The 56,193-nt window shown below is 66.3% G+C and carries 52 protein-coding genes and 1 riboswitch (2 of these 53 cut by a window edge); of the genes, 24 read left to right on the forward strand and 28 right to left on the reverse strand.

Going from position 1 to position 56,193, the window contains the following annotated elements; all coding sequences use genetic code 11:
- The 3 genes in view from ACWF5H_RS06605 to ACWF5H_RS06615 are tightly spaced (at most 34 nt apart) and all read left to right on the forward strand, a layout consistent with a single transcriptional unit that may run on beyond the window.
- Window positions 1-2,728 carry the 3' portion of an ATP-binding protein gene (locus tag ACWF5H_RS06605; RefSeq protein ID WP_452035697.1) on the forward strand. Its footprint begins 599 nt before the window's first position, so the window shows 2,728 of its 3,327 coding nt (coding positions 600-3,327); the start codon falls outside the window, past its left edge; it ends in the stop codon at window positions 2,726-2,728.
- Between the two features lie 34 nt (window positions 2,729-2,762).
- Window positions 2,763-4,274 (forward strand): sensor histidine kinase, encoded by a 1,512-nt coding sequence (locus ACWF5H_RS06610; RefSeq protein WP_452035699.1) that lies wholly within the window; start codon window positions 2,763-2,765, stop codon window positions 4,272-4,274.
- Entirely contained in the window at window positions 4,271-4,945 is a 675-nt protein-coding gene (locus ACWF5H_RS06615; RefSeq protein WP_452035700.1) for a response regulator, read from the forward strand. The genes ACWF5H_RS06610 and ACWF5H_RS06615 overlap by 4 nt, the downstream gene beginning before the upstream one ends.
- Window positions 4,946-4,987: 42 nt before the next feature.
- Here the strand turns inward: ACWF5H_RS06615 and ACWF5H_RS06620 are convergent, their stop codons facing one another.
- Window positions 4,988-6,961, reverse strand: coding sequence for an amino acid transporter (locus ACWF5H_RS06620; RefSeq protein ID WP_452035702.1), 1,974 nt, complete (start codon window positions 6,959-6,961; stop codon window positions 4,988-4,990).
- 177 nt (window positions 6,962-7,138) lie between these two features.
- On the opposite strand from ACWF5H_RS06620, the gene ACWF5H_RS06625 reads away from it, so the two are divergent.
- Entirely contained in the window at window positions 7,139-7,585 is a 447-nt protein-coding gene (locus ACWF5H_RS06625; RefSeq protein WP_452035703.1) for a protein-tyrosine phosphatase family protein, read from the forward strand.
- Here ACWF5H_RS06625 and glgA read toward each other — a convergent pair.
- A complete protein-coding gene (gene glgA, locus ACWF5H_RS06630; protein WP_452035705.1) occupies window positions 7,564-8,760 on the reverse strand; it encodes a glycogen synthase in 1,197 nt (398 codons plus the stop codon). The two genes, ACWF5H_RS06625 and glgA, sit on opposite strands and share 22 nt — an antisense overlap.
- A gap of 105 nt (window positions 8,761-8,865) precedes the next feature.
- On the opposite strand from glgA, the gene glgC reads away from it, so the two are divergent.
- From glgC to ACWF5H_RS06650, 4 genes are all read left to right on the forward strand, one after another.
- A complete protein-coding gene (gene glgC / locus ACWF5H_RS06635) occupies window positions 8,866-10,152 on the forward strand; it encodes a glucose-1-phosphate adenylyltransferase (protein WP_452035707.1) in 1,287 nt (428 codons plus the stop codon).
- A 63-nt stretch (window positions 10,153-10,215) separates the two neighbouring features.
- On the forward strand, window positions 10,216-11,274 hold the full coding sequence (locus tag ACWF5H_RS06640; protein ID WP_452036060.1) for a YeiH family protein: 1,059 nt from the start codon (window positions 10,216-10,218) through the stop codon (window positions 11,272-11,274).
- 51 nt (window positions 11,275-11,325) lie between these two features.
- Window positions 11,326-13,953, forward strand: coding sequence for an aminopeptidase N (gene pepN / locus ACWF5H_RS06645; protein ID WP_452035709.1), 2,628 nt, complete (start codon window positions 11,326-11,328; stop codon window positions 13,951-13,953).
- Between the two features lie 110 nt (window positions 13,954-14,063).
- Window positions 14,064-14,714, forward strand: coding sequence for a dihydrofolate reductase family protein (locus ACWF5H_RS06650; RefSeq protein ID WP_452035711.1), 651 nt, complete (start codon window positions 14,064-14,066; stop codon window positions 14,712-14,714).
- A gap of 44 nt (window positions 14,715-14,758) precedes the next feature.
- Here ACWF5H_RS06650 and ACWF5H_RS06655 read toward each other — a convergent pair whose 3' ends face one another.
- The 5 genes from ACWF5H_RS06655 to ACWF5H_RS06675 form a co-directional block, all read right to left on the reverse strand.
- Window positions 14,759-15,820, reverse strand: a complete 1,062-nt coding sequence (locus tag ACWF5H_RS06655; protein ID WP_452035713.1) for a lipoate--protein ligase family protein — start codon at window positions 15,818-15,820, stop codon at window positions 14,759-14,761.
- A gap of 319 nt (window positions 15,821-16,139) precedes the next feature.
- Window positions 16,140-16,475: a DMT family transporter gene (locus ACWF5H_RS06660; RefSeq protein ID WP_452035715.1), complete on the reverse strand. Its 336-nt coding sequence runs from the start codon at window positions 16,473-16,475 to the stop codon at window positions 16,140-16,142.
- Window positions 16,476-16,487: 12 nt separating this feature from the next.
- Complete coding sequence (locus tag ACWF5H_RS06665; RefSeq protein ID WP_364647744.1) at window positions 16,488-16,802, reverse strand: DMT family transporter; 315 nt, start codon at window positions 16,800-16,802, stop codon at window positions 16,488-16,490.
- Between the two features lie 10 nt (window positions 16,803-16,812).
- A riboswitch (guanidine-III (ykkC-III) riboswitch) is annotated at window positions 16,813-16,878 on the reverse strand.
- An 88-nt stretch (window positions 16,879-16,966) separates the two neighbouring features.
- Window positions 16,967-17,395, reverse strand: a complete 429-nt coding sequence (arr, locus tag ACWF5H_RS06670; protein WP_452035716.1) for an NAD(+)--rifampin ADP-ribosyltransferase — start codon at window positions 17,393-17,395, stop codon at window positions 16,967-16,969.
- A gap of 32 nt (window positions 17,396-17,427) precedes the next feature.
- Window positions 17,428-18,003, reverse strand: coding sequence for a TetR/AcrR family transcriptional regulator (locus ACWF5H_RS06675; RefSeq protein WP_452035718.1), 576 nt, complete (start codon window positions 18,001-18,003; stop codon window positions 17,428-17,430).
- Window positions 18,004-18,074: 71 nt separating this feature from the next.
- Here ACWF5H_RS06675 and ACWF5H_RS06680 point away from each other — a divergent pair, with 71 nt between their 5' ends.
- Window positions 18,075-18,701: a dihydrofolate reductase family protein gene (locus tag ACWF5H_RS06680; RefSeq protein ID WP_452035719.1), complete on the forward strand. Its 627-nt coding sequence runs from the start codon at window positions 18,075-18,077 to the stop codon at window positions 18,699-18,701.
- Window positions 18,702-18,742: 41 nt separating this feature from the next.
- Here ACWF5H_RS06680 and ACWF5H_RS06685 read toward each other — a convergent pair whose 3' ends face one another.
- Genes ACWF5H_RS06685 through ACWF5H_RS06695 form a run of 3 tightly spaced genes read right to left on the reverse strand, consistent with a single transcriptional unit; the run spans window position 18,743 to window position 22,558 of the window.
- Window positions 18,743-19,912 carry an ABC transporter ATP-binding protein gene (locus tag ACWF5H_RS06685; protein WP_452035720.1) on the reverse strand — a complete coding sequence of 390 codons (1,170 nt, stop codon included), beginning with the start codon at window positions 19,910-19,912 and terminating at the stop codon, window positions 18,743-18,745.
- On the reverse strand, window positions 19,909-21,504 hold the full coding sequence (locus ACWF5H_RS06690) for an ABC transporter permease (RefSeq protein ID WP_452035722.1): 1,596 nt from the start codon (window positions 21,502-21,504) through the stop codon (window positions 19,909-19,911). The genes ACWF5H_RS06685 and ACWF5H_RS06690 overlap by 4 nt, the downstream gene beginning before the upstream one ends.
- Before the next feature lie 4 nt (window positions 21,505-21,508).
- Window positions 21,509-22,558, reverse strand: a complete 1,050-nt coding sequence (locus ACWF5H_RS06695; protein WP_452035724.1) for an iron ABC transporter substrate-binding protein — start codon at window positions 22,556-22,558, stop codon at window positions 21,509-21,511.
- Window positions 22,559-22,804: 246 nt separating this feature from the next.
- On the opposite strand from ACWF5H_RS06695, the gene ACWF5H_RS06700 reads away from it, so the two are divergent.
- Complete coding sequence (locus tag ACWF5H_RS06700) at window positions 22,805-23,131, forward strand: hypothetical protein (protein WP_452035725.1); 327 nt, start codon at window positions 22,805-22,807, stop codon at window positions 23,129-23,131.
- A 3-nt stretch (window positions 23,132-23,134) separates the two neighbouring features.
- Here ACWF5H_RS06700 and ACWF5H_RS06705 read toward each other — a convergent pair whose 3' ends face one another.
- The 5 genes from ACWF5H_RS06705 to ACWF5H_RS06725 form a co-directional block, all read right to left on the reverse strand.
- Window positions 23,135-23,638, reverse strand: coding sequence for a hypothetical protein (locus ACWF5H_RS06705; protein WP_452035726.1), 504 nt, complete (start codon window positions 23,636-23,638; stop codon window positions 23,135-23,137).
- A gap of 210 nt (window positions 23,639-23,848) precedes the next feature.
- Entirely contained in the window at window positions 23,849-24,106 is a 258-nt protein-coding gene (locus tag ACWF5H_RS06710) for a type B 50S ribosomal protein L31 (RefSeq protein ID WP_127512525.1), read from the reverse strand.
- A 150-nt stretch (window positions 24,107-24,256) separates the two neighbouring features.
- Window positions 24,257-25,063: a TrmH family RNA methyltransferase gene (locus ACWF5H_RS06715; protein WP_452035728.1), complete on the reverse strand. Its 807-nt coding sequence runs from the start codon at window positions 25,061-25,063 to the stop codon at window positions 24,257-24,259.
- The gene (locus tag ACWF5H_RS06720; protein WP_452035729.1) at window positions 25,060-25,836 is read right to left on the reverse strand and encodes a sulfite exporter TauE/SafE family protein; all 777 of its coding nucleotides are present in this window, start codon (window positions 25,834-25,836) and stop codon (window positions 25,060-25,062) included. The genes ACWF5H_RS06715 and ACWF5H_RS06720 overlap by 4 nt, the downstream gene beginning before the upstream one ends.
- Before the next feature lie 15 nt (window positions 25,837-25,851).
- Window positions 25,852-26,640, reverse strand: a complete 789-nt coding sequence (locus ACWF5H_RS06725) for an ABC transporter ATP-binding protein (protein ID WP_452035731.1) — start codon at window positions 26,638-26,640, stop codon at window positions 25,852-25,854.
- A gap of 103 nt (window positions 26,641-26,743) precedes the next feature.
- Here ACWF5H_RS06725 and serB point away from each other — a divergent pair, with 103 nt between their 5' ends.
- Window positions 26,744-27,637 carry a phosphoserine phosphatase SerB gene (gene serB / locus ACWF5H_RS06730; RefSeq protein WP_364647780.1) on the forward strand — a complete coding sequence of 298 codons (894 nt, stop codon included), beginning with the start codon at window positions 26,744-26,746 and terminating at the stop codon, window positions 27,635-27,637.
- A 208-nt stretch (window positions 27,638-27,845) separates the two neighbouring features.
- On the forward strand, window positions 27,846-29,735 hold the full coding sequence (locus ACWF5H_RS06735) for a transketolase (RefSeq protein WP_452035732.1): 1,890 nt from the start codon (window positions 27,846-27,848) through the stop codon (window positions 29,733-29,735).
- 485 nt (window positions 29,736-30,220) lie between these two features.
- On the opposite strand, the gene ACWF5H_RS06740 is transcribed toward ACWF5H_RS06735, so the two are convergent.
- Together ACWF5H_RS06740 and fabG are read right to left on the reverse strand one after the other, a co-directional pair.
- Window positions 30,221-30,970, reverse strand: a complete 750-nt coding sequence (locus ACWF5H_RS06740; protein ID WP_452035733.1) for an SDR family oxidoreductase — start codon at window positions 30,968-30,970, stop codon at window positions 30,221-30,223.
- A 162-nt stretch (window positions 30,971-31,132) separates the two neighbouring features.
- A complete protein-coding gene (gene fabG, locus ACWF5H_RS06745) occupies window positions 31,133-31,867 on the reverse strand; it encodes a 3-oxoacyl-[acyl-carrier-protein] reductase (RefSeq protein WP_452035734.1) in 735 nt (244 codons plus the stop codon).
- A 119-nt stretch (window positions 31,868-31,986) separates the two neighbouring features.
- Here fabG and ACWF5H_RS06750 point away from each other — a divergent pair, with 119 nt between their 5' ends.
- Genes ACWF5H_RS06750 through ACWF5H_RS06760 form a run of 3 tightly spaced genes read left to right on the forward strand, consistent with a single transcriptional unit; the run spans window position 31,987 to window position 33,731 of the window.
- Window positions 31,987-32,580 (forward strand): DUF3099 domain-containing protein, encoded by a 594-nt coding sequence (locus ACWF5H_RS06750; protein ID WP_452035736.1) that lies wholly within the window; start codon window positions 31,987-31,989, stop codon window positions 32,578-32,580.
- Window positions 32,577-32,828, forward strand: a complete 252-nt coding sequence (locus ACWF5H_RS06755; RefSeq protein ID WP_127512517.1) for an acetone carboxylase — start codon at window positions 32,577-32,579, stop codon at window positions 32,826-32,828. Before ACWF5H_RS06750 ends, ACWF5H_RS06755 begins: the two co-directional genes overlap by 4 nt.
- Window positions 32,829-33,731 (forward strand): SURF1 family cytochrome oxidase biogenesis protein, encoded by a 903-nt coding sequence (locus tag ACWF5H_RS06760; protein WP_452035738.1) that lies wholly within the window; start codon window positions 32,829-32,831, stop codon window positions 33,729-33,731.
- 172 nt (window positions 33,732-33,903) lie between these two features.
- On the opposite strand, the gene abc-f is transcribed toward ACWF5H_RS06760, so the two are convergent.
- The gene (gene abc-f, locus ACWF5H_RS06765) at window positions 33,904-35,502 is read right to left on the reverse strand and encodes a ribosomal protection-like ABC-F family protein (RefSeq protein ID WP_364647801.1); all 1,599 of its coding nucleotides are present in this window, start codon (window positions 35,500-35,502) and stop codon (window positions 33,904-33,906) included.
- Between the two features lie 153 nt (window positions 35,503-35,655).
- On the opposite strand from abc-f, the gene ypfJ reads away from it, so the two are divergent.
- A complete protein-coding gene (gene ypfJ / locus ACWF5H_RS06770) occupies window positions 35,656-36,555 on the forward strand; it encodes a KPN_02809 family neutral zinc metallopeptidase (RefSeq protein WP_452035739.1) in 900 nt (299 codons plus the stop codon).
- A gap of 33 nt (window positions 36,556-36,588) precedes the next feature.
- Here the strand turns inward: ypfJ and ACWF5H_RS06775 are convergent, their stop codons facing one another.
- The 7 genes from ACWF5H_RS06775 to ACWF5H_RS06805 all read right to left on the reverse strand — a co-directional run bounded on the left by ACWF5H_RS06775 (window position 36,589) and on the right by ACWF5H_RS06805 (window position 42,569).
- A complete protein-coding gene (locus tag ACWF5H_RS06775; RefSeq protein ID WP_452035740.1) occupies window positions 36,589-37,380 on the reverse strand; it encodes a Pr6Pr family membrane protein in 792 nt (263 codons plus the stop codon).
- A 139-nt stretch (window positions 37,381-37,519) separates the two neighbouring features.
- On the reverse strand, window positions 37,520-37,849 hold the full coding sequence (locus ACWF5H_RS06780; protein ID WP_127512512.1) for a metal-sulfur cluster assembly factor: 330 nt from the start codon (window positions 37,847-37,849) through the stop codon (window positions 37,520-37,522).
- Window positions 37,849-38,613 carry a Fe-S cluster assembly ATPase SufC gene (sufC, locus tag ACWF5H_RS06785; protein ID WP_364647807.1) on the reverse strand — a complete coding sequence of 255 codons (765 nt, stop codon included), beginning with the start codon at window positions 38,611-38,613 and terminating at the stop codon, window positions 37,849-37,851. The genes ACWF5H_RS06780 and sufC overlap by 1 nt, the downstream gene beginning before the upstream one ends.
- A 59-nt stretch (window positions 38,614-38,672) precedes the next feature.
- Window positions 38,673-39,032, reverse strand: a complete 360-nt coding sequence (locus tag ACWF5H_RS06790) for a non-heme iron oxygenase ferredoxin subunit (protein ID WP_452035741.1) — start codon at window positions 39,030-39,032, stop codon at window positions 38,673-38,675.
- Window positions 39,032-40,315, reverse strand: coding sequence for a Fe-S cluster assembly protein SufD (gene sufD, locus ACWF5H_RS06795; RefSeq protein ID WP_452035743.1), 1,284 nt, complete (start codon window positions 40,313-40,315; stop codon window positions 39,032-39,034). Before sufD ends, ACWF5H_RS06790 begins: the two co-directional genes overlap by 1 nt.
- Window positions 40,315-41,799 carry a Fe-S cluster assembly protein SufB gene (sufB, locus tag ACWF5H_RS06800; RefSeq protein ID WP_452035745.1) on the reverse strand — a complete coding sequence of 495 codons (1,485 nt, stop codon included), beginning with the start codon at window positions 41,797-41,799 and terminating at the stop codon, window positions 40,315-40,317. The genes sufD and sufB overlap by 1 nt, the downstream gene beginning before the upstream one ends.
- Window positions 41,799-42,569, reverse strand: coding sequence for a helix-turn-helix transcriptional regulator (locus ACWF5H_RS06805; protein ID WP_452035747.1), 771 nt, complete (start codon window positions 42,567-42,569; stop codon window positions 41,799-41,801). The genes sufB and ACWF5H_RS06805 overlap by 1 nt, the downstream gene beginning before the upstream one ends.
- 93 nt (window positions 42,570-42,662) lie before the next feature.
- Here ACWF5H_RS06805 and ACWF5H_RS06810 point away from each other — a divergent pair, with 93 nt between their 5' ends.
- The 4 genes from ACWF5H_RS06810 (at window position 42,663) to ACWF5H_RS06825 (ending at window position 46,635) form a co-directional block, all read left to right on the forward strand.
- Window positions 42,663-43,613 (forward strand): ABC transporter ATP-binding protein, encoded by a 951-nt coding sequence (locus ACWF5H_RS06810; protein ID WP_452035748.1) that lies wholly within the window; start codon window positions 42,663-42,665, stop codon window positions 43,611-43,613.
- Complete coding sequence (locus tag ACWF5H_RS06815; protein WP_452035749.1) at window positions 43,610-44,356, forward strand: ABC transporter permease; 747 nt, start codon at window positions 43,610-43,612, stop codon at window positions 44,354-44,356. The genes ACWF5H_RS06810 and ACWF5H_RS06815 overlap by 4 nt, the downstream gene beginning before the upstream one ends.
- A gap of 4 nt (window positions 44,357-44,360) precedes the next feature.
- A complete protein-coding gene (locus ACWF5H_RS06820; RefSeq protein WP_452035750.1) occupies window positions 44,361-45,296 on the forward strand; it encodes a COX15/CtaA family protein in 936 nt (311 codons plus the stop codon).
- A gap of 475 nt (window positions 45,297-45,771) precedes the next feature.
- The gene (locus ACWF5H_RS06825; RefSeq protein ID WP_452035752.1) at window positions 45,772-46,635 is read left to right on the forward strand and encodes a hypothetical protein; all 864 of its coding nucleotides are present in this window, start codon (window positions 45,772-45,774) and stop codon (window positions 46,633-46,635) included.
- Between the two features lie 44 nt (window positions 46,636-46,679).
- Here ACWF5H_RS06825 and ACWF5H_RS06830 read toward each other — a convergent pair whose 3' ends face one another.
- The 3 genes from ACWF5H_RS06830 to ACWF5H_RS06840 all read right to left on the reverse strand — a co-directional run bounded on the left by ACWF5H_RS06830 (window position 46,680) and on the right by ACWF5H_RS06840 (window position 50,940).
- Window positions 46,680-48,611, reverse strand: a complete 1,932-nt coding sequence (locus tag ACWF5H_RS06830) for a DUF222 domain-containing protein (protein ID WP_452035754.1) — start codon at window positions 48,609-48,611, stop codon at window positions 46,680-46,682.
- Window positions 48,612-48,933: 322 nt separating this feature from the next.
- Window positions 48,934-49,872, reverse strand: a complete 939-nt coding sequence (locus ACWF5H_RS06835) for a dihydrodipicolinate synthase family protein (protein WP_452035756.1) — start codon at window positions 49,870-49,872, stop codon at window positions 48,934-48,936.
- A 114-nt stretch (window positions 49,873-49,986) separates the two neighbouring features.
- A complete protein-coding gene (locus ACWF5H_RS06840) occupies window positions 49,987-50,940 on the reverse strand; it encodes a heme o synthase (protein WP_452036061.1) in 954 nt (317 codons plus the stop codon).
- A 370-nt stretch (window positions 50,941-51,310) separates the two neighbouring features.
- Here ACWF5H_RS06840 and tkt point away from each other — a divergent pair, with 370 nt between their 5' ends.
- The 4 genes in view from tkt to zwf are tightly spaced (at most 10 nt apart) and all read left to right on the forward strand, a layout consistent with a single transcriptional unit that may run on beyond the window.
- Window positions 51,311-53,416 (forward strand): transketolase, encoded by a 2,106-nt coding sequence (gene tkt / locus ACWF5H_RS06845; RefSeq protein WP_452036063.1) that lies wholly within the window; start codon window positions 51,311-51,313, stop codon window positions 53,414-53,416.
- A 10-nt stretch (window positions 53,417-53,426) separates the two neighbouring features.
- A complete protein-coding gene (tal, locus tag ACWF5H_RS06850; protein ID WP_364647832.1) occupies window positions 53,427-54,551 on the forward strand; it encodes a transaldolase in 1,125 nt (374 codons plus the stop codon).
- Window positions 54,548-56,158, forward strand: coding sequence for a glucose-6-phosphate isomerase (locus ACWF5H_RS06855; RefSeq protein ID WP_452035758.1), 1,611 nt, complete (start codon window positions 54,548-54,550; stop codon window positions 56,156-56,158). The genes tal and ACWF5H_RS06855 overlap by 4 nt, the downstream gene beginning before the upstream one ends.
- A gap of 2 nt (window positions 56,159-56,160) precedes the next feature.
- A protein-coding gene (zwf, locus tag ACWF5H_RS06860) for a glucose-6-phosphate dehydrogenase (protein WP_452035760.1) crosses the window boundary here: on the forward strand, window positions 56,161-56,193 show its 5' end (the start). It continues 1,527 nt past the right edge of the window; 33 of the gene's 1,560 nt are visible here — the first part of the coding sequence; it begins with the start codon at window positions 56,161-56,163; the stop codon falls past the right edge of the window.

The raw sequence follows: 56,193 nt of genomic DNA on the forward strand, positions 1-56,193 counted from the left end.
TTTCCGGCAGGCACTGGGCATCGACCAGGAGAAAGCCTTCGGCCTGCTGCGCACGCTGCAGACCGGCAAGGGGCTGGGCGGAACCGTCAACGATTTCTTCCGCAACCATGTGCTGGATACGCCGCGGACGCTGGCCGCAGCCGAAGAAGCTGTGCAGGACTTCAGCCACCTGCGCAGCATCCGGCGGCAGCTGGAACGCGTCCGGCAGCAACGGGACCTGCTGGCACCCGTGCCCCGGCTACACGAACAGCTCCGCCAGACGCAGTCGCAGCTGGACCGCAGTATCCTTTTGGCCGACGTCGCCCTGCCGCTCTACCGGCGCCGCCTGGCACTGGACTGCCAAGACCGGCAGATCGAGCTGCTGGACGCCGAGGCGGCCAGCGCGGCACAGGAGCTGGCGGCGACGGAAGCTGCACGCGCCGGGCTCAAGCAGCAGACGGCACAGCTGACCGCGCGCTACGGCAGCGAAGGCGGCGCCGCGGTCGAAACCTTGGAGCGGGAAGTTGCCGCGGCGCAGTCCGAGCTGCGGGCCCGCCAGGCGGTGGAGGATTCCTTCCGGGCCGAAGCCGAGGCCGCCGGCCTGGACGCCGACTTCAGTCCCGGCGGACTGGCGGCAGCGCGCAACCGCGCCGCGGTGCTGGTCAAGGAGCTGCTCACCGAGGCCGAGGCCGTCCGCGAACGCAGCAACGACGCGCAAGGCGAGGCCTGGAGCCTCAAGGGACAGATCCGGTCGCTGGAGCAGGAAATCGAGTCCTTCCGCCGCCGCACCAGCAACATCCGCCCGGAGAGCCTGGAACGCCGCCGGCAGATCTGCGCCGCGACCGGGATCGCGGAAGAGGAACTGCCCTTTGCCGGCGAGCTGATCGATCTTGCCCCGTCCGAAGCCCGCTGGCGGCCGGCAGCCGAACGCGCGCTGCGCTCCCTCGCTTCAGCGCTGCTGGTGCCGGGTGAGCGGATGAATGCCGTCACCCTGTATCTGAACGAGCACAACATCCGCGGCTTCCTGCGGATCATCGATATCAGTGCTCCGCTGGACGGCAAGGCCGAAGCCGACCCGGACGACCTGGTCACCAAGCTGGTTACCAAGGACACCGCGATGGGCCAGTGGGTCCGGCGCAAGATCACGGCGCATTACGACTACGTCTGCGTCGAGGAGCCCGAGCAGTTGTCCGGGGTCCCCCGCGGCGTGACGTTGGGCGGCGCAGTCAAGCGCAGCAGCAGCACCACCGAGAAGGACGACCGGCACACCGGGGCCTCCGACCATCTGCTGGGCTTCGACAACCAGGACAAGATCGCAGCACTGGCCACCCGGTTGCTGGAACTGCGGGACATCTACGGCACGGCCGATTCGGAGTCCGCCGAACGCGCCCGGGAACAGCAGGACCTGGGCCGGCGGCTGGCCGCCGCCAAGACGGTGGCTGCGGACACCCGGAGCTGGGAGGAGATCTCCACCGACGCACACGCCGCGGTGGTGGCGGCGGCGGTTGAGCGCTTGGAGCAGGCCAGGGATGCCAACACGGACCTGGAACAGCTGCGCTTTGAACTGGAAACGGCCGAACTGGACCTCACCGCTGCAACCGAGAAGATCGGCGTGCTCAAGGGCGAAGCGGCCCGGTTGGCCGCCGGGCTGGCTGCCGCGCGGCACCGCCGCGACGGCCTGGCCGGGGACGGCGAACCCGCCGGCCAGCTGACCGGGGAACTGGCATCCGAACTTGACGCCTTGTTTGCCCCGCATGGCGAAGTGACCGATCTGGAATTCCTCAGCGATATCTGTACCAACGTGGAGCGCGAGCTGCTGAGCTCCCGCGGCACGCTGGAAAGGGCCACGCTGGAGGCCGGCAACCAACTGGTGAAGATCTTTGAGGCCTACAACCGGCAGTGGGGGTCGGACTACGGCACCTCGCTGGACGCGGCCGCCGACTACGAGGCCCGCTACCACGACATTGTGGGCGAAGGCCTGCCGCAGCGGGAGGCGGAGTTCCGCGAGTACTTCAACAACCGCACCTACGAACGCTTCAGCGACCTGCTCCAGTTGCTGGATGAAGAACGCCGCAGCATAGCGTCCCGGCTGCAGCCGCTGAACCAGATCCTGCAGCGGGTCCATTACCACGCGGACAGCCACCTGCAGATCGAGATTACCAACGCCGTTCCGGATGCTTCGCACAAGTTCCGGACCGACCTGAAGAACGCACTGCCGGTGATGGGCCGGCGGCAGACCGGCGATGACATGGACGCACGCTACCTGGCCCTGGACCGCATCGTGGAGCGGCTGGCTTCGGAGGACGACCGCCGCTGGCGTGCCGAGGTCCTGGACGTGCGGTCGCACGTGGACATCACCTGCACCAACCTGCTGGCGGACGGCCGCGCGTACACCAACCTGCAGGCCAGCCTGATGTCCGGCGGCGAGGGCCAGCGCTTCACCGCGTTCATCATGGCCTCGGCGCTGGCCTACCAACTTGGCATCGCCGGACAGGGCTTTAGCACCTTCGGCACGGTCATGATGGACGAGGCGTTCGTGAAATCGTCGCTGGCCTTCGCCGAGGCCAGCATCAACGCGCTCCACGAGTTCGGCTTCCAGCTGCTGTTGGCGGCTCCCGAGGACAAGGTGGACTTGGCCCGCTTCCTCGGCTCCGTCACGGAAGTCCTGCGCGACGAATCCGCCAACCGCTCCGGCATCCTGGAACGCGGCCGTTCGCTCGCCCGCCCGGTGGACATCGTCCTGCGCTGAACGTTGCCGGGCGATGCAGTGGTATGACTAGGGCATGTCCAAGGTGCACGCGGGAGTTCGTGGCTGGCCGTCTCCTCGGTCACTGAGTGCCCGGAGGGTGTTGGCCGGCTTGGTGCTGGCCGTGGTGCTGCCGGCCGGCTTACAACTTCTGCTGCTGCAGGTGTGGCACGCCAATCTGACCACCGCGTCGTTGGTCCAGCTCACCGGAGCCGTTGGTGTGGCACTGGTGGGCGGGATCTGGCCTGCCCTCTTGGCCGCTTTCTGGAGCAGCCTGCTCCTGAACTACTTCATGACCGAACCCACCGGTCAGCTGCTGATCCATGACACCGCCATGGCCGTGGCCCTGGTGTGTTTTGTTGCTGTGGCCGGGGCCGTGGCCTGGGTCGTGGACGTATCTGCCCGTCGGGCCGCACGGGCGCGCCGGGCCGGCGCCGAAGCTACAGCGTTGAATGAGCTGACCCGGGTGGCAATCGCCACGGAGGACCCCCTGCGGAGCTTGTTGGAACAAGCCCGGCAGGTGTTCAACGCCGATGCGGCGGCCTTGTTCGTGCGGCCCACCGGCAGCGGACTGAACACCGCTGATGAGTCCGGCTGGGTCCTGCTCGCCGGTGTCGGGCAGCAGCTGGCGTCTCCGGACACTGCCGACACCGTCGAACGAGTGGACGACAACACCGTGATGGCCTTGCTCGGTCCCCACCTAGCGGCGGCTGAGAGTCAGCTGTTGAAGGCCTTCGCAGCGCAGGCCACAGCTTTGCGTGCCCGCCAGCAATTAATGATCAGCCGGCTCGAGAACGAGCGCCTGGCCCAAGACAACTTGATGCGCGGTTCAATCCTTCAAGCAGTCAGCCATGATTTGCGCACTCCGCTGGCCGGCATCAAATTCTCGGTCAGCAGCCTGCTGCAACAGGGTGGTTCGTTCAGCACCGAGGAGCAGCGTGAGCTCCTGCAGACTACCGATGCCTACGCCGACCAATTGGAGTTGCTGGTGGAGAACCTGTTGGACATGTCCCGCATCAGCAGTCGATCCGTCGGGCCCTTGCTCGGGCCGGTTCACTGGGAAGACGTGCTTCCAGAAGCCCTGCGCAGCGTGCCGCCCGGATCGGTGACCTTCCAGATTCCCGACGATTGCGCTCCGGTGGAAGCCGACCCCGGGCTGCTGGAGCGGGTGATCGCGAACTTGGTCGAAAATGCGGCCCGCCACGCTCACCCCTCGACCGTCATGCTGCAGGCAGGGGAACCGCCTTCAACAGGAAGCCGGGTGCATGGTGAGCTGCGGATTATCGACGCCGGGATCTCTCCGCTGCCCCATGATCTGGAAGAAATGTTCAAACCCTTTCAGCGGATGACCGACTCTGGGGAAGACGCCGGCGTCGGGTTGGGCCTTGCAGTCGCCCGCGGATTGACGGAGGCGATGGGCGGAACCCTCAACGCTGAGCGCACGCCTGGCGGAGGACTGACGATGGTGCTGCGGCTGCCCTTGGCCGCTCCCCGTGCACCATCCAGCGCGGGCTCCGAGTCCACGGGCCTTCGGCAGGACGACCGGTGACCACCATCCTGGTCGTAGAAGACGAGCGCCGCTTGTTGCGGGCACTGCAGCTGACGCTGCGGGCGAACGGGTACACCGTGATCGCCGCGCCGACGGGCAGCAGCGCTCTGGCAACGTTGGCCGAAGGGCCGGTCGACGCCCTGGTGCTCGACCTCGGGCTGCCGGACATGGACGGGGTCGAGATCATACGCCGTGTCCGGACCGGCGGCCAGACCCCAATCCTGGTCTTGTCCGCGCGCCATGCCTCCGCGCAAAAGGTCAGCGCCCTGGATGCGGGGGCCGATGATTATGTAACCAAACCGTTTGGGCTGGACGAACTGCTCGCCCGCTTGCGGGCACTGCTGCGCCGCGGCCAGGCCGACACCCAGGAGGACATCGTGGAGGCCGCCGGCTTTGCGCTCAATTTTGCTGCCCGCCGGGCGGAGAAGCAGGGCAGCGCCGTCAAACTCACTCCGACGGAATGGAAGATCCTTGAGGTGCTCACCCGCCAACCCGGCAGGCTGGTACCGCATCGGCAGGTGCTGGAGCATGTGTGGGGACCGGCATATGTGAAGGAGACCCAGTATCTGCGGGTGTACATCGCCCAGCTGCGCCGGAAGCTGGAAGCTGACCCGGCCCGCCCGAAGCATCTGATCACCGAGCCCGGGCTCGGTTACCGATTTGATCCCTGAACCATTCCGGCGGGCGGGGCGGCACCGGTCCGCCGGCGGCGGTTAGCCCACATGCACCCAGGGCCGGTTGGTCACATCCGGCTCGGCTTCACGCAGGATTTCCCGGGTGACCGGGGCGATTTCCCCTTCGCCGAAGACCAGGAAACGCAGGAGGTTGCTGATCGGGTTGCCCTCCGTCCAGCGGAAGTAGACGTGGGGCATCAGCCCGGTAATGTCGCGGATGTGAAGCAACACCGAAGCTATCGTGTTGGGTACCACGGGACCATGGACTTCCAGAATGTCATACCCGTGGCGGCTCACCCCGTGCACCTCCAATTCCGTCTCGAAGTCGGATGAGTCATCGACGATGACTTCCAGGAACAGGGGTACCTCGTCGGCCGGCAGGTTATTCACCACGCGGGCGGCTGCCAGCTTCTTGCGGTAGGCCTCCGCATCCAGTCGTTTGGGTTCGTGCGCGATGAACAAGAGCGGCCCGGTGTCGGACTGTGCGATCAACTCCACCGCACGTTCGTCGAAATGGACGTGCGTTGCATGCAGTTCGAACGAGCGTCTGGTCCGCGAGATGAACGAAATGACAACGATGCCCAGAATGAACAGTGACGCGATGCGGATACCTTCGGGCCGCTCCACGATGTTCGCAGCCGTGGTGTAGACGAAAGCCGCCGTGACTATTCCGAAACCCCAGGCGAGCCGTCGCTGACCACGAGACCGGGCCGAGAGCGTGACTGCCGCGGCTGCGGAAGTGATGAGGACCAGCACCCCGGTGGCATAGGCGCCGCCCTGCGCATCGACGTCGGCATCAAAGACCACCGTGACCAGGAAAGCGATGGCGCAAAACACCAGCACCAGCGGGCGGGAGGCTTTCGTCCAGCCGGGCGCCATGCCGTAGCGCGGCAGGTACCGTGGCACTACATTGAGCAGGCCGGCCATCGCCGACGCGCCCGCGAACCACAAAATGGTGATGGTGCTGGCGTCGTACAGCGACCCAAACCCCTGGCCCAAAAACTCATGTGCCAGGTAGGCCAAGGCCCGCCCGTTTGCGGCTCCCCCGGGCTGGAACTCCTGCGCCGGAATCAGCAGTATGGAAACAAAACTGCTGGAGATCAGGAAGCCGCTCATGATGAGCGCCGCCACGGTCAGCAGCCGCTGGGTTCCGCGGATCCTGCCCGCCGGGCGGTCTGCGGCGTCCTCTGGGTTGCCGCGAATCTGCGGCATGACCGCCACACCGGTCTCGAAGCCGGACAGACCCAGAGCAAGTTTGGGGAACACCAACAGAACGACGGCGATAACCAGAAGCGGATTTCCGTTCGACGACGTCAATGCCTGCCACCAGTCCCCCACCACCAGCGGGTGCGCCAACACGTCAACCAGGCAAACCACTACCAGCACCGCGTTCAGCGCTAGATAGACGGCGACCACTGCGACGGCAACCCCGATGGCCTCGTGGAACCCGCGCAGGAACACCGCGGTCAAGGCACCCAGGAGAACCAGCGTGATGGCCACATTCTGGCCTTCCAGCCAATGCGGCAGCAAGGGATTCTCGATCAGGTGGGCGGTCGCATCAGCGGCCGAGAGCGTCATGGTGATCATGAAATCTGTCGCAACGAACCCGAGCAACGCCAGCACCAGAAGCTTCCCTCGCCAGCGGGGCAACAGCCGTTCCAGCATGGCAATCGAGCCGGAGCCGTGAGGGCTCTCCTCTGCCACCCTGCGGTAGACGGGCAGTGCCCCGCACAGCGTTACCAGCACCACCAGCAGGGTGGCCAGCGGCGACAGTACACCGGCTGCCAGCGCCGCGATAGCCGGCTGATAGCCCAAGGTGGAAAAGTAATCCACACCGGTCAAACACATCACCTTCCACCAAGGGTGACGGTGCTCTTGCGCGTCCAGGGTCCCATGCGGGCCCTGCTTCACTCCGGTGGCAGGCAGGTCGTGCAGCATCCACCCACGCAGCCGCACCCCGATGGGTGCCCGTGGGGCTGATGGATCGAACGGAGGCAGACTCAAGGTGGTCATCGAACGGAACCTTTCAACGTGGCCCAGCTATGGACCGGTTGTAACGGTAAACGCGATGACGCCGGTTGCGCACAGTCTTAACGCTTTCTTGATACCCGGCAGCCGTGCCGCGGGATGGACGGCAATGGCGGGGCTTGGCCGCTCCCGCACGCGCCGCCGGCGGACTAAAGTTCTGCCATGGGAACGCCGTGGGATCCCGCACTTCCGGGCGTGCTGCGGCTGCCGTCGGGGCGGCTGGTGCGTGGCCGGGCCCTGCTCAAGGCGATGCCCCCGGGGCCGGCTCCGGAGTTCGCCCTCTACCTGAAGCACGGCGCACCGCTGCCCACCGATTGGGAACAGCGCTGGGTGCGCTGGCGCGATCTCCGGCTGCCCGATGATTTCCACGACGCCGCGGCCGCCTTCCGCGAGGCGTGGCTGAGGGCCGAAGATGAGCGGGTGGAGGTGGCCTGTTTCGGCGGACGCGGCAGGACCGGGACGGCCTTGGCCTGCATGGCCATCCTGGACGGCGTCCCGCCGGCCGACGCCGTCGAATACGTCAGGGCGCGCTACCGGCCGGGCGCCGTGGAGACTCCCTGGCAGCGGCGGTACGTGCGCCGCTTCCCTCAGCCCAGCACGCTGCGGTAGACCTCCACGGTCTTCTCGGCGATCGAGTCCCAAGAGAAGTGTTCCTCGGCGCGCCGGCGGCCGGCCTCACCCTGTCGGCGGGCCGCGGCCGGGTCGGCCAGCGTACGGTTCAGCGCGGCGGCGAAGTCGCGCACGAACTGTTCCTCGTCCAGCGGGGTTCCCGTCCCGTCGGCCACCTGTTCCAGGGGGACCAGGGCGCCGGTGACGCCGTCGTCGACCACCTCGGGGATGCCGCCTGTGGCGCTGGCCACTACCGGCGCGCCGCAGGCCATCGCCTCAAGGTTCACAATGCCCAGCGGCTCGTAGATGGACGGGCAGGCGAAGACGGTCGCGTGGCTGAGCACCTGGATCAGTTCGGCGCGCGGGAGCATCCGCTCGATCACCACGACGCCGTCGCGGGTTTCGCGCAGGCCGGAGATCAGGGCGTTGACCGCGGCCGCCAGTTCGGGGGTATCGGCGGCGCCGGCGCAGAGCACCAGCTGCACCTCCGGCGGCAGCAGCGCGGCAGCCCGCAGCAGGTACGGCACGCCCTTCTGCCGGGTGATCCGCCCCACGAAGACCACGCTGGGCCGGTCCGGATCGATACCCAAGGCGCGCACGGCGTCGTCGTTATGATCGGGTTTCCATTGCTGCACGTCCACGCCGTTGTGGACCACCTGCACCCGGCCGGGATCCACCTCCGGGTAACAGCGCAGGATGTCCTTGCGCATCCCGGCCGACACTGCAATGACGGCGGCCGCCGCTTCGTAGGCGGTGCGCTCTGCCCAGGAGGAGAGGCGGTAGCCACCGCCCAACTGTTCGGCCTTCCACGGGCGCAACGGCTCCAGCGAATGAGCGCTCAACACGTGCGGGACATCGTGCAGCAACGAGCCCAGATGCCCTGCCATGTTGGCGTACCACGTGTGTGAATGGATCAGCTCAGCACCGGCGAAGCCATCCAGCATCTGCAAGTCCACGCCGAGGGTCTGCACGGCCGGGTTGGCCTGGGTGAGCCCGGCCGGAACCGGATAACTGCTGACCGTTGCGCCATGGAAGTCGGTCGGTCGCTCAGCCCCGAAGGCATGCACGTGCAAGTCCAGCCGTCCGGCCAGCACCCGGCTGAGTTCGGCCACATGCACACCGGCCCCGCCGTAGATCTCCGGTGGGAATTCTTTTGTCACAATATCTACGCGCACGAAACCTAACGTAGTGCACGCCGGGGGCTTCCTCTAGTGTGAGGATGGAGGGGGATGTCACGTTTCGGCCCTCAACGGCCGGGGCTACTGTGAAGGGGGAACATCATGGCACAGAAGAAGGTGCTGGCCGTTGTACTCGCTGGCGGCGAGGGAAAGCGGCTCATGCCGCTCACTGCGGACCGGGCCAAACCGGCGGTGCCGTTTGCCGGCAGCTACCGGCTGATCGACTTTGCATTGTCCAATCTGGTGAATTCCGGCTACCGGCAGATCGTGGTGCTAACGCAGTACAAATCGCACAGCCTGGACCGTCACATTTCGGAAACCTGGCGGATGGCCGCTCAACTCGGCAACTACGTGGCCTCGGTCCCGGCGCAGCAACGGCGCGGCAAAAGCTGGTTCCTGGGCAGCGCCAATGCGATCTATCAGTCCCTGAACCTGATCCACGACGCCAGGCCGGACATCGTCGTCGTGGTCGGCGCGGACCACGTCTACCGGATGGACTTCTCCCAGATGGTGGAGGAACACATTGCTTCCGGCGCGGCCGCCAGCGTGGCCGCGGTACGCCAGCCGCTCGCGCTGGCCAACCAGTTCGGTGTCATCGAGTCGGAACCCGATGCACCCACCAAAATCCGTGCGTTCGTCGAAAAGCCGGCCACCACTGCGGGCCTGGCCGATGATCCAGACAGCTTCCTGGCCTCGATGGGTAACTACGTCTTCAACACCGATGCCCTGCTGCAGGCGCTGGAGGCCGACGCCGAGCGGCTGGATACCGACCATGACATGGGCGGCGACATCATCCCCTACTTCGTGGAACGCGGCGAGGCTGCGGTCTACGATTTCACCGCCAACATCATTCCGGGCTCCACCGGGGCGGACCAGCAGTACTGGCGCGACGTCGGGACATTGGATTCCTACTATGAGGCGCACATGGACCTAATCAGTCCAATGCCGGCTTTCAACCTGTACAACCTGCAGTGGCCGATCTACACCAGGCAGTCCGTCTCGCCCCCGGCGAAGCTGGTCCGCGGCATGAGCGGCACCGCGGGTACGGCCCATGACTCCCTGCTGAGCCAGGGCGTGGTTGTTTCCGGGGCAGAGGTCACCGAATCCGTGCTGGCAACCGACGTTTTCGTTGCCGAGGCCGCCCAGGTCCACGGCAGCGTCCTGATGGACAATGTGACCGTGGGCGAAGGCGCCGTGGTGCGGAAAGCCATCGTGGACAAAAACGTGCACATCCCGGCCGGGGCCACCATCGGGGTGGACCCGGAGCTGGACCGTGCGCGGGGCTTCACGGTCACCGAATCCGGTTTGACGGTGCTGAGCAAAGATGAGCGTGTATTGCTCACCGCAAGGACCGACGTCGAAGCCGCCCACAAACCTGCAGGCTTGTAGTTTGCGCCACAACACCACAGCCTTGTGACCGCCCGCCAGTCACCGGACAGCGGGAGGGTCCGGATTCCGCCGGAGGCGGCCGCCCCGCGGTCCCGCGCCGAACGCTGGATCCGCCGCGCCGGGCCGGGACTCTTCCTGGCGGCAACGGCCGTGCTTGCCTCTTTTGGTCTGCACTGGCTGGTGCCCACGGTTCCGGTGATGACCTTCGCCGTCGTCCTGGGGATTGTGGCCGCCAATGTGCCGCCGACGGCCGCATGGACCGGCGGCACGGGACAGCCCGGCCTCGTCTTCTGCGGCCGGACGCTGATGCGCGCTGGGATCGTGCTGCTCGGTGCCCGGCTGGCCCTGTCTGATCTGGCAGAGCTGGGCTGGTTCGCGCTGGTGCTGGTGGTGCTGGTGCTGCTGCTCGCGTTTGCCGGAACCTACCTGCTGGCGCGTTGGCACCGCCTAGCCGGCGACCAACCGGTGCTGTTGGCCGCCGGCTTCGCGATCTGCGGTGCCTCGGCCATCGGCGCCATCGCCGCCGCCCGCGGCAGCCGCGCGCAGGACAGCCTGATGCCCGTCGCGCTGGTCACGCTGTGCGGCACCTTGGCCATCGGGGTGCTGCCTGCGGTGATGGCCCTCACCGGCATGCCGGCCGAGGTCTTCGGCTTCTGGACGGGTGCCTCCGTGCACGATGTTGGACAGGTGGTGGCCACGGCGCAAAGCGCCGGCACGGCAGCGCTGACCATCGCCGTCGTGGTGAAGCTGGCGCGCGTGGTGATGCTCGCGCCGCTGGCGGCCGCCGTGGCGGTACACCGGCGCCGCACGGCCAAGGCGCCCCGTGTCGGGGAGGCGGGCCCGGCGACCAAACAACCGCCGGTGGTGCCGCTGTTCATCCTCGGCTTCCTGGCCCTGGTGCTGCTGCGCAGCACGGGATGGCTGCCGCAGCCCGTGCTGGACGGAACCGCCCTCGTGCAGGAGATCATGCTGGCCGCAGCCTTGTTCGGGCTGGGGTCAGCCGTCCGGCTCCGGGAACTGCTCCGTTCCTCGCTGCCGGCCATCTCCACCGCGCTGCTGTCCTGGCTGCTGATCGCCGGGCTGGGCCTCGGCGCTGCCTGGCTGGCCATGGCCGGCGGCTGACGCGCTCCAACTTCCCCGGCCAGCCGTCCGCCGCATGGTTAAATGGGCCGGATGACGAACCAGAACCTCAGCCGCGACGAAGCCGCGGCCCGGTCAGCCATCCTGCGGGTGGAGAGCTATGAGGTCTCGCTGGACCTGCGCGGCGCCGAGGACCGGGACGAACCCGGCTTCATCTCCAAAACCGTCATTACCTTCAGCTGCAGCGAACCCGGCTCAACCGTGTTCGCCGACTTCATCCACGGCGGCGTCCACTCCGTGCTGCTCAACGGGAGCCCGCTGGAGCCGGCCGAGGTGGTGGACGGCTCACGCATCCTGCTGCCCGGACTGGAAGCACAGAACCAGGCCATCATTACCGGCACCGCGCTGTATAGCAGCAGCGGCGAAGGCCTGCACCGGTTCGTGGATCCTGCCGATGGGAACACCTACCTCTACACCCAGTACGAACCGGCCGATGCCCGGCGGGTGTTCGCCAACTTCGAACAGCCCGATTTGAAGGCTTCCTTCACCTTCCATGTTGCCGCGCCGGACGGTTGGACCGTCGCCTCGAACGCCGCCGTGGCTTCGACGGAGCCGATGGCTTCCACGCCCGGGCACTCGGTCCGCCGCTTCCACCCGACCCGGCGCATCTCCACCTACATCACCACCGTCCTGGCCGGGCCGTACCACGCCGCGACGGACAGTTGGCACCGCCCGCTGCCCGACGGCGGCGGACTGCAGGTGCCGCTCGGGGCCTACTGCCGTGCCTCGCTGGCCGACTCCTTCGACGCGGAGCAGATCTTCGCCGTAACCAAGGCCGGCCTCGATTTCTTCCACGAGCTCTTCGACTACCCGTATCCGTTCGGCAAGTACGAGCAAGCGTTCGTCCCCGAGTACAACCTCGGCGCGATGGAGAATCCCGGCCTGGTCACCTTCACCGAGGCCTACGTTTTCTCCTCCCGCGCCACCGATGCGCAGTACCAGGCCCGGGCCAACACCATCCTGCACGAGATGGCGCACATGTGGTTCGGTGACCTGGTCACCATGAAGTGGTGGGACGATCTCTGGCTGAAAGAGTCGTTCGCCGACTACATGGGCGCCCTCGCCTCGGCCGAGGCCACCCAGTGGAGCAATGCGTGGATCACCTTCGCCAACCGGCGCAAGGGCTGGGCGTATGTGCAGGACCAGCTCCCCACCACCCACCCGATCGTCGCCGACATCCGCGATCTGGAGGCCGCCAAGCAGAACTTCGACGGCATCACCTACGCCAAGGGCGCCTCGGTGCTCAAGCAGCTGGTGGCGTACGCCGGCTTCGACTCATTCATTGGCGCCTCCCGCCGCTACTTCCGCGAACATGCCTACGGCAACACGTCGCTGGCCGATTTCCTCACCGCGCTGAGCGCGGCCTCCGGCCGGGATATGGAACACTGGGCGCATCAGTGGCTGCAGACCGCTGGCATCTCCACCCTGGCCTTGGACCTGAGGCACGACGGCGGGGCGATCGCCGCTGCGGCGATCGTCCAGGATGCGGTGGATCCGGTAACGGACGAACCGGCGCACCGCCCGCACCGCTTGCGGCTGGGCTTCTACAACCCCGACGCCTCCGGCCGGCTGCTCCGGACAGACCAGCTGGAGCTGGATGTGGCCGGTCCCCGCACCGACCTGCCGCAACTGGCCGGCAGGGAGCAGCCGGCACTGCTGCTGCTCAACGACGACGACCTGACCTACGCCAAGGTGGTCTTCGACCAGCGTTCACTGCAGACGGTGCTGTCTTCGCTGGACCGTCTCGCCGATCCGCTGGCCCGCGCCCTGTGCTGGTCCAGCCTCTGGAACATGACGCGCGACGGGCTGCTCCCGGCCGCGGAGTATGTGGAGGCCGTGCAACGGTTTGTCCCGGCCGAGACCGAGAACAGTGTGCTGCAGGTGGTGTTGGATTGCGCGAAGACGGCCATGGACCGGTACGCACCGGCGGGCCGCCGGCAGGCGCTCCAAGAAGCTTTCGTCGCCGCCGCGCGGCGGCAGATGGAGTCCGCGGACCCGGGCAGCGACCAGCAGCTGTCCTGGGCGAGGTCGCTGGCCGCGGTGGCCCGTGCCGCGGACAGCCAGGCCACCTTCCTGCGGGACGTGGTGCTGGGAGAGGTCGTGATGGACGGGCTGGCCGTGGACACGGACCTGCGCTGGCGGTTCTGGCAAGCGCTGGCTGCCACCGGCCACGCCGCCGTGGCCGAACTCGATGCGGCGCTGGAGGGTGACCGGACGGTCGCTGCACGGGCCGGCCACCTGGCCGCGCTGACGGCCCGGCCGGATCCGGCGGTCAAAGCCGAAGCTTGGCGCACCGCTGTGCACACCGATTCGCTATCGAACCAGCTCTTGGACGCCACGATCGACGGCTTCTGCCAAGGTCCGCACGATCTGCTCAACGCGTACGTAGAGCCCTACTTCGCGGAACTCGTCACGATCTGGTCGACCAAGAGCATCGAGATCGCGGCTCGGCTGGTCCGCGGGCTCTACCCCGGCGGCCAGGACCTGGCGGCCGGCCAGGCCCCCACCGAGCACCCCGCCGTCGTCCTGACCGATGCCTGGCTGGACGGCAACGGCGACGCACCCGCCGCGCTGCGCCGCATCGTCATCGAACAGCGCGACCACTTGCTCCGGGCACTTCGTGCCCAGCAGATAGCTGCCACGGCGGAGAGCCGCGGCTAAGCCGACAGCGACAGCCCGGTAGTTCCCGGCACTCGTACGGTGCACTACACTGTCAACTCCCGTGGGCACGGTCCCGCTTGGTGCGCCGGGCTTCAGTGGCAGGAGGATCGATGCCCAAGCTGCGCGTCCACAATTTCGCCGTCTCCCTGGACGGCTACGCCGCCGGCCCCCACCAGTCCCTCGCAGACCCGCTGGGTGCGGGCGGCGAACAGCTGCACGAGTGGATGTTCCAGACCGAGGCCGGCGAACGGATGATCGGCGAATCCGGCGGTACAACCGGGCCCGACACTGATTTTCTCCTCGCCGGCGAGCGCGGCATCGGCGCCACCATCATGGGACGGAACATGTTCGGGCCGCCGCGGCCTAACCAGGAGCACCCGGAGTGGAAGGGCTGGTGGGGTGATGACCCGCCCTTTCACCACCCGGTCTTTGTGCTGACCCATCACGCACAGCCGCCGATCAGCATGGCCGGCGGGACCGTCTTCCATTTTGTCGACGACGGGATTGAGTCAGCGTTGCGGCAAGCCATTGCTGCCTCCCACGGGCAGGACATCCGGCTCGGCGGCGGAGCGGCCACGGTCAACCAGTACTTGCGCGCCGGTCTAGTGGACGAGCTGCATCTGGCCATCGTTCCGGTCCTGCTGGGCAGCGGCGTGCGCCTTTTCGAGAATCTCGATGCCACCGCCCTGGGCTATCAATGCGTCCAATCCGTCATTTCGCCCGCGGTGGCGCACGCAGTGGTGGCCAGGAAGGCACGCTGAGCGCCGATCTGCGGCCCTACTACCGGCCGCGCTATCGGCCCCTACTACGGCACGCGGTGCAGCCACTCGTCCGTGCCGAACTTGGTCTGAACGAGTTCGCGGGCCATGGCCAGCTCCTCGTCCGAGAACCCGCTGTCCACCGCGGCGTACCGGTCCTTGAACGTCCGGATCATGACGGCGATGATCTCTTCCCGGCTCAGGCCGGTCTGCCGCCGCAGCGGGTCGACGCGCTTCTTGGCGCTGCTGATGCCCTTATCGGAGATTTTCTCCTTGCCTATCCGCAGCACGTCAGTCATCTTGTCCGCGTCGATGTCGTAGGACATGGTCACATGGTGGAGCATCCCGCCGTTGGCCAACCGCTTCTGTGCGGCGCCGCCGATCTTGCCCTCCGGCGTGGCAATGTCGTTGAGCGGCTGGTAGAACGCCTTGATCCCGACCTTCTCCAGCGAGGACATCACCCACGCATCGAGGTATGCGTAGGAGGCCTCGAAGCTCTGTCCGTCCACCAAGGTCTGCGGCAGGTACAGCGAGTAGGTGATGGCGTTGCCCCGCTCCATGAACATCGCCCCGCCGCCGCTGATCCGGCGCACCACGGTGATGCCGTGGCGTTCCGCCCCATCCGGATCCACCTCGTTGCGCACCGACTGGAAACTGCCGATCACCACCGAGGGAGCCTCCCACTCCCAGAACCGCAGCGTCGGCTGCCGCTTCCCGGCGCCTACCTGGCGGGTCAGCACCTCGTCCATCGCCACATGCATGTGCGTGGGCAGCGGAGTGGGCGGGATGACCTGCCACTGGTGGTCCAACCATCCGGTGGCCTTGTTCAGGGCCCGGCGCACGGCAACGGCAACGGCGTCGGCGGAGAAACCGAACAGCTGGGCGTCGGGCCGCAGCGCCGCGCTGATGGCCGCGGCGAGGCTGGTGTGGCTGCTTTCAGTACCCATGCCGTCCAGCGCCGTGTTGATGTCCGCCAGCGCCTCGTCAGGTTCCAGGAAGAAGTCACCGCTCACCGAGGGACGGACGATCCTTTGGTCCACCACGTCAAAATCGACAACAACAAGTTTGCCGCCCTGGACCTTGTACTCTCCGTGGCGATGGTCGGACATGCTTGCTCTCCTTGGTCAGGCGGGATCGGCCCGTTGCAGCCGTCGGGTCGGCAGGCTCGGTAGGCGCGGGATGGGGCCACCACAGTCTTACCACGACGGCACGGCCTCCTGCCGCTGGTCCCACTCCCCTGTCGGCAGCGGTTCGCCGACAAACCCAGCTTTCTCCCAGCCGCTGCCGGGGCTGTACCCAGAAGCCTGCCGTAGTGTCATAGACACCTCATCACGGTGCGAGTGAAAGAGGGACCGGACGTGCCCGGTCCAAGCGCCGGCGGGTATGGAGTATTTCCCCCGACTTCTCCATTACCTGCCGGCGCTTTTTTCATGCCTTCTCGGTGCGCTTCCCGTCTACCAACTTCAGGCCGCTGACGCAGCCGATGATGCCGGCGAGGAACAGCACCTTCAGCGCGCTGGCCTGCTCGCCGCCAAAGACCATGGCGTAGCCAACGGTCAGTGCCGCCCCCGTTCCCGTCCAGACCGCATACGCGGTGCCGATGGGGATGCCGCGCATCGCGTAGCCCAGCCCCAGCATGCTCAGCGTCACGGCCACAAAGAACACGGCGGTCGGCAGCGGGTCGCTCAGCCCGTCGGAGAGGCTCAGCGCGGTGGCCCATACGGCTTCAAGCACGGCGCTGGCCAGCAAAATGATCCAATACATGTGATCCCCCCGTTAGCCGATCGCCTTGAGGCCGACTACGCAGCCGATGATGCCCAGCAGCAAGGCGACCCGGATCAGCGAGGCCTTCTCGGCACCGGTGACCATGGCAACGGCGGCCGTCAGCACCGCGCCAATGCCAACCCAGACCGCGTAGGCGGTTCCCACCGGTATGGCGGTCATGGCATAGGCCAGGCCGGCCATGCTCAATGCCATGGCCGCAACAAAAATGACTGACGGCCACAGCCTGCGGAAGTTTTTGGATGCGCCCAGCGCTGTGGCCCACACAGCTTCCAGGACGCCGGACAGGATGAGAATGACCCATTCCACGATTGATTCCTCTGGCCAGTCTTGTCGCGCACCGGGTACTGAACCGTCGTCCGGAGACCTAGGAATGAGGTCTTGAGCTCAAAAATAGCAAAGCACGACGCCGATGCGCAGCTTAGGTGGCTAAGCTCACCAGCGCGCCGGCCGGGTGGGTGCCGGCCGAGGGTTCACTCGTTGATGGCTTCAATGCCTTGCCGCTTGAGTTCTGCCAGATGGTTCCGCATGTGCTGCAGCACCTCGGGAGCATGCGGTTCCCAGTCCAGGACCTCTTCGATGATGCGCAGCGGTTCCTTCGTGCGGTAGGACCTGGTGGGGTTTCCCGGGAACCGCTGGGCTGTCAGGTTGGGATCATTTTCAATCGGGCCGGTGGGCTCTACCCGGTAGATCCTTCCCGGTCCCTCACCCACTCCGAGTTCGGCTCCCCAGGTGGCGGCGTCCAGGGTTGCGGTGAGGTAGACATAGTTCGCCTTGATCCGCTCTCCGTAGTTCGAGTTGTAGCCCGGTTCCAGCATGTCGCCGGGCGCCAGGTCGGCTTTCGTACCGTGATAGAACGGGCCGGGGTCGCCTGCCCCGGCCCGAATCGGTTCGTTGTGCATTCGCCATCTCCGATCGCCGTGCTTTGTCCGGATCAATCTTCGCCGCCCAGGAGCCCTGCGACGAGCGCTTCGATAACGTCGTCGGTTGACGTGTCCGGGTCCAGCGGGTTGGTGAGCCGGTCGAACAGCAGCCCGTCCACCGCATAGTGGAAGAGTGCGATTTCGCGACGGCCGCCGGGAAGCCCCGCCGCGGTGTTGAACGCAACGTCGCCCTCAAAGGCGGCCCGCTGCCATTCCCCTAGGACGGCTGCGACAGCCGGGCGCCGGGTGCTCTCCAGACGAAGCTCGAACAGCGCAAGCGTGACCTCCCGTTCCGCGGTGAGCCGACGCACAATATCGCGTAGATAGTCTGAGAAAAGCCTGCGGCTGGGCGGCTCCGCCGCGAGGCGCTCGAGGACCGCCGGCTCCGGACCGAGACGCTCGCCGATGCGGTCGACGAGGCCGGAGATCAATGCATCGCGGCTGCGAAAGTAATTCGACGCGGTCCCGAGGGGGACGCCTGCTGCATCGTCGATCGCGCGATGCGTCAGTCCGCGCGAGCCTTCGCGAGCGAGAACTGCCAGGCCTGCGTCGGCGAGCAGTCGTCTCCGCTCATCATTCTTTGCCATGCTCCATCCTAGCCCAACCACTACATGTGATGTAGTCTGCGCATCACCAGACAAGTCGTGATTGGAGCGCCATGCGGGAACTCGTTTATTACGTCGCCGTCAGTCTTGACGGCTATATTGCCGGACCGGCAGGAGAATTCGATGCCTTTCCGATTGAGGGCGACCACATGCAGCCGCTCACCGCTCGGTTCGCCGATGCCATTCCTACCGATATTTCCGCTGCCTACGGCATTGAACAGGACGGTTCGGTTTTCGACACGGTGTTAATGGGTTGGAACACCTATGCCGTAGGGCTCCCCGCCGGCGTCACGAGCCCGTACCGCCATCTGCGTCAGGTGGTGTTCTCGCAGGCAAGGACCAAGGCTGATATCCCGGGGGATCAGCCGAATCTAAGCGTCAGCAATGACGACCCGGTGGACGTCGTCCGCCGGTTGAAGGCGCAGTCCGGCACATCAATCTGGCTGTGCGGCGGTGGTTCACTAGCATCAGTGTTGGCCGACGAGATCGACCGGCTGGTGCTCAAGCGCAGTCCCCTGCTCTTCGGCAGCGGCATCCCGCTCTTCGCGTCGGCCGCCTACAAGCCTCAGCGCTTCCGTGAAGTGGAGACCACAGCCTACAACTCCGGTGTGGTGGTATCCGAGTACGTGCGGCGGCCGATTGCGGCGGCGCAGGCAGAAGCAAGGATCACGGACGGCTAGAGCAGCCGGCGACTCCAAGCCCAAGAAAAAGTCGGCCGCTGCTACGGGCTGTCCTGCGGGAACGCCACGCCTTCGCCAACCACCCGCAGGCAGAGCTCGGTCCCGGGCTTGGTGATCGAAGCGTTCCAGTGCCGAATAGTGATGACCTCACCGCCGCCGGGGTATCGATGCCCGTTGCCGGCAGCGGCGCGCTGGGACGCATTGGTCTCGGCCAGCTTGATCCGAACAGTGGTTTCCGGGCCGAAATAGTCGGTGTCCACCACCACGCCGCGAATGGGGCCATCCGGTGCAATCCGGATCTGCTCGGGGCGGAGCATCAGCTGGACCTTGCCCTGCGCCGGCGGCCGCCGGACCGGGACTCCGCCCAACGAGCAGGTCGCCAATGAACCCTCCATCCAGGCATCCAGGATCACCGCGTCGCCCAGGAACTCGGCCGTGGCACGGTCGGCCGGCCGCGTATAAACCACAAAGGGATTGCCGATCTGGGCCAGCTTCCCGCCGCGCATGATCGCTACCTGATCCGCAAAGGAGAGGGCCTCGGCTTGGTCGTGGGTCACCAGAATGGTGGTCACGCCGGCTTCATTGAGCACCTTGGCCACGGCGCGGCGGGTGGCTACCCGCAGCCCCGCGTCGAGTGCAGAGAACGGCTCATCCAGGAGCATCAGTTCGGGTTCGCGGGCCAGTGCACGCGCCAACGCAACCCGCTGCTGCTGGCCGCCGGACAGTTGGTGCGGGCGTCGCTTGGCCATCGCGGCGTCCAGTGACACCATCTCGAGCAGGTCCTGGACGCGCGCGTTCACGGCCCGGCGACCGCCGTCGAGTTTTCCGGCGTTAAGGCCGAAGGCGATGTTCTGCCCCACTGTCAGATGCGGGAAGAGCGCCCCGTCCTGCGCGACGTACCCGACATGTCGCTTGTGGGCCGGAATCCACACACCGTTTCCGGCAACGGGCTGGCCGCTGAGGCTGATGGAGCCGGTGTCCGGATGTTCGAAGCCGGCGATCAGCCGCAGCAGCGTGGTCTTGCCCGATCCGGACGGGCCAACGATCGCGGTGGTTCCGCCCTTGGCCACTGACAGGTCGACGCCTTTGAGCACCGACTGCGAGCCGAAGTTCTTGGTGACCTCGGCGATCTCCAAATGCGTGTTGGTGGTCGGTGCCACGGAGGGCGCCACGCGGAACGCCGGAAGGCTGGAGGGGGAATGTTCGGTCACTGTCCGGCCACTTTCTTGGACTGTTGGAAGAGCAGGTAAGTCATGGGCGCTGAGAGCAGGATCATCAACAAGGCATAGGGTGCCGCGCCGGTGTAGTCGATCTCGCTGCTCTTGCTCCAAAACTCGGTGGCCAGGGTCCGGGTCCCGTTCGGAGAGAGCAGCAGCGTGGCCGTCAGTTCGTTGACGATGGCCAGGAAAACCAGTGCTGCGCCGCCGGCCGCGGCGGGCGCGGTGAGGCGCAGCGTTACCCGCACAAAGGAAGTCAGCGGGGCCTTGCCCAGGGACTGGGCGGCTTCGTCGAGTTCCTTGGGCGCCTGCGCCAGCCCCGAGCGCAGGTTGACCAGTGCCCGGGGGAGAAACAGCAGCACATAGGCGGCGACCAACACCCCCGCCGTTTGGTAGATTCCCGGGACCATCCGGATGCTGACGGTGACGAACGCCAGCCCCACCACGATGCCTGGAAGCGAACTGGTCACGTAGTTGGAGAGTTCCAGCAGCTTGCTGAACCCGCTGGGGCGCCGCACGGCCAGATACGCCATCGGGAAGGCAACCACGGTGGTGACTGCCGCGCCAAGGGCCCCGTACATCAGTGTCTGCAGCAGGGCGGGCATGAATTCGTCGGCCGCCCAGACCTCTGCACCGCCGGCGATGAGCCATTTCAGCACGAACCAGACGGGAACCCCGAAGGCCAGCACCGTGACGGCGGCGAGCGAGAGCTGCGCGGGCAGCTGGTAGTGTCCGAGCGGCAGCCGGGTCGCCTTGGCCGGCGCACCCGAGCCGATGCGGGCATAGCGTGCGGTGCCGCGGCTCTTCACCTCAGCCAGCAGCAGGATGAGGCAGAGGAACACCAGCACGCTGGCCAGCATGTTGCCGGCGGTGCCGTTGAACGTCGACTGGAACTGGACCATGATCGCCGTCGTGAAGGTATCGAAGCGGATCATGGCGAAGGCGCCGTACTCCGCCAAGAGGTGGAGGGACACCAGCAGCGCGCCGCCGGTGAGCGCGATCCGGAGCTGAGGAAGCACCACGCGGAAAAAGACGGCCCACGGCCCCAGTCCGAGCGATGCGGCGGATTGCTCTATAGCTGGGTCCAGGCGTCCCAGCGCCGCGGCCGCCGGTATGTAGACCAACGGGAAGTAGGACAAGGTGGCGATGAGCACGCCGGACCAGATGCCCGCCAGCGACGGAACGGCTGAGACCCACGAATAGCTGTTCACAAAGGCAGGAATGGCCAGCGGTGCGGCCAGGGCGACGGCCCACCAGCGGTGTCCGCGCAGCGTGGTGCGCTCCACCAGCCACGCGCCGCCCGCGCCCAAGACCAGGCACAGCGGGACGGTGATCACGGTGAGCATGATGGTATTCAGCAGCAGTTCGCCGACGCGCGGGCGGAAGACGAGCTCGACGGCGGTGTCCCAGCCCGTGGCGACCGTCATGTAGGCGACGTACCCCAGCGGGATGAGCGAAAACAGGGCGATCAAGACCGCCAGCAGGGACACCGTGGACACGCCGACAGGCGGGCGAAGGCGCTTGCCCCCGCCCGCCGTCGTGCTCCCCGTACTCGGCGTACCGGGAGCCGATAGATCAGTGGTCACAGAACTACAGTAATCCTGCCTTGGTCATCAGGTCGGTGACTTGGGTGGAGTTCAGCTTGGCCGGGTCCACCGTGGGAGCCTCGAGGTCCTTGATCGGCACCAAGGCTTCATTGGCCTCCACCTCCGAGCCGACGGGGTACTCGAACGAGGTGCCGTTCTTCAGGATTTCCTGGCCCAGCTGGCCGGTAATGAACTTCAGGAAGGCTTGCGCGTCAGCAGCGTTCTTGGAGGACTTCAGCACGCCACCGCCGGACACCGAGACGAAGGCCCCCGGGTCCTGGTTCTTGAAGTAGTACGGCGTGACGTTGTTGGAGTTCTCGCCGGTTTCGGCCTGATCGCCGTAGTAGTAGTAGTGGTAGATGAGCGCGGCGTCGACTTCGCCGGCATTGACTGCCTTCATGGCCGTGCTGTTGCCCTTGTAAGCCTTGAAGTTTTCCTTCATACCCGCCAACCATGCGTCGGTGGCGGCTTCGCCCTTGAGCTCAAGCAGGGCGGAGACGATGGCCTGGAAGTCGGCACCGGTCGGCGAGGCGGCCCACTTGCCCTTCCACTCGGGGTTCGCCAGGTCCAGCATCGACTTCGGCAGTTTGTCTTCGCTGATCTTGTTCTTGTCATACACCAGGACCGTGGAACGGGCAGCGATGCCGGTCCACTTACCGGTGGAGGGACGGAATTCGGCCGGAACCTGGTCAACGGTTGCCTGGTCCACGTCCGCGAAGAGTCCGGCGTTCTCAACCTGCGTCATTGCCGGCGAATTCTCCGTCAGAAACACGTCGGCCGGCGAGGCCTCGCCTTCCTGGATAATCTGGTTGGACATTTCGGTGTCAGAGCCCTGACGAACGGTGACCTTGATGCCGGTTTCCGCGGTAAAGGCGTCGATCCATTCCTTGGTCAGGCTCTCGTGCTGGGCGTTGTACACCGTGATGCCATCGCCTGCGGCGGCGGATCCGGACGCGGCGGAGTCGGTCTCGGAGTTCGAACCACAGGCTGCGAGGCCGAAGACGGCGGTGGCAGCGACTGCGATGCCGACCAAAGCGTTCTTGCGGAGCTTCATAAGGGGAGCTTCTTTCTGCAAACTTGGAGGGGATGTAGGAACCCTCAAGAAGCTTAGGTTAGCCATGCCTAAGCAGCCAAACCGAGGGCGTGCTCTTGCTCCGGCATTGATTTTTATGACGATCATGGGACGGGCCCGCGAATGGAGGGGCCGGGATTGCCGCGGCGGTCAGGACAGGTTATGGCGTCGCACCGAACCCCGGCAGCACCCGTGGCTTTATTCGAACACTCGTTCTACCTTTAACAGATGGACCGGGATGCACTGGCGAAGATCGCCGCCCGTTATGCCCGGCGGGCGGAGCCGGTGTCGCTGACGCCGGAGGAGCTGGATCTTGATCATTGCCCGGTGACCCGCGTGGTGCCGGGGGTGCCGGTATGGGCGTGGATCCGGTTCCCGGGGGCGGCCGAACTGGTCCAGGGCGAGGCCTTCGGCTGGACGTCGCGGGCAGTTGAGGTCGCGTGGACGGATGCCGGGGACCGAAGGGTTACCTGGGTCTGGGCGTCTGCCGTGCGCCGGCGGGACGATCAGGTCCGGAAAACGGCGCTGGGAGACAGGACCCGCCAGCGGCCGTGAGGCCTACTCCCCCGCCTCGCAATACAGCTGCAGCTCGGCCTCGCCATCCCGGACATAGTGCAGCCCGGTGAACCCATGGCCACCGCTGAAGCGGGATGCCAGGGACGAGCCGTCCTCCAGCTGGTACAGCATGCTGGCAAGCAATTGCCCCTCGGCATTACCGATCGACAGCGAGACCGCCCGTCCGTCCGGGGCTGCCCCGACGTAGCTTCCGGACAGCCGGAAGGTGCCCGTCGACAAATCCTGTCTGGTTGCTGCCGGCCCGTCGACCCGCGGCAGGACGAGTTGCGCGGCTTCCTCTCCGGCACTGCTGCCGTAGTCCGGACGGTACTGCGTGGTGCAGGTAATCGCGGCTGGCAGTTGCTCCGAACCCGCGGCACAGCCGGTGATCAGGAGCGTGGACAAGGCCAGTGAGTTCAGTACAACGAAACCCCGCCGGCCGGAGACGCTCCCCCGATTCCTGCCCAAGGGGAACGGGACCGTGCCGCCGCTACCAGGTGCTGTCATGGCAGCAGCGTAGCGTCGGAACCGGCTCCGGCCGGCATTCACACCGTCGGCGTCCCCCCGGCGAGGGCGCCTACCGTCGTGTTGCGGTCGTGGCCACCGTCTTGTTGCGGTGCTGGCCAGCGTCCCGCTGTGCCGTGGCCAGCGTCCTGTTAAGCAGCAGAGCCCGCACCACACGGTGCGGGCTCTGGTGAAAGGCGCGGGGCGGAAGGGTTACTTCTTGCCGCCGAAGCCCTTGAAACGTGCGTTGAAGCGCTCCACGCGGCCGGCGCTGTCCATGATGCGCTGCTTGCCGGTGTAGAACGGGTGGGACTCCGAGGAGATTTCAACCTCGATCAGCGGGTAGCTGTTGCCGTCTTCCCACTCCACCGTCTTGCTGGACGTAGCGGTGGACTTGGTCAGGAAGGAAACGCCGGAGGCCAGGTCGCGGAAAACAACCGGGGCGTATGCCGGGTGGATATCAGACTTCATAGTTGTACCTTTTCTACACGCCCCTGGATTTTGCCAGCGACTAGAAGGATGGAAAGATGGCGGCCCCATGAGGGCCAGCAAACAACTCTACCGCATGTACCGGTCCCGCGTCGAAGCGACACGGACCAACCGCACGGCAGTACCCGGAGCCTAGTCCGCGCGGCAGGCCCAAAAGGCCACGGCGCTGGCCGCGGCTACGTTCAGCGAATCAACCCCGGCCCGCATCGGGATCATCACGGTCAGGTCCACCTGTGCCAGCGTCTGGGGCTGCACTCCGGCGCCCTCGGTGCCTAGCACCAGGGCCAGCTTGTCGAAAGTGCGCCGTTCCAGCTCGTCCAAGGTGATGGCGTCGTCGGCGAGCTCAAGCGCCGCCGTCGTGAATCCCTGGCCACTCAACTCCGCCAGTCCCGCCGGCCATTCCTGCAGCCTTGCCCACGGAATCTGGAACACGGTGCCCATGGAGACCCGGATGCTGCGCCGGTACAACGGATCGGCGCACTGCGGGCTCAGCAGCACGGCGTCCATGCCCATGGCGGCGGCGGACCGGAAAATCGCGCCCACATTCGTGTGGTCAACGATGTCTTCCAACACCGCCACCCGCCGGGCGCCGGCCAGCACGTCCTGAGCGGACCGCGGCGCAGGCCGGTGCATGGCGGCCATGGCGCCGCGGTGCAGGTGGAATCCGGTGATCGCCTCCAGGACGTCCGGCGTCCCGATAAACACAGGCGCCTCGGGGAACCGCTCGATCACGTCGCGCAGGTCGTCCAGCCATTTGTCGGTCAGGAAGAAGGACCGCGGGATATGGCCGGCCGCAACGGCCCGGCGCAGCACCTTGGAGCTTTCGGCGATGTACATTCCTTCCGCGGGTTCGCGGCGGCGGCGCAGGGCGGTGTCGGTCAACTGCGTGTAGTCGGCCACCCGCGGGTCGCTGGCGGAATCCAGCCGGACCAGGTTCATATGAAGAGGTTCCTGACCAGCACAACCAGGGCCACCAGCCCCAGCGTCACAATGACGCCGCGCAGCACCGCCGGCTTCAGCCGGCGTCCTACGGCGGATCCGATCAGCGCACCGATCAGCGAGCTGATGGCGATCACCAGGACCACCGGCCATTCGATCCGGTCGAAGGCGAACAGCATGTAGGAGATGGCCGCAATGATGTTCACGCCGAGGACCAGCACGTTCTTCATGGCGTTGGCCTGCTGCATGGTGCCGTGCAGGAAGACACCGAGGATACCGACCAACAGGATGCCCTGGGCGGCCACGAAGTAGCCGCCGTAGACGCCGGCGAAATAGACCAGCGCCAGCAACGCCCAAGGACGCGGTCGGGTGCGGGCCTGCGCGGCCTGGCGCTCCCGGACCCAGACTTGAAGTTTTGGTTGGAACACCACGAAGACCAGCGCCACCACAATCAGGAACGGCGCGGCAATGCCGAAGACTTCCTCCGGCAGGTGCAGCAGCAGCCATGCGCCGGTGATCCCGCCCAGCAGCGACGCCGGCAGCAGGATGGCGACCGTGCGGCGCAGCCCGGCCAGTTCACGGCGGTAGCCGTAGACCCCGCCCACGTTGCCCGCGATCAGGCCGATCGCGTTGGAGATGGTCGCCGTCACCGGGGCATAACCCAGCGCCACCAAGACGGGGAAGGTGACCAGAGTGCCGGATCCGACGATGCTGTTGATGGTGCCGGCCCACAGGCCGGCCAGCCCGATCAGGGCAGCGTTGAATAGATCCACGGGGGCAGGGACCGCCTAGGCGCGCTTGGCTACGGCAGTGTAGCGGCCGTCGTCGTGCTTAAGGCTGAGCGGCATGTCGAATGCGGTGCTCAGGTTGTCCTCGATCAGCACCTCGGCGATGGGGCCTTGGGCTACCACGCCGCCCTCGCGCAGCAGCAGGGCATGGGTAAAGCCCGGCGGCACTTCTTCCAGGTGATGGGTGACCAGCACCAGCGCCGGCGCGTCCTCGTCCTTGGCCAGTTCGCTCAGCCGCTCCACGAGATCCTCGCGGCCAGCCAGGTCAAGCCCGGCGCCCGGCTCATCCAGCAGCAGCAATTCCGGATCGGACATCAGCGCGCGGGCGATCTGCACGCGCTTGCGTTCGCCTTCGCTGAGCGTGGCGAAGGTGCGGTTCATGAAGGTGGACATCCCCCACGCGTCCAGCAGGCGGAACGCCCGCCGCTCGTCCATCTTGTCGTACTGTTCGCGCCAGCGGCCGGTCACGCCGTAGGAGGCGGTGACCACCACGTTGAGTACCTGCTCGTGCTCCGGGATCTGGTTGGCCAGCGCGGCGGACGCCAGGCCAATCCGGGGCCTCAGCTCGAACACGTCCACTTTGCCCATGGTCTCGTCAAGGATGCCGGCGATTCCGCGGGTGGGGTGCAGGCGCGCGCCGGCGATCTGCAGCAGGGTGGTCTTGCCCGCCCCGTTGGGGCCCAGCACCACCCAGCGCTCCCCCTCCTTGACCTGCCAGTCAACGCCGTCCAGCAGGGTTTTGCGCCCGCGGACAACAGTGACCCCGGCAAACTCAAGTACATCGCTCATATCAGTAGACAGTAGGCTAAAACGTGTAGTAATCGCCAAACGCGACGCCGGACCCTGCCCTGACGGATCCGGCCCCTCCAGCTTTACGCAGAACGGAATCATCATGCCCTCGCTCCTCCGCGTTGTCTCCTACGGCCGGGAACTGCCCGATGCCTACCTTGCCGCCGTGCAGGCGGCGGTTACCGGGGCCGGCGGAAACATCGTTGAACTGGAGAACGCCGCCAACGGCCGCTTCCAGGCCACCGTATTGACCGTGGAGTACGACGGCGCTGCCTCCGACGGCGTCACGGCATTGCGGGCGGCGGTGGCACCCGTGCTCACCGGTGAGCTGGGCACGGCCGTGATGGAAGCGTCGCTGGCCGGGCAGGACCGGAAGCTGCTGCTCATGGATGTGGACTCCACGCTCATCCAGCAGGAAGTGATTGAACTGCTGGCGGACCACGCCGGCAAGCGTGACGAGGTTGCCGCGGTCACCGAAGCGGCGATGCGCGGCGAACTGGACTTTGCCGAGAGCCTGCACGCCCGGGTGGCCACGCTGAAGGACCTTCCACTGGGCGTGATCCAGCGGGTGCGCGATTCCTTGCTGCTGACGCACGGTGCCAAGGAACTGGTGGAGGCCTTCCTGGCCGCCGGCCATGCCGTGGCAGTTGTCTCCGGCGGCTTCAGCCAGATCCTGGACCCGCTGGCAGAGGAACTCAACCTGACGTACTACCGGGCGAACACGCTGGGCATCGACGCCGACATGCTGACCGGCACGGTGGACGGCGATGTGGTGGACCGGGCGGCGAAGGAGGCCTCGCTGCGCGAATGGGCCGCCGCGGAGAAGATCGACTTGGCCCAGACCATCGCCATCGGCGACGGCGCCAACGACCTGGACATGCTGGCCGCCGCGGGGCTGGGGATTGCCTTCAACGCCAAGCCCGCCGTCCGCGAGGCGGCAGACGCCGCCATTAACATCCCCTACCTGGATGTAGCGCGCTACTTCGCCGGTGTCTGACGCCGACGCCCCCGGCGTCCCATCTTGCCCCGGTGCGATGCAACCCTTGCGCGTGCCGGATGTGTGCGCTGCCCGTGTGGGATCCCACGCGGCCCTGTCGCCGGACCGCGCACGGGAGTAGGGTCGGTTTGAACATCCCCCGGACAGCGCTGCCGATGGGTGCAACGGGACCCGGGATTCCCTGAACCTTCCATGAAGGAGATCAGTGATGAGCGCCGACTCCACGTCAACCACCACCTTGGATCCGAGCCTGGCGGAGACCTGCCGTGCGCTGGCCGCGCAGCTGCGGGTCGATTCAATCCGCGTCACCAGCCGGGCCGGATCCGGCCACGCCACCTCCTCCCTCTCGGCCGCCGATCTTATGGCTGTGCTGTTGGTGAACCATCTGCGCTACGACTGGCAGCGGCCCGAGCTGGCCACGAACGACCACCTGGTCTTTTCCAAAGGGCACGCCTCGCCGCTGCTCTATGCCATGTTCCGGGCGGCCGGGGTGATTGATGAAACGGAGCTGCTCGAAACTTACCGGCAGTTCGGCGGAAGGCTGCAAGGACATCCCACACCTGCCCTGCCGTGGGTGGACGTGGCCACCGGATCCCTGGGCCAAGGACTGCCCGACGCCGTCGGCATCGCCCTGGCCGGAAAATTCCTGGACCGTCTGCCCTATCAGGCGTGGGTGCTGTGCGGTGATAGCGAGCTGGCTGAAGGGTCCATGTGGGAGGCATTGGACAAGGCCGCCTACTACCGGCTGGGAAATCTGACCGCCATCGTGGATGTGAACCGGCTGGGCCAGAACGGGCCGACCGAGCTGGGGTGGAACTTGGCGCAGTACGCCGATCGGGTCCGGGCCTTCGGGGCCCAGCCGCTGCCGATTGACGGCCATGATCTGGACGCGATCAATAACGCCCTCGCCACGGCCCGAGCCACCACGGACCGGCCCAGCGTCATTCTGGCGCGGACGATCAAGGGCAAGGGCGTTCCCGAGGTGGAGGACAAGAACGGCTGGCACGGAAAGGCGCTGCCCGACGACATCGCCGAACCTGCCATCAAGGCGCTGGGCGGACCCAGCCAGCTCCGGGTCACCCTGCATGCCCCGGCGCCGGGAACGCAGGCCATCACGCCGAACCCGTCGGCCGCCGTCAAACTTCCCACCTACACGGTAGGCGACGCCGTTGCCACCCGGACCGCCTTCGGCGAAGCGGTCTCCGCCCTTGCCGCACGGCCCGAGGTGGTGATGCTGGACGGCGAAGTGGGAAATTCCACTAAGGCCGGTGAGTTCAGCAAGGCCGCCCCGGACCGCTTCTTCGAGATGTTCATCTCCGAGCAGCAAATGGTGGCTGCGGCCGCGGGGCTATCGGTGCGCGGCTATGTGACGTTCGCCGCCAGTTTTGCGGCCTTCCTGGTGTCCCGCGGTTACGACTTCATCAGGATGGCCGGCGTTTCCGAGGTGGACATCCGTCTGGTCGGAACCCACGCGGGCGTTGAGATCGGCCAGGACGGGCCGTCCCAGATGGCCCTTGAGGACCTGGCCGCAATGCGCGCCATCCACACCTCGACTGTTCTCTATCCGGCGGATGCACCCTCCACCGCACGGCTGATCCAGACCATGGCGGACACGCCAGGCATCAGCTATCTGCGCGCCACCCGCGGCGATTACCCAGTGCTCTACGAGGCAGGCGAGGAATTTCCCCTCGGCGGCTCCAAAGTGCATGGGGCCACCGGCGACGACGCTGTCACCCTCGTCGGGGCGGGCGTCACCGTGCACGAATGCCTCGCCGCCGCCGCCCAACTCGCGGGTGAAGGCATTGCCGCCCGGGTGGTCGACCTGTACTCGATCAAGCCGATCGACCAGGAAACCTTGCTGACCGCGTGCCGGGCCACCGGCGGGCGGATCATCACGGTGGAGGACCATTATCCCGAGGGCGGGCTCGGGTCGGCTGTCGCCGATGCGCTGACAGAGGCCCGCGTTCCGGAACTCAAACTGGTCCGCCTGGCCGTGCAAGGACTGCCCACCTCCGGCGCACCGGAGGAGCTGTTGGACGCGGCGGGCATCTCCGCGAAGCACATCACGGAGGCGGCGCGAAGCCTGGTCCGCGGGTAGCACTCAGCCAAGGTCCGCAGGTGCAACTCAGCCTGGTCCGCGGGTAGCTTCCCCAGCCGCCGAAGCCGCGGGCCTAGGGGCCCTCGGTCGATCCCCTAGGCCAGTCCCCTAAGCCGCCGCGAGGGAAACGACCGCAGACGGGCAGGGCCATTCCACGAGCCGGACAAAGTTGCCGTTCTCGTCATAAGAGCAGTCCTCGCAGATAGCCGGCGCGGGTAATTCGTCGCAGGCATCACAGCGTCCGCAGGAATTCGGTTCCATGAAGTCGATCCCGACGCCGCGGGAATGTGTCTTAGCCATCTTCGCTACCCTCCTAAAGGTCCAAGGATGCGGCCAACCTAGCACCCGCTACGGACAGCTTCGGGTATTTCAACCCGGCATGCCCCATCACTGATGCGTCACCCCAGTGAGGGGGCACGGCGTTCAGGGAACAGCGCGGGAGCGCGCAGTTCCCTGAACCGTCGTCAAACAGCTGCTGCGTACACCTAGCCCTGGGACTGGAAGGACTCGGCCCCGCCCACGTATTCGGTGTGCCCGGAAGGAACATCGGCGGTGACCATCTTCGCCACTTCTGCGCCGAACTCTTCCACGGAGTAGAGCTTCCCGGCCTCGGCGCGGCGGGCCTCAAGGGCACCGGGGCGTGCACGGTCCAGCAGCGTGGCGGTAACGGTTCCTTCGATCATGTCGCCGGAGACCACCACCAGCGAGATGCCCTTGGCTTCCAACTCCGGCAGCAGGTCGCGCAGGGCGTCTTCGCCGGCACGCTTGCTCAACGCCACCGGTTCGTATTCCGGCATCGTGGGCACGGTACGGATGAAATGGGCCTGATGGCTTGTGACAAAGACCACCCGGGATCCCGCCGGCATCACTTCGGCCGCCGCCTTGAGCATGTTCACCTGGGCATCGCGGTTCAGGCGCAGTGCGTAGTCCTCGCCCATGCTCGTCTCCATGCCGCCGGAGGCGTTGAGCACCAGCACGTCCAGGCCGCCGAAGTTTTGCCGGGCGGCGTCCACGAGTGCCTGCGAGCCCTCCTCCGCGGTGAGGTCGGCGGCCACGGCGACGGCGCGGCCGCCCGCTTCCTCGATCTGCGCCACGACCTTGTTGGCCCGCGGTGCCTTCTGCCGGTAATTGACCACTACCGCTGCCCCCTCGGCGGCGAGCAGCTTGGCCACCGCGGCGCCGATTCCGCGGGACGACCCCGTGACGATTGCTGCTTTGCCATCCAGTGCACTCATGGCTGCTCCTAAGGTTCTCGGTAAATTTTCCGTGGTGGGCCGGTCACGCGGTTGTAGGAAACGCTTAACCGGATAAGGCTTCGGGTTCCATCTTGCCAGCCCCCCGAAGCCTTATCCGTTGTAGAAAGCCCACAAATGCGGGCCGCTCACCTGCTGGACGTCTTAATGACCCATGCCCAGTCCGCCGTCCACCGGGATCACGGCGCCTGAAATGTAGGCAGCTTCGTCGCTGGCAATCCACCGGACCACCTTCGCCACTTCCTCGGGTTCGGCAAAGCGGCCGGCCGGGATGGAGGACAGGTAGCTCTTCTGCGTGTCTTCCGGCAGCACCGCGGTCATTTCCGTGTTGACGAATCCCGGAGCCACCACGTTGGCGGTGATGTTGCGGGAGCCAAGCTCGCGGGTCAGTGAGCGGGCCATGCCCACCAGGCCAGCCTTGGACGCGGCGTAGTTGATCTGGCCGGGCGACCCGTAAAGGCCCACCACCGAGGAGATCAGCACCACGCGGCCCTTGCGCTGCCGGATCATCCCCTTGGAGGCACGCTTGATCACCCTGAACGCCCCGGACAGGTTGGTGTCCACCACGCTGGTGAAGTCTTCCTCGCTCATCCGCAGCAACAACGTGTCCCGCGTGACGCCGGCGTTGGCCACCAGCACCTCCACCGGGCCGTGGGCGGCTTCGACCTCGGTGAACGCAGCATCTACGGACTCGGCGTCCGTGACATCGGCCTTCACACCCAGCAACCCTTCAGGCACGTCGCCGCTGCGGTAGGTGATCGCCACCTTGTCACCGTTCGCCTCGAAGGCCCGGGCAATGGCCAAGCCAATGCCCCGGTTACCACCGGTGACCAGCACGCTGCGGCCGGTCTGCTGTTCATTGCTCACACTTACCTCCATGAAGCTGCTGTTTTCCTAAGGAATCCTAGCCCGGGAGATCCTGCGCCCGGGGACTCGTTGCGTCGGCTTTAGACATTCCGGCCGTCGTGGGAGAATTGAAACAGTCCTGATGGAGTGTGATGAGCAAGCAGCCTGACGAGAAACCGGAAGTCCTGAGCATTACGGACGTCCCCGAAAGCCACACCGATGAGATGCACCGGCGCATGGTCAAGTACTCGCTCGCCATGGGCATCCGGTTGGCCTGCTTGCTGCTCTTCTTCTTCATCGACAGCTGGTTCCGCTGGTTCTTCGTGGCCGGCGCCGTCTTCCTTCCGTGGATAGCCGTGATCATTGCCAATGGCGGCAGCGACAAGTCGCACCTGACGCACAGCACCGCGCTGCTGGACCAGGCTCCGATGCCGGAGCTGGAAGCCCCGGCCGCAAGCGCCCAGGGCGGAGGAACCGAGGACGGCGAGTTCCTGACCGGGGAAGTTATCGACGACGACGCCCAGCCGCCGGCCACTGGCCAGGGCCCCACCACCACGGCGCAGGAACGGCACGCTCCCGCAGATGCGATTCCGGAGGCGGACCAATCGAGAGCATCGGCGGCCACAGAACCAATGGCCAGCCAGCCGCCGCCCGGTCCCGCAGAGCAAGACGACTATGAGCAGCCGGCGTTCATGGGAAGCCTCAGCCCGGTGGTCAAGCGGCGCCGACGGAAGACTGCCGCATGAACCTCCTGGGCCAGCTTGGCGGTGCAGCTGCCGCCGAGACACCGATCTGCTCACGGAAAGGTTGCCGCGGGGACGCCCAGTGGCAATTGCTCTGGAATAACCCGAAAATCCATACGCCCGAGCGCCGCAAGATCTGGCTCGCGTGCGATGGGCATCGCGAGTGGCTGCAGGACTATCTGGTCCAGCGAAGCCTTTGGAAGGAAACGCTTCCCCTAGAAGAGTCCGCTACACCGGAAAGCAGTGCCTGAATGTCCTACCGATTCCTGCTCAGCGGCAAGTGGCTGGGCTGGCTTCTGATCGTTGCCCTGCTCGCCGCCGTCTGCGTGGTGCTGGGTAACTGGCAGATGGACCGCCGGGACCAGGCGCGTGCCACCATCGCCGCCGTGGAGACCCATTACGACGCCGATCCTGTGCCGTTCACCAAGGTTCCGAAGATCTTCGCCTCTGCCGATGATTCGGTGGAATGGACCCCCGTGGTCCTCAACGGCACGTACGACGACGCCGGCCAGCGGATCGTGCGGAACCGGCCCCTGAACGGCCGGCCGGGTTACGAGGTTCTCATCCCGCTCCGCCTCGAGGACGGGCCGGCCGTCATCATCAACCGCGGCTGGTTGCCGATCGGCAACAACCAGGCCGGCCATCCGGACACCATCCCGGCCGCGCCCAAGGGCGAGGTCACCGTCGTCGCACGGGTTAAGCCGGGCGAAGGGGCGGTCAGCCGCGGCGCCCCCGAAGGCCAGCTCGCGTCCATCCAACTGGACTCGTACGCGTCCGAACTGGGCTACCCCATCTACACCGGCAGCTACGGCCTGATGGCGGCGGAGTCCCCCGCTGCCGCCGAGCAACCGGTGCAGATCCCCAAACCCGCCATCGATGAAGGCCCGCACCTGTCGTATTCGATGCAGTGGTATGCCTTCGGCGTGCTCCTGTTCGTCGGCTACGGCTACGCGGCCCGACAGCACGCGCACCATGGCCGGTTGACCGAGGAAGAAGAGGCGCTCAGCGGCTACCACCAGGCCAATCCGGCCCCGCGTGCCGCGGCGGCCCCGAAGCGCCAGCGCAAGCGGCCCACGGCCGAGGAAGAGGAAGACGCGCTGCTGGATGCCCAGGGCTTCCGCACCGACGGGTCCCTACTCAGCCAGGACGACTAGCCAGCATTTACCGGGCGCGACGTCTCGAAGCGGATTTACACGGCGCTTAGCCATTCGCTGCTTCCCGACCTTCGCAAGCTCAGGCCGGGCCCCTCGCAGCTCTCTTGCGCTCGTTCCTCGGTCGGCGATGCGCGCCTTAGTAAATCCGCTTCAGACGCTACATACCCATGAATCAGGCCAGGGTCACGAGGTCCAGGTAGTCCTCGTTCCAGAGGTCTTCGACGCCGTCCGGCAGCAGCACAACACGCTCTGGATTGAGCGCCGCGACCGCGCCCTCGTCGTGGCTGACCATGACGACGGCGCCGCTGTAGTTGCGCAGGGCGCCGAGGATCTCGGCGCGGCTGGCCGGGTCCAGGTTGTTGGTGGGCTCGTCCAGCAGCAGCACGTTCGCCGATGACGCCACGATGGTGGCCAGGGCCAGCCTGGTCTTTTCGCCGCCGGAGAGCACTCCTGCCGGCTTGTTGACATCGTCTCCGGAGAACAGGAAAGAACCGAGGATGTTCCGCACTTCGGCATCCTGCAGATCCGGGGCGGCGGTGCGCATGTTCTGCAGGACGGTGCGCTCCACGTCCAAGGTGTCGTGTTCCTGGGCGTAGTAGCCGATCTTCAGCCCGTGACCGGGGAGCACATCGCCGGTGTCAGGGGTGTCCACGCCGGCCAGCATGCGCAGCAAGGTGGTTTTGCCGGCACCGTTCAGGCCCAGGATCACCACGCGGGAGCCCCGGTCAATAGCCAGGTCGACGTCGGTGAAGATCTCCAGCGAGCCGTAGGACTTGCTCAGGCCTTCGGCAGTGAGCGGAGTCTTGCCGCACGGTGCGGGGTCAGGGAAGCGCAGCGCCGCCACCTTGTCTTGGGCCCGGACCTCGTCCAGGCCGCTGAGCAGACGTTCGGCGCGCTTGGCCATGTTCTGTGCCGCCACCGCTTTGGTGGCCTTGGCCCGCATCTTGTTCGCCTGGTCCATCAGGACCTGGGCTTTCTTTTCCGCGTTGGCCCGCTCGCGTTTGCGCGCGCGTTCGTCGGTCTCGCGCTGCATCAGGTAGCGCTTCCAGTTCATGTTGTAGATGTCGATGGTGGTGCGGTTGGCGTCCAGGTGGAAAACCTTGTTGACGGTCGCTTCCAGCAGGCCGGTGTCGTGGCTGATCACGATCAGGCCGCCCTGATGGTTCTTGAGGAATTCGCGCAGCCAAGTGATCGAGTCGGCGTCGAGGTGGTTGGTCGGCTCGTCCAGGAGCATGGTTTCCGCGCCGGAATACAGGATCCGGGCCAGCTCTACGCGGCGGCGCTGGCCACCGGAGAGCGTTCTGAGCGGCTGGTTCAGGATCCGCTCCGGCAGGGCCAGATTGGAGGAAATGGCAGCCGCCTCGGCCTCGGCCGCATAGCCGCCGCCGGAGATGAACTCGGCCTCCAGCCGGTCATAGCGGCGCATCGCCTTGGCCTGCACCTCGGCGTCGCTGCTGGCCATGTCCGTCTGCGCTTCACGCAGTTTGCGGGTTACCACGTCCAGTCCGCGGACGGAGAGGATCCGGTCGCGGGCCAACTGTTCCATGTCCGGGGTCCGAGGGTCCTGCGGCAAATACCCGATCTCCCCGTTGCGCACCACGGTTCCGGCGGCGGGCAGGCCTTCGCCGGCCAGCACCCGGGTCAGCGTGGTCTTTCCGGCGCCGTTGCGGCCCACCAGCCCCACTTTGTCGCCCTTGTCCACACGGAAGGAGACCGCCTCCATGAGCAGACGGGCTCCAGCACGCAGCTCGAGATCGTTGACTGTAATCACAGTGGAGGCCTTTCAAAAGGGTGCGGGACGAGATGCCCGGGCGCCGTCCATGAACGGACGGGGCGGAAATCAACCTTTCCAGTCTACCGGCATCGGCAGCCCGCACCCGCCAGCCCGCCAGCCGCCCGCCGGCCGGACCGTTATTCTTGGCTCATGAGTTTTTCCCGCGGATCCCGGCTGGATACGTCCCAGGTACAAGACCGTCGAGGCGGTTTAGGCGGCAAGATCGCCATCGGCGGCGGCGGCTTGCTGGTGCTCATTGCCAGCCTGCTGGGTGTGCCTGCTGAACTGCTGGAGGGATTCGGGCTGGGCAGCGGTCAAGAACAGCAGCAGGCTGGCGGCCAGGCCCTGCAGGAGGAATGCCTCACTGGTGCCGACGCGAACGAACGAACCGATTGCCGCATTGTGGGAACTGTCAACAGTCTCAACGACTTCTGGGCCGGTTATCTCCCCCGCTACAACATGCAGTATCCCGCCCCCCAAACGGTCCTTTTCGACGGCGGTGTCAGCACCGGCTGCGGCAGTGCCAGCAGCGCCGTGGGCCCGTTTTACTGCCCGAGAGACCAGACCGCATATTTTGACACCGCTTTCTTCGCCGAACTGACCAGCCGGTTTGGCGCCAGCGGCGGACCGTTGGCCGAGGAGTATGTGGTGGCGCATGAATTCGGACACCACATTCAGAATCTGACCGGGGCGATCGATTACTCCCAGCAGGATCCACAGGGAGCGGACTCCGGTGCGGTCCGGGTGGAACTCCAGGCCGATTGCTATGCCGGCGTCTGGGCGGCGAATGCGACCGAGCAAATTGATGAGCGGACCGGCCAGCCCTTCATGCAACCGCTGACGGAGCAAGACCTGCGGGACGCTCTGTCCGCCGCAGCCGCGGTGGGCGACGACCGCATCCAGCAGTCGGCCACCGGCCAAGTCAATCCGCATACCTGGACACATGGTTCCAGTGAACAACGCCAGCGCTGGTTCCTGCTGGGGTACCAGACCGGTGATGCCGGCCGCTGCGACACGTTCTCCGCGCCGGACCTCGATAGGCCCGCCTGACGCGGGTGGCCACGAGCCATCCACCTGCAGGGGCTACAGGTCGCGCGGATCCACCGGTTCGGTTTCCCGGGTGCCTCCGGCGAACGGCGGGCCGTCGGTTCTCTTGCCTCCGGCGGCGTCGGGCGGTCCGTAGCCCGGCAGGTACCCGTCGGGCTCACGTCCCATCGTTGAGTCCAGCAGCAGGAAAACCATGGTGGCTCCCAGCCAGAGCAGGATCAGGCCGATGCCCATCATCAGCAACTGCCCGGCCGCCGGGACCGGTCCGGCGGTGTAGGGCAGCCAGCCCGTGACGGCTCCCCTGAGGCCCGTCCAGAGCAGCCAGAACCCCGGGAAGACCAGACCGAGCGTGGCTGCACCGGTGCTGATGCGGGGCCGGGGACCAAAGATCAGCCAACCGGTCACGACCACTACCGGCAGCGCGTACAGCAGGAGCCGGTCGGCCATTACCCCGGCCACGCTCATTTCGGCGGTGTCGGGCAGCCCGCGGTACGGGGTGAACTGCGCCAGGAAGACCAGCAGCATGGCTGCCAGGGTGGCCGTGCGGGCGGCACGCCAGAGCCGTCCTCCGGCCATGGCCGAGTCCATCAGCAGTGTCAGGCTCACCACGAAGACCAGCAGTGCCGCCTGGACACCGGGCGCGCTGGCATAGTTCCACCACGAATGCGCGGCCGCGGCGGCATAGCCAGGCGCTGCGGGCACGGCCGTGATGCCGAGGGCGAGGCCCACTACGGCCAGCAGCGCCGTCAGCCCGTGGAAGGCCGCGGCAACATGGACTTCGTCATAGCGACCGCGCTCCCGCGCCTTACCCACGGTGGAAACTCCCATACGCCGATCCTAACGCGGCGGCCTGACACCAGACAGAGGATCAGGCAGGTGTTGAGGCAGAGGACCAGACAGTGTTCATACAGAGGCGGACCGGCCACCCGAAGGTGACCGGTCCGCCGTCGTTACGAGAAACCGTGGATCAGATGTTGAAGCCCAGCGCGCGCATCTGGTCGCGGCCGTCGTCGGTGATCCGTTCCGGACCCCACGGCGGCATCCAGACCCAGTTGAGGCGCCACTCGTCGACCACGCCGTCCAGCGCCTTGCCGGTCTGCTCCTCGAGGACATCGGTGAGCGGGCAGGCGGCCGTGGTCAGCGTCATGTCGATCAGCAGGGCACCGTCGTCGGCGTACTTCAGGCCGTAGAGCAGGCCGAGGTCCACGATGTTGACGCCCAGCTCGGGGTCGATGACGTCCTTCAGCGCTTCTTCGACGTCCTCCAGGGACGTCTGCGGGGCATTAACTTCAGTCATCATGAGGCCTTTGCTGCGGTCAGGTAGCGGTCGTAGCCCTCTTCTTCCAGCCGGTCGGCCAGCTCGGGGCCGCCCTCTTCGGCGATGTGGCCGTCAACGAAGACGTGCACGAAGTTGGGCTTGATGTAGCGCAGGATCCGCGTGTAGTGGGTGATGAGCAGGGTGCCCATGGCGCCTTCGGCGTGCACCCGGTTGTGGCCCTCGGAGACCACCTTGAGCGCATCAACGTCCAGACCGGAGTCGGTCTCGTCCATGATGGCGAACTTGGGCTTGAACAGTTCAAGCTGGAGGATCTCCACGCGCTTCTTCTCGCCGCCGGAGAAGCCTTCGTTGACGTTGCGCTGGGCGAAGTCGGCGTCGATGCGCAGCTGGCTCATCGCTGCCTTGACGTCCTTGGTCCAGTGACGCAGGCTCGGGGCCTCGCCGTCGAGGGCGGTCTTGGCGGTCCGCAGGAAGTTGGTCATGGTCACGCCGGGGACCTCGACCGGGTACTGCATGGCCAGGAAGAGACCGGCGCGGGCGCGCTCGTCCACGCTCATGGCCAGCACATCTTCGCCGTCCAGCGTGATGGAGCCGGAGTCCACGTTGTAGCGGGGGTGCCCCGCGATGGTGGACGCCAGGGTGGACTTGCCGGAACCGTTCGGGCCCATGATGGCGTGGATTTCGCCGGTGTTGATCGTCAGGGAGACGCCCTTGAGGATCTCCTTGCTGCCCTGCTCGGTGTCAATGCTGACGTGCAGGTCCTTGATTTCAAGAGTAGACATTTGTCTGCTTTCTCCTTTGCGCCCGGTGAGGGCGGGCGTAAGTTCGCGTGTTGAAGTTTTTAGTTGAGGTCCGGAGCAGGCGCCCCGTTGAGGACGTTCGTGACGTCCACGTAGACGCTGTCGCCGTCGAGCGTCAGCGCGAACACCGGCACGGGTTCGAACGCCGGCAGGCTCAGCGGCTCGCCGGTGCGCAGATCGAACTGGGAACCGTGGCCCCAGCATTCGATCGTGCTGCCTTCGACGTCGCCTTCGGAGAGTGAGACGTCCGCGTGCGAGCAGGTATCCCCGATGGCATGCAGTACGCCTTCGGAGTCCCTGACAATGGCTACCGGGTAGTCATCGACCAGGATGCGTACTGCCTGATTGACCTGTACGTCCGAGGCATTGCAGACCAGTTCGCCGCGCGGAGTCTCACTCATCAGAGGTTGCCCGCCTCGAGTTCGCGTTCCAGCGATGCGTTGAGGCGTTCTTCCAGGGCGGGAACCCGGATCTGCTGGATGATCTCGTGCAGGAAGCCGCGCACCACCAGGCGGCGGGCGACGTCCTCGGGGATGCCGCGAGCCATCAGGTAGAACAGGTGCTCGTCGTCGAAGCGGCCGGTGGTGCTGGCGTGGCCGGCACCCTCGATCAGTCCGGTTTCGATCTCCAGGTTCGGCACGGAATCGGCGCGCGCGCCGTCGGTCAGAACCAGGTTCCGGTTGGCCTCGTAGCTGTCGGTGCCTTCGGCTTCCTTGCGGATCAGCACGTCGCCCACCCAGACGGTGTGCGCATTCTTACCCTGCAGGGCGCCCTTGTACAGGACGCGGGACTTGCAGTTGGCCACCGCGTGATCCACGAACAACCGGTGCTCAAGGTGCTGTCCGGCGTCGGCAAAGTAGAGGCCGAACATTTCCACGTCGCCGCCGGTGCCAGTGAAACGGGTGGACGGCGTCACGCGGACCAGATCGCCGCCCAGGCTGACGGTCACGTGCTTGAACTTCGCGTCGCGGCCCACGCGGGTCTGCTGCGAGGAAGCGTGGACGGCGTCGTCGGCCCATTCCTGCACCGAAACAACGGTGAGTTCCGCGCCGTCCTGCACGTCGATCTCCACGTTCTGGGAGACGGTTGCGCTGCCCTTGTGGTCCAGTACCACGACGGCCTTGGAGAACTTTTCCGCCACGATGACCACGTGCTGGGCGGACAGTTCGGTGCTGGTGCCCTCAATCACGACAGCGACACCGGTCTCCAGCTGGGCCTCGGCCGGAATGGTCACCACGGTGGCCTCCTTGAAGGCCTCCCATGCTGCAGCGGAAACGCGGTCCTCGGGAATGCCGGCCACGCCGATGCGTGCATCGTCCCGGCCGACGGTCTCAACCAGTACGCCGGCGGGAAGGTCGGCGCCTTCGGGACCGCTGACGGTGACCGCCGGAGCGGTACCGACCAGGGCGTCGCTCTGCAGGCCGCGCAGCCGCTTGAGCGGGGTGAACCGCCAGTCTTCCTCGCGGCCGGTCAGCGGACCGAAGTCGTCCGCCTTGTACGAGGTCAGGCGACCGGCGCGGGAGCTGTCCGGAATGCCGACGCCGCCGCCGTGGCTGTGGCTCTTCGCACTGGCGCCTGCCAGCGGACCTGCCGCAGCGTTGACCGGTGAGAGGTTTTCGCCCTCTTCGGTGAATCCGTCGATGGCCGGAGCACCGATACGTGCCTTCTCAGTGATCTCAGTCATTAACCTACGGACCCTTCCATCTGCAGTTCGATCAAGCGGTTCAGCTCAAGTGCGTATTCCATCGGCAGTTCCCGGGCGATCGGCTCGATGAAGCCGCGCACGATCACGGCCATGGCCTCGTCCTCGGGCAGACCGCGGGACATCAGGTAGAACAGCTGCTCTTCGCTGACGCGGGACACGGTTGCCTCGTGGCCCATGGTGACATCGTCTTCACGAACGTCGATGTAGGGGTAGGTGTCCGAGCGCGAGATCGTGTCCACCAGCAGGGCGTCGCACACCACGGAGTTCTTGGTGTTCTTCGCGCCCTCGCGGACCTGGACCAGGCCGCGATAGGCCGAGCGGCCGCCGCCGCGGGCCACCGACTTGGCCACGATGGCACTGGAGGTGTTCGGGGCAATGTGGACCATCTTGGAGCCGGTGTCCTGGTGCTGTCCCTCGCCGGCGAAGGCGATGGACAGGGTCTCACCCTTGGCATGCTCGCCCACCAGGTAAACGGCCGGGTACTTCATGGTCACCTTGGAACCGATGTTGCCGTCGATCCACTCCATGGTGGCGCCTTCGTGTGCAATGGCGCGTTTGGTCACCAGGTTGTACACGTTGTTGGACCAGTTCTGGATGGTCGTGTAGCGGACGCGGGCGCCCTTCTTCACGATGATTTCGACGACGGCGGAGTGCAGCGAGTCCGAGGTGTAGATCGGCGCCGTGCAGCCTTCGATGTAGTGGACGTAGGAGTCTTCGTCCGCGATGATCAGGGTCCGCTCGAACTGGCCCATGTTCTCCGTGTTGATCCGGAAGTAGGCCTGCAGCGGAATCTCCACGTGGACGCCCTTGGGCACGTAGACGAAGGAGCCGCCGGACCAGACAGCGGTGTTCAGCGAGGCGAACTTGTTGTCGCCCACGGGAATGACCGAGCCGAAGTACTCCTGGAAGATCTCCGGGTGTTCCTTCAAGCCGGTGTCGGTGTCCAGGAAGATCACGCCTTGGGCCTCGAGGTCTTCGCGGATCTGGTGGTAGACAACCTCGGACTCGTACTGAGCAGCGACGCCGGCCACCAGCCGGTTGCGCTCTGCCTCCGGGATGCCGAGCTTCTCGTAGGTGTTGCGGATGTCTTCGGGCAGCTCTTCCCAGCTGCCGGCCTGCTTCTCCGTGGACCGGACAAAGTACTTGATGTTGTCGAAGTCAATGCCGGACAGGTCGGCGCCCCAGGTGGGCATCGGCTTGCGGTCGAAGTACTTCAGGCCCTTCAGACGCAGATCCAGCATCCACTGGGGCTCGCTCTTCTTGGCAGAGATGTCGCGGACGACTTCTTCATTCAGGCCGCGGCGTGCGTTGGCCCCGGCGGTGTCGGCATCGGACCAGCCGTACTCGTAGGTTCCGATGCCATTCAGCTCGGGGTTTTTTTCCAAGATTTCGGAAATGGTGGTGTCGGCTACATCGGTCGTCCCGACCGCGTTCCTCATACTCTGATCCACTTGGTCCGTCATCACGGCCTCTCTTGCAGATTGATGGATACTCGTCTGGTTCCTGTCGCCGGTTCGACGGGTCGAACCGCAGACCTTGTTCGACCCACCGGGATGTGGGTCGTACAAACATGTCCCCCGCCGGCCAGTGTGGAGAGTCGCCTGACATCCACCCCGAGCAGCCGGGAAAAAACTTCAGTTTCGCTGTCGCAGAATTCCGGGAAGTCTGCCGCCAGTTGTTGCACCGGGCAGTGCCCTTGGCAGAGCTGGACTGCCAGCATGGTGCTATGCGGCGCCTCGGAGCCAACCACTGTGGTGGATCCAACAAAGCCGTCGGTGCTCAGCGCCTCCGCCAGCGCCTTGGCCCGCTCTTCGATTCCGGGCCCCGCTGCCTCTACGATCGGGCGGTAGCGTTCCTCCATGTCCCGGTACCGGTTCCGGGCAAACTCCGCAACCGCCTCGCTGCCGGCAGCCTGGCTCAACGCCGCCAGCGCAGTCCGGGCGATGTCCAGATAGTCATCGCCCAGCCGGGTCTGGCCCTGCCTGCTGAGCACGTACTTTCGCGCCGGACGTCCGGCGCCGGAGGCGGAATTCGCGGTGAGCTTGACCTCGATCAAGCCCTTACGGGACAGGGCGTCAAGGTGGCGCCGGACGGCCGCCGGTGTGAACCCGAGGATCCTGCCGAGTCCGGCCGCGCTGACGGGTCCGTGTTCCAAAACGGCGTTCAAGACCCGGTCCCGGGTCCGCTCCTCAGACTCGGGTGCCTGGGCACGCGAAGAAGCACTACTGGTCATGGAATACACAACACAATCATGACGTATTCTGTTCCGGCCCACCAGTAAGGCAGTCCTTAGCGCGGCTCGCTCTACGTCACGTAGAATGTTCGGGTGCCTATCTCCGAACCCTGCCTCGACATCCAGGGACTCGTGAAAGATCTCGGGCCGGTCGAGGCCCTGGATAACAAGATGGTCCGCGTTATTGACGGGGTCCATCTACGCGCCTACCCCGGGCAGGTTACCGCACTTCTCGGACCTAACGGGGCCGGCAAAACCACAACTTTAGCCTGCGCGCAGGGCCTGATGCCTCCCAACGGCGGGACCGTCCGGCTGCTCGGCCAAAATCCTTACCAGGCGGGAGCAGAGCTCCGGAGCCGCGTGGGAGTCATGCTCCAAGAAGGCGGGCTCCCGCAGGCCATCCGGCCGCTGGCCCTGCTGCAGCACGTAGCCGGGATGTACCAGAACCCGCGCAGTGTGGACGAACTCGCGCAGCGGCTCGGCATTCAGGGTTTCGCCAACACGCCCATCCGCCGTCTGTCCGGCGGCGAGAAGCAACGGGTAGCACTGGCCGCCGCATTGGTCGGTGATCCGGAAGTCCTCTTCCTGGACGAGCCGAGCGCCGGACTGGATCCACAGTCCCGAGCAGTCGTGTTCGACCTGATCCAGGAGCTGCGCGCCGAGGGCCTGGGCATCATCCTCACCACGCACCTCATGGACGACGCCCAGCGACTGGCCGACTACGTCTTCATCATCGACGCCGGCCGGACCGTCGTGCACGGCACCGTCGCGGAGCTGACCGCGGCCACGGACGAAAGCGCCGGCGTCGAGCGGTTACTCACCTTTGACGCTCCCCCGGGGCTGTCCCTCGACCTGCCCAAGCCGTTCACCGCCGTCGAAAGTGTTCCCGGGCGCTACACCGTGGCCGGGCAACTGACGCCAGCGGTGCTGGCCGCATTGGCCGCCGAATGGGCGGCCCACAACGTCATGCCGGCGTCCATCCATATGGCGCCTCGCTCGCTCGAGGATGTCTTCCTCGATATCTCCGGGAAGGATCTGCGATGAGCGCGCCCGCCGCCCTGATTCGCCGGGTCGCCCTTCAGGGCCGCTACGAGACGGTGGCCATGCTGCGCAACGGCGAACAACTGCTGATTGCCATCATCCTGCCGCTGCTGGCGCTTATAGGCCTCACCGTCACACCGCTGCTCGACACGTACACGGACGACCGGATTGCCATGGCGGCCCCGGGCGTCCTAGCGCTGTGCACGGTGTCCACCGCGCTGACCGGCCAAGGGATTGCCACCGGCTTTGACCGCCGTTACGGCGTCCTGCGGTTCCTGTCCACCACCCCGCTGGGCCAGAGCGGGTTGATCCTCGGAAAGATCATTGCGGTGCTGGCCATCATGGTCATCCAAGTTGTGGTGGTGGGCGGAACCGGCCTGTTGTTCCTCGGATGGCAGCCCGCAGTGGGCGGACTGCTGCCGGCGGCTGCGCAACTGGTGCTGGGGGCCGCGGCCTTCACTTCGCTGGGCCTGCTGATCGCCGGCACGGTCCGCCCGGAAGCCACGCTGGCCATTACCAACCTGCTCTGGGTGCTGCTCGCCGCTGCCGGAGGTATCCTCTTCCCGGTGGCCAGTTGGCCCGACGTTTTCGAGCCCGCCGCCCACCTTTTGCCTTCGACAGCCCTGGGCGACGCCCTACGTAGCGCCCTGATCGACGCGCAGTTCAATCTCACCGCATCAATCGTGCTGCTGGTCTGGACCGTAGTGGCCAGCCTTGCCGCCATCCGCTGGTTTAAATGGAGCTAAGTCAATGACCACCGCCACCCCCAAGTCCCGCGCTCTCCTGGACCGGCTGCCGACCTCCGTCAACCGAACCGTCCATGGCTTGGCCATTGCGTCGCTGGTATCGCAGATCGGCATCATCATTACCGGCGGCGCCGTGCGGCTGACCAAGTCAGGCCTGGGCTGTTCGCAGTGGCCCAACTGCGTGCCCGGCTCCATGACACCGACGCCGGAAATGGGCATCCACGGGCTGATTGAATTCGGCAACCGGACCCTGACCTTCATTCTGGCCATCATTGCGGTTGCCATGCTGGTCTCGCTGTGGCGCATGCGCCGTTCGCACCGCACCCTGTTCGGCTTGGCCGTGGGGCTGCTCTGCGTGATCCCGGTGCAGGCCCTGATTGGCGGCATCACCGTCTGGACCGGTTTGAACCCCTGGGTGGTCAGCCTGCACTTCCTGGCCTCGGCCGCACTCGTGGCGGTGGCCACCCTGCTGGTCAACCGGACCGGAATGTTCTTGCGCGGCGGCACCGCTGTAGCCGTCGCCCCGGTCCCGAGCATCCAACGCACACTGGGCTGGACCATCGCCGCCGCGTCTGCCGCCTCCATCGTGTTGGGCACCATCGTGACCGGCACCGGCCCCCACGCCGGCGACGCCAGCGCACCCCGCCATGACTTCAACGCTGATCTGGTCACCCGAATCCACGTGGTTCCGGTCTACCTGCTGGTTGCTGTGACCGTGCTGGCGCTGGTGCTCGCCTACCGCCACGCAACCTCAAGGCAGCTGCGCGCTGCCCTGTGGGTGCTGGCCGCGGTGATTGTGCTCCAAGGTGGCATCGGCTACCTGCAGCACTTCACCGGCCTGCCCATCGGCCTGGTGTTGCTGCACATGCTCGGCTCGGCCCTGCTGGCCGCCGCTGCGACAAACGTCTGGGACCGTTCCACGGGCAAGTTCCCGCTCTAGCCCTTAGTAGGCGAACGAGTCGACAAGGTGCGGACAACCGGTCGGGTCGACAAGCGTGACCCGCTATCGTCGCCCTGACCGCGATGGATCAGCAGAACAGTACTGGCCGGCAGGCTGAGCGGGCCCAGGAAGCCCCGTGATCCCTTAAGCCGACATCGGTTAGCTCCTCGGGCTCGTGAGGGTGACCATGACGCTGCAATTGTTCGCCGTCCCCAAGCCGGCCGCACGGCAGCACCGGTAAATGCTGGAACGGATCTCAATACCGCGGCGGAAGACGATCCAACATCCCTACGGGGCCTCGGCTGAGGGCCTCGGCGCCCGTCCGGGCTGAGCTCTTCGGGTCGGTGAAGTGTTTTATCTAAATCGCTGAACCGGTTGCCGCTCCTTTGCCCCTTGCACCCCTTTACCTGAAGGTGATATCCCGGTCGCAATTCCATCTCGATGAGGATAATACTTTGGAAAGCCGAGTGAGGTCATGGCTGGTGAAACCAAAAACAGGTGGGGCGTGCTTGCAGGTCTTCTGCTGGCATTGACCCTCGGATTATCCGGTTGCGGAGGTTCCGGCGATTCCGGCTCTTCGACCGCCAATCAGGGCGGGGCGGACTCCGCCGAAATAGGATCCGGAGCGGACGGGGGTGATACCCCTATCGAGGGGCCCGGTGTGCAGACACTCGGCGATTATTCGCAATCCGTGCAATCCCCGCCCGCGGAAGTATCAGGGAATGATGCTTTTGGTGCAGGCCAGGCCGGGAACGACACCACCGCCATCACCTCGGAAGAGTTGGCCGATATTCAGGCAGCCCAGGCGATCACGGATCAGTTCTGGCGCCTGCATTGGAGTGAACTGTTCACTGGAACCTACACGCCGCCGACGGTCGTAGGACTATACGATGGCGGAGACCCAAGCAACGCACCCACTTGCGCGGGCAAGCCACTTCAGCCGGACAACGCCTTCTATTGCATTCCAGAGGATTACGTGGCCTGGGACGCTTCGCTCATGGAGCGCGGATTCCAATCCGAAGACGCTTGGCCATACTTGGTCATCGCTCACGAATGGAGCCATGCAATCGCGAACCGGCTCGACCCCCGCCTCCGGTCTCAGGCCTATGAGCTGCAGGCTGACTGCTTGGCGGGCGCGACCCTGTATGGGGCGGCTGCAGACGGAATTCTTATTTTTGAACAAGGTGACCAGGACGAACTAGTTACTGCGCTGAGTTCGCTTGGCGGAAACACCCCGTGGACGAACCCTCAGGACCACGGCAACTCCTCCGAACGGGCTGCGAACTTCAATGTCGGACGCACCGGCGGCGTGCTGGCATGCTTACCGTCACAACAATAAATAGATCTGGCCAACCGGTCTCACCTCTCTCAGGTCGTTTGACCTCAGAAGGGCGGCGGGTCCTGCTGTTGGTTTGGTGACGGCCAGTGTTGCAGCCGATCGGTTGCCGGTGGTTCGTTCTGGTGGTCTGCTGCTTGATTCTTATGGACCGGGTGCCAGGGCGGCAACCAACCGTCATCGCTGGAGCTGTCCGCTGGCCCGGGTCCCATCGGTGGCTTGGTGGTGAGTGGTTCGATTCGTTGCCGGTGGTCGTTCGGGAGCGCGGCGGTGAGGGCGGGCGGGTAGGCCGGTTGGCCGGGCGGGTCGTTGTCTTCGCCGGGTTGGTCGGTGTAGGTCCGGCCGGCCGGGGTGGTCACTTCGAACACTCCGGGCGCGGGCTGGGCCATGTTCCAGCCGGCGCGGGTTTTCAGCCCGTGGTGGGTCTCGCACGGCGGGCCCAGGTTCCCGGCGTCGGTTTCGCCTTTGGCGCCGTCGGCGCGGAAGGCCTGGGTGTGGTCGATCTGGCAGGCCTTGCCGTGTTTGCGGCAGCCGGCAAACGGACACACCTCGTCCCGTTTCCGTACCGTCCGGGCCAGGTCAGCGGGCGGCCGGTACCGGGTGCGGCCGTAGGAGAGCCGGGCCCCGGTTTCCGGGTGGGTCAGGATCCGGTAGAACGACTTCGCATCGGCACACAGTTGCCGGGCCGTGTCCGCCGGGATCGGCCCGAACCCGTCCAGCGTGGCCGGTTCCTCGCTCAATCCCAGCAGCGAGAGCACCGGGACGGTGACCGCCGGTTCGGCGTGGATCCCGGCCGCCGGCCCGGTCTCCATCCCCGCGTGCACGAGCAGGTCGGTGAACACGTCGGCCCGCAACTGCCCCCTGGACCGGGTTTCCCCGGTCTGGCCGCGCAGGTGGTGGGCGGTGCGGGTGAGCCGGTCATCGATCGCGGCGGCCTGCTCGGCCGGCAGGTACGCGTTCAGCCACGCCATCCCGTCCGGCGCCGGTTCCACGCCCACGTTCCGCCGTTCCTCCGCCCTGCGGCGGCGCCTGGTGATGGTCTCCGGGTGCGTGCGCTCGCGCAGCCGCCGGGCCATGTCCCGCAGCGACCGCAGCGACCTGCCCTTCACCCGGCCCAACAGGGCCTGTTCGAACCCGGCCGCCGCGTCCTCGGGCAGGGACCGGCCCTGGCTGACAATAACGGCGGCCTGTTCCCGGTCCAGGTCCCCGGCGGCCATCGCCGCCAGCGTGGCGGGAAACAACCGGTGCAGGTCAGCGGCCTGGTCCAACCGCGCCCGGGCCTGGTGATCGGGCAGGCCGAGCAGGCAGCCCAGTTCCTCGGCCGCGGACGTCGCGGCCAGCAACTGCCGCTGCCGCAACGTGGTGCACCCCGGCCCCGGCGGCGGCAACTGCTTCAGCGCCCTGCGGCCCAGCTGCGCCTCCAACGCCACCTCCCGGGCATCGAGCCAACACCTGACCCGGTGCACCGCGGCCAGATGCTCCACCGCCTCCTGATACCCCAGCCCGCCGGTTTCCGACCCGGTCAGCGTGGCCAGCAACACCGCCGGCTCCGCCCCCGCGACCAGTGTTTCAAGGCGTTCGGCGTAATAGTCGGCGTTCGCTTCCGACTCAAACAACCCCGCCGGCAGCCAGCACCCCTCGGGCAGGTTCGGCAGCTCCGCGAACTCCGCCGGCACCGCACCCACCCCCGGCGGCCGGTCGGTCCCGTCGTCGAGTTCCCAGACCGCGAAGTCCTCCCGGTACGCCCGGTTCCCCTGGTCAAGCTCCTCATCCGCGGCCGGCGGGATCACCAGGCCCGCGTACGGGTCCGGGCCGGGCTCGAACACCGGCTCCGCCCACCGCGCCGGCACCGGCACCGGCACCTTCCGGGCCGGCTTCATCCGCGCCAGAATCGCCGCGATCGCCGCCTCACGCTCCTCCTGCGTAGGCAACCGCCGGCCCTCCCCGGAAACCTGCCCCCGCTCCGCGTTCTCCTCCATGACCCAACCCAACCAGCTGCCTACGACAATTTGGGATCGTGACGAATCCTGAAGTCAGATTTGGCGGACGTGGCCAAACAGCCAAAGCCAAACGCTGAGCATCTGAAGACAGCGGGCAAGCCAACGGCGGGGGACAGCGCTGGTGGAAAGCTGGAGGCCAGACGTGCGGCGAGGATGGCGCGTTGACGAAGAGCGGGGCGGGCAGGAACTGCCGCGGTGATACAGGGTGTACGGGCAGCCTGGGGCCGCCGCTGCAGCGGGAGTGTGCCGAGCGCGCCCAACAGCAGAGGTGCGCTACTCCCCGCCCCTACCCCCAGAGGCACTACTCGCCCGTCGACGCCCGTTCGGCCGGGCGGAATGCTTCGATGCCCTCGAGCAGTCGAGCCAGTTCGCGAAGACTGCTTCCGGGCAGTGGCTGCAGCGGCAGGCGCGGATCGCCCGCCTCGATGCCAGCCGCCCTGGCCAAGCCGTACAGGTTACTGAGCGACCTCAGTGTCCCGAAGTAACCCATCAGCGGAGAAAGCACCGCGCGTGCCGCGTCCGTCGCTTCCTCGTCGCCGGCTTCCAGGGCATCGCGTAGCAAGCGGTAGTGTGCCGGCAGGACGGCGATCGGGCCGCCGTGCCAGGCATCGGCGGCGAAGCCGGCGTCGGCAATCAGCGCGTCTCCGCTCATGCCATGGCTGAAATCGCTCGTGTCCGCCGGCAAAACGCGGCGAAGCTGTTCATACCGTGTGCGGAATACGTCCGCATCTGCTGCGGATTCCTTCACCGCTACGATGTTCGGTTCAACGGCCAGCTCTGCCACCAACTCCAAGCTGAAGCTGAACTGGGTGGTGCGGGGATTGCTGTACAGGCACACAGGGAGGGCCGACTGCCGCGCAGCCGCCAAACATTGGGCGGCAACTTCCTCGTCCGTCAACGGATAGTAGGAGACGGTGGAAACCAGCAGCCCATCGACACCCGAGGCAGCGGCGTCGTCGATGTTTTGCAGTAGTTCGCGGGTGCCCACGGCGCTCCCGCCGGCACACACCGGCAGTCCCGGATGCACAGCCTTGACGGCCTCTACGGCGGCCGCGATGACATCCCTCCGCTCCGCACGGTCCAGATAAGCGAAGTTTCCTGAGCTGCCAAGCACCGTTATTGCGTCGACGGGTGATTCGGCGACCGCGGAAACGTGGCGGGCCAACTCGGAAAAGTTGACGGTGCCGTCGTCGTGGAAGGGAGTCACCGGATAGGCAATGAGACCGCGGAAGGGATTCATGCCGCAATCTTAGGTCAGCGAGGGAGAAGCCTGAACATTGGAGGACGACGGCGCAGCGAAACCGGGCACAGCGAGCCGGAGGGAGCCAACGCCGTCACGGAAACGCCGCGGCGGTCAGCCGAAGACGGAGCCGCCGATGAAGGGGTCAACGGCCAGGGCCAGGAACAGCACAGTGAGGTAGCTGATGGAGCCGTGGAAGACGCGCATGGCGCTCTTGTTCGTGGCCGCCGGGGTCTCGGTACCGCGCTTTGCCAGCGCGTACAGGCGGTGCGATTCATACACGAAATAGCCGCCGCTAACCAGCGCGACGACGGTGTAAACCCAGCCGGCACCGCCGACCGGGGCGAGCAGCAGCGAGCAGACCAGCGTGGCCCAGGCATACAGGACAACCTGCACGGAGACCTGGCGGGCACTTGCAATGGCGCCGAGCATCGGGACGTTGGCGGCGTTGTAGTCGTCGCTGTACTTCATGGACAGCGGCCAGTAGTGCGGCGGCGTCCACAGGAAAATGACCATGAACAGGATGACGGCGGGCCACGCCACCGTGTTGGTCACGGCGGCCCAGGCGATCAGCACCGGGAAGCATCCGGCGGCGCCGCCCCAGACGATGTTCTGCGAAGTGCGGCGTTTGAGGATCAGCGTGTAGATGACCACGTAGAAGAAGATCGCGCCGACGCCCAGCATGCCGGCCAGCGGGTTCGCGCCGAACCAGAGCAGCGCAACGGCCACAATGCCCAGCACCCAGGAGAACACCAGCGCCTCGCGAGGAGTGAGTTCGCCGGTGACCAGCGGCCGGTTCTCGGTCCGGTGCATGAGCTTGTCCATGTCCCGGTCGATGTAGCAGTTGAAGGAGCCGGCTGACCCGGCTGCCAGCGCGCCGCCGATCATCGTGGCGGCCATCAACCAAAGGTCCGGGAAGCCGCCGTAGGCGAAGATCATGGTGGGCAGCGTGGTGACCAGCAGGAGTTCCATGACACGAGGCTTCGTGAGCGCTATGTACGCTTTGGCCTTGCGCGAAAAGCCGGGCTTGGCCGGGACGGCCAACGCCTGGTCCGGCACGGTCTGCATATTCAAGGAAAAACCACTCAGTTCTGCTGGAGTCCGTCTGACACACGAAAACGCCCGGCCGCATAGGGCGGGTCAAGGTGCACCTACATCATACTCCTTCTATCTGTCGTAGAAACCGACCCAAGCGTCGGCCGCGTCGGCCGGTACAAAATCACTGAGTGCCATTGTGACTGCGCGCACCGTAAAGCGTCCTGCGCATTGCAGGCTCAACGGATAGAGTGGGGATCGAGTGCCAGTCCGCGGGGATATGGCGCAACAATGCTCAAGCAGTGCCAACGGCGAATGGTCCTCCGGGTCCGCGGTTGCGGGCGCCTTTTCCGGACCGTCGGTGCTGCTATGTCGATCAGAAAGGGCCCCACCGGTGCCACATATGCAAGATCAGGAATTGTCGTGGACATCGCTGGACCAGCGGGCGGTGGACACAGTGCGCGTTCTCGCCGCCGATGCCGTGGAGAAGGTCGGCAACGGCCACCCCGGAACCGCCATGAGCCTGGCGCCGGCCGCCTATTTGATCTTCCAGCAGTTCATGCGTCACGACCCGACGGACCCGCAGTGGGTGGGACGCGACCGCTTTGTCCTCTCCCCCGGCCACACCTCGCTGACGCTGTACATCCAGCTGTTCCTCTCCGGCTACGGCCTGGAACTGGACGATCTGAAGGCGCTGCGGACCTGGGGTTCACTCACCCCGGGCCACCCGGAGTACAAGCACACCGCGGGCGTTGAAATCACCACCGGCCCGCTGGGCCAGGGCCTCGCCTCCGCCGTCGGCTTCGCCTACGCGCAGCGCCGCACGCGCGGCATGTACGACGCCGACGCTGCCGCTGGCGAGAGCCCCTTCGACCACACCGTGTGGGTAATCGCGTCCGACGGCGATCTGCAGGAAGGCGTCACCTCCGAGGCCTCGTCGCTGGCCGGCCACCAGGAGCTGGGCAATCTGGTGGTGCTCTACGACGACAACAAGATCTCCATCGAAGACGACACCGACATCGCCTTCACCGAGGACGTCCTCAAGCGCTACGAAGCCTACGGCTGGCACACCCAGCGGGTGGACTGGACCAGGACCGGCGAGTACGCCGAGGACATTCCGGCCCTGTTCGAGGCGCTGAAGGCAGCGAAGGCCGAGACCTCCCGGCCCTCGATCATCTCGCTGCGCACCATCATTGGCTGGCCGGCCCCGAAGAAGCAGAACACCGGCAAGATCCATGGCTCCGCGCTGGGCGCCGAGGAAGTCGCCGCCGTCAAGGAGGTGCTCGGCTTCGATCCGGAGCAGCAGTTCGCCGTGGAGCAGGACGTGCTGGACCACGCCCGACAGGTCGCCGCGCGCGGCAAGCAGGCCCGGGCCGACTGGGACGCCGGCTACCAGGCATGGCGTGAAGCCAACCCGGAGAACGCTGCCCTGCTGGACAGGGTCCAGGCCTCGGAGCTGCCGAAGGGCTGGGAGCAGGCGCTTCCCGAGTTCCCCGCCGGCAAGGACGTGTCCACGCGCGCTGCTTCCGGCAAGGTGCTCAACGCCATCGGTCCGGTGCTACCGGAGCTGTGGGGCGGTTCGGCCGACTTGGCAGAATCGAACAACACCACCATCGAGGGCGCTCCGTCCTTCGTTCCGGAGTCGCGGCAGACCGAGATGTGGTCCGGCGGCCCGTACGGCCGGGTGCTGCACTTCGGCATCCGCGAGCACGCGGCGGCGTCCATCGTGAACGGCATTGTGCTCAGCTCCAACACCAGGGCCTTCTCGGGAACGTTCCTGATCTTCAGCGACTACCAGCGGCCGGCCATCCGGCTGGGCGCCCTGATGGGCGTGCCCTCCATCTACGTCTGGACGCATGATTCCATCGGCCTCGGCGAAGACGGACCCACCCACCAGCCGGTGGAGCAGCTGGCGAGCCTGCGCGCCATCCCGGGCCTCGACGTCGTGCGCCCTGCCGATGCCAACGAAGTGGCGCAGGCATGGAAGGCGATGCTGGAGAACCACAGCAACCCGGCCGGCATTGTGCTCACCCGGCAGAACCTGCCGGTGTACGACCGCGGCGAAGCCGGCTTCGCCTCCGCCGACAACGTGGCCAAGGGCGCTTATGTGCTGGCCGAGGCACAGTCCGGCGGCACGGACGCCACTCCGCAGGTGATTCTGCTGGCCACCGGCTCCGAAGTGCAGTTGGCGGTCCAGGCCCGTGAAACGCTGCAGGCGGACGGCGTTGCCACCCGCGTGGTTTCCGTGCCCTGCCTCGAGTGGTTCGCTCGCCAGGACGCCGCCTACCGCGAGTCCGTGCTGCCCGCCGGCATCAAGGCCCGGGTCTCGGTGGAAGCCGGGATCGCGCAGTGCTGGGACGGCTTGGTTGGCGACGCCGGCCGCAGCGTGTCCCTGGAGCACTACGGTGCCTCCGCCGACTACAAGACCCTGTTCCGCGAATTCGGCATTACGGCCGAGGCCGTTGTCGAGGCCGCCCGCGACTCGCTCGCACAGATCAACAACTCCTAAGGAGAACGCGATGTCCAACCCGAATACCCAGGCTCTCTCCGACGCCGGTGTCTCCATCTGGCTCGACGATCTTTCCCGCGAGCGGATCAGTTCCGGGACCCTGAAGGCCCTGATCGACGAGATGAACGTCGTCGGCGTCACCACCAACCCGTCCATCTTCGCCTCGGCCCTGCAGGACGGCCGCAGCTACGAGGCACAGGTGAACCAGCTGGCCGCCGACGGCGCCGACGTGGACACGGCGGTCTTCGCCATCACCACGGCCGACGTGGCCGAAGCCTGCGACCTGTTCTCCGCGCTCGCCACGGACACCGACGGCGTGGACGGCCGCGTGTCGATCGAGGTGGACCCGCGGCTGGCCCGGGACACCCGCGGCACCGTCGAGGAGGCCAAGCACCTGCACAAGGCCGTGGGCCGGACCAACGCGTTCATCAAGATTCCGGCCACCACCGAAGGCCTGGAAGCGATCACCGAGACCCTGGCGGCCGGCATCAGCGTTAACGTCACGCTGATCTTCTCGCTGCAGCGCTACCGCGAAGTGATCAACGCCTTCATGCTGGGGCTGGAGCAGGCCAAGGAAAACGGCAAGGACCTTGCCAGCCTCCACTCGGTGGCTTCCTTCTTCGTGTCTCGGGTGGACAGCGAGATCGACAAGCGCCTGGACGCTGTCGGCTCCGAGGAAGCAACCGCGCTGAAGGGCAAGGCCGGCGTCGCCAATGCGCAGCTGGCGTACCAAATTTACGAAGAGCAGTTCGCCACCGAACGCTGGCAGGTCCTCGCCGCGTCCGGTGCCCGGCCGCAGCGTCCCTTGTGGGCTTCCACCGGGGTGAAGAACCCGGAATACCCGGACACTTTGTACGTCACCGAACTGGTGGCCAACAATGTGGTCAACACCATGCCGGAGAAGACGCTGGAAGCCGTTGCGGACCACGGCAAGATCGAGGGCGATCGGGTGACCGGCAGCTACCAGGAAGCCAACAAGGTGCTGGACCAGATTGCCAAGGTCGGCATTTCCTACAACGAAGTGGTCGAACTGCTCGAGGAAGAGGGCCTGGAGAAGTTCGTCACCAGCTGGCAGCAGCTGCGGGAGACCGTCCAGACCGCGCTGGACTCGGCACCGGGGGCTCCGAAGGCATGAGCTCGCTGGCCTTCGAAGCATCGGGAGCTGCGCTGGCCGCTGTCCGCCGGCACATCGACACCTTGGTCGAGGACCGGGTCGCGTCCCGGATCGCTGCCCAGGACAATACCGTGTGGGGCCCGGAGGCTGAAGCGGAGGCCGCCATCCGCCTCGGCTGGGTGGACGCCGCGGCGCTCTCCCGGCCGCTGGTGGCGGACATCCTGGAGCTCCGCAAGGAACTTGCTGCCGAGGGCGTGACCCGGTTCGTGCTGGCCGGCATGGGCGGTTCCTCGCTGGCTCCCGAGGTCATCGCCAATACCGCCGGGGTGGAGCTGACCGTGCTCGACAGCACGGATCCGCAGCAGGTAGCTGCCGCGCTGGCGGAGCGGCTTGCTGACACCGCCATCATCGTCGCGTCCAAATCCGGTTCCACGCTGGAAACAGATTCGCAGCGCCGGGTCTTCGAGCAGGCATTTGCCGACGCCGGTCTGGACGCCGCCTCGCGGATCATTGTGGTCACCGATCCCGGGTCGCCGCTGGACCAGGCGTCCCGGGAAGCCGGCTACCGGGCGGTGTTCAACGCCGATCCCGACGTCGGCGGGCGCTACTCCGCGCTGACCGCTTTCGGGCTGGTCCCTTCCGGGCTCGCCGGTGTGGACATCGAAAAACTGCTTGACGACGCCGAAGAGGCCGCCGAAGTCCTCTCCGAGGACTCCACCGACAACATGGCTCTGGCTCTGGGCGCGGCCCTGGCCGGTACCGAGCCGCTGCGCAACAAAGTGGCCATTGCCGACGAAGGCTCCGGCATTGTCGGCTTCGGCGACTGGGCCGAACAGCTGATTGCCGAGTCCACCGGCAAGCTGGGCACCGGCGTGCTGCCGGTGGTCGTCAACTCCGGTGATCCCGAGACGGTTTCCAAAGCCGCCGATGTGCTGGTCGTCCGGCTGGTCTCGCCCGATCACGAGGTAACCCTCGGCGCCGACGAAGTTGCCGTCGGCGGCAGCCTGGGCAGCCAACTGCTGCTCTGGGAGTACGCCACGGCAGTGGCCGGCCGCCTACTGGGCATCAACCCCTTCGACCAGCCGGATGTGGAGGCGGCCAAGGCCGCCGCGCGCGGACTGCTGGAAGAGCGCCCGGAGGCGGTGCTTCCCGACTTTACCGACGGTGCCGTCCAGGTACGCGGCAGCGGGCTGGCCATGGGCAACTCGCTCGACGACGCTCTCCGCGACCTGCTGGGCAAACTTGGGCCGGACGGCTACGTCAGCGTGCAGGCCTATCTTGACCGCTTCGGCCAGGCCGAACTGGAACGGATCCGCCCCCTGCTGGCCGAAGCCACCGGCCGTCCCGTGACCTTCGGCTGGGGACCGCGCTTCCTGCACTCCACCGGCCAGTTCCACAAGGGCGGACCGGCCACCGGCGTCTACCTGCAGTTGACCGGCGAAGCAGCCGCGGACGTCCCCATCCCGGGCCGACCGTTCAGCTTCGGCGAACTCATCGACGCCCAGGCAGCCGGCGACGCCAACGTCCTGCGCGAGGCAAACCGCCCCGTCCTGCGCCTTCACTTGGCTGACCGTGCGGCGGGTCTGCGCCAGGTGATCGACGCCGTCTCCCGACTCGCCGGAAAGTAGTCATGGCACCTTCCACTGCACACGGCCGTCCGGCC

Source organism: Arthrobacter sp. NPDC055138, assembly GCF_053607305.1.

Bases quoted from the DNA above. Each gene is read 5' to 3' on its own strand.
- ACWF5H_RS06610 (WP_452035699.1), top strand. From the start codon at position 2,763: ATGTCCAAGGTGCACGCGGGAGTTCGTGGCTGGCCGTCTCCTCGGTCA.
- ACWF5H_RS06620 (WP_452035702.1), bottom strand. From the start codon at position 6,961: ATGACCACCTTGAGTCTGCCTCCGTTCGATCCATCAGCCCCACGGGCA.
- ACWF5H_RS06625 (WP_452035703.1), top strand. From the start codon at position 7,139: ATGGGAACGCCGTGGGATCCCGCACTTCCGGGCGTGCTGCGGCTGCCG.
- glgC (WP_452035707.1), top strand. From the start codon at position 8,866: ATGGCACAGAAGAAGGTGCTGGCCGTTGTACTCGCTGGCGGCGAGGGA.
- pepN (WP_452035709.1), top strand. From the start codon at position 11,326: ATGACGAACCAGAACCTCAGCCGCGACGAAGCCGCGGCCCGGTCAGCC.
- ACWF5H_RS06650 (WP_452035711.1), top strand. From the start codon at position 14,064: ATGCCCAAGCTGCGCGTCCACAATTTCGCCGTCTCCCTGGACGGCTAC.
- ACWF5H_RS06655 (WP_452035713.1), bottom strand. From the start codon at position 15,820: ATGTCCGACCATCGCCACGGAGAGTACAAGGTCCAGGGCGGCAAACTT.
- ACWF5H_RS06660 (WP_452035715.1), bottom strand. From the start codon at position 16,475: ATGTATTGGATCATTTTGCTGGCCAGCGCCGTGCTTGAAGCCGTATGG.
- arr (WP_452035716.1), bottom strand. From the start codon at position 17,395: ATGCACAACGAACCGATTCGGGCCGGGGCAGGCGACCCCGGCCCGTTC.
- ACWF5H_RS06675 (WP_452035718.1), bottom strand. From the start codon at position 18,003: ATGGCAAAGAATGATGAGCGGAGACGACTGCTCGCCGACGCAGGCCTG.
- ACWF5H_RS06680 (WP_452035719.1), top strand. From the start codon at position 18,075: ATGCGGGAACTCGTTTATTACGTCGCCGTCAGTCTTGACGGCTATATT.
- ACWF5H_RS06695 (WP_452035724.1), bottom strand. From the start codon at position 22,558: ATGAAGCTCCGCAAGAACGCTTTGGTCGGCATCGCAGTCGCTGCCACC.
- ACWF5H_RS06700 (WP_452035725.1), top strand. From the start codon at position 22,805: ATGGACCGGGATGCACTGGCGAAGATCGCCGCCCGTTATGCCCGGCGG.
- ACWF5H_RS06705 (WP_452035726.1), bottom strand. From the start codon at position 23,638: ATGACAGCACCTGGTAGCGGCGGCACGGTCCCGTTCCCCTTGGGCAGG.
- ACWF5H_RS06710 (WP_127512525.1), bottom strand. From the start codon at position 24,106: ATGAAGTCTGATATCCACCCGGCATACGCCCCGGTTGTTTTCCGCGAC.
- ACWF5H_RS06715 (WP_452035728.1), bottom strand. From the start codon at position 25,063: ATGAACCTGGTCCGGCTGGATTCCGCCAGCGACCCGCGGGTGGCCGAC.
- ACWF5H_RS06725 (WP_452035731.1), bottom strand. From the start codon at position 26,640: ATGAGCGATGTACTTGAGTTTGCCGGGGTCACTGTTGTCCGCGGGCGC.
- serB (WP_364647780.1), top strand. From the start codon at position 26,744: ATGCCCTCGCTCCTCCGCGTTGTCTCCTACGGCCGGGAACTGCCCGAT.
- ACWF5H_RS06735 (WP_452035732.1), top strand. From the start codon at position 27,846: ATGAGCGCCGACTCCACGTCAACCACCACCTTGGATCCGAGCCTGGCG.
- ACWF5H_RS06740 (WP_452035733.1), bottom strand. From the start codon at position 30,970: ATGAGTGCACTGGATGGCAAAGCAGCAATCGTCACGGGGTCGTCCCGC.
- fabG (WP_452035734.1), bottom strand. From the start codon at position 31,867: ATGGAGGTAAGTGTGAGCAATGAACAGCAGACCGGCCGCAGCGTGCTG.
- ACWF5H_RS06750 (WP_452035736.1), top strand. From the start codon at position 31,987: ATGAGCAAGCAGCCTGACGAGAAACCGGAAGTCCTGAGCATTACGGAC.
- ACWF5H_RS06755 (WP_127512517.1), top strand. From the start codon at position 32,577: ATGAACCTCCTGGGCCAGCTTGGCGGTGCAGCTGCCGCCGAGACACCG.
- ACWF5H_RS06760 (WP_452035738.1), top strand. From the start codon at position 32,829: ATGTCCTACCGATTCCTGCTCAGCGGCAAGTGGCTGGGCTGGCTTCTG.
- ypfJ (WP_452035739.1), top strand. From the start codon at position 35,656: ATGAGTTTTTCCCGCGGATCCCGGCTGGATACGTCCCAGGTACAAGAC.
- ACWF5H_RS06775 (WP_452035740.1), bottom strand. From the start codon at position 37,380: ATGGGAGTTTCCACCGTGGGTAAGGCGCGGGAGCGCGGTCGCTATGAC.
- ACWF5H_RS06780 (WP_127512512.1), bottom strand. From the start codon at position 37,849: ATGACTGAAGTTAATGCCCCGCAGACGTCCCTGGAGGACGTCGAAGAA.
- sufC (WP_364647807.1), bottom strand. From the start codon at position 38,613: ATGTCTACTCTTGAAATCAAGGACCTGCACGTCAGCATTGACACCGAG.
- ACWF5H_RS06790 (WP_452035741.1), bottom strand. From the start codon at position 39,032: ATGAGTGAGACTCCGCGCGGCGAACTGGTCTGCAATGCCTCGGACGTA.
- sufD (WP_452035743.1), bottom strand. From the start codon at position 40,315: ATGACTGAGATCACTGAGAAGGCACGTATCGGTGCTCCGGCCATCGAC.
- sufB (WP_452035745.1), bottom strand. From the start codon at position 41,799: ATGACGGACCAAGTGGATCAGAGTATGAGGAACGCGGTCGGGACGACC.
- ACWF5H_RS06805 (WP_452035747.1), bottom strand. From the start codon at position 42,569: ATGACCAGTAGTGCTTCTTCGCGTGCCCAGGCACCCGAGTCTGAGGAG.
- ACWF5H_RS06815 (WP_452035749.1), top strand. From the start codon at position 43,610: ATGAGCGCGCCCGCCGCCCTGATTCGCCGGGTCGCCCTTCAGGGCCGC.
- ACWF5H_RS06820 (WP_452035750.1), top strand. From the start codon at position 44,361: ATGACCACCGCCACCCCCAAGTCCCGCGCTCTCCTGGACCGGCTGCCG.
- ACWF5H_RS06825 (WP_452035752.1), top strand. From the start codon at position 45,772: ATGGCTGGTGAAACCAAAAACAGGTGGGGCGTGCTTGCAGGTCTTCTG.
- ACWF5H_RS06830 (WP_452035754.1), bottom strand. From the start codon at position 48,611: ATGGAGGAGAACGCGGAGCGGGGGCAGGTTTCCGGGGAGGGCCGGCGG.
- ACWF5H_RS06835 (WP_452035756.1), bottom strand. From the start codon at position 49,872: ATGAATCCCTTCCGCGGTCTCATTGCCTATCCGGTGACTCCCTTCCAC.
- ACWF5H_RS06840 (WP_452036061.1), bottom strand. From the start codon at position 50,940: ATGCAGACCGTGCCGGACCAGGCGTTGGCCGTCCCGGCCAAGCCCGGC.
- tkt (WP_452036063.1), top strand. From the start codon at position 51,311: ATGCAAGATCAGGAATTGTCGTGGACATCGCTGGACCAGCGGGCGGTG.
- tal (WP_364647832.1), top strand. From the start codon at position 53,427: ATGTCCAACCCGAATACCCAGGCTCTCTCCGACGCCGGTGTCTCCATC.
- ACWF5H_RS06855 (WP_452035758.1), top strand. From the start codon at position 54,548: ATGAGCTCGCTGGCCTTCGAAGCATCGGGAGCTGCGCTGGCCGCTGTC.